Genomic DNA, 47527 nt, shown 5'->3' with positions numbered 1-47527 from the left:
CCCGCGCAACCGATGCAACGCTCCGGTTATTCGGTGGCAGTACCTGCTTGAGCACTGCATTTCGGAACGATAAACTGTATTTCATAAAAGCCTCCTTTCAGGTGACTTCTATGTTGACACAGGGGGAACCCCGGGGTCTTCTATACCAGCTTCACACCGGATGTAGCAAGAGATTATATCATCCGGCTCAATGTCAGCGATCCCTACGATCCTGCGGCCGATGACATTCGGGTAAATGTGATTGCCGGAAGCAGCAACGAAGTGCCCACGGTGAGCTTCGATGCAAGCAGTGAAGCTTACGGTGATACCGGGGCCAACCTAAGTTTTACCGTCGACGCAAACGATTCGGACGGCAGCATCGACAACTACGCATGGGATTTCGGTGACGGCACGTCTTATGACAGCTTAAACCCAACAGAAAGTTATACCTTTTCAAACGCCGGGGAGTACACCGTCACGGTCACCGTCACCGACGATCAGGGTGCCGAAGCAACCGCCAGTCACGATGTGAGCATAACGGATGCAGGCTCAGACCCCGCTCCGGTGGCGAAGTTTGCCGTAGACTCAACTCTGCTTGATATCGATGGAGGCTTGAACGTACTCAAGATAAACCAGAATGATTCATACGTGGTGGATGAAAGCAATAATTCTGATCTGGCAAGCTATGAATGGGACTTTGGTGACGGATCAGCACCTGTTACAGGTACACTGATCACAGATCTGGCCTGGACCATATCATCAGATCTGACTCATACATACACTCAGCCGGGAAGTTATACCGTTACACTCACCGTAACAGATGACGACAACTTGACTGATTCATATAGTGTGAATATCAAAGTTGATGACAGCAGTGCGGATGAGCAAGAAAGCCAACTTCCACCATATAAAGATGCAACCCTCAGGGGTAACGGCGATACCCTCAATAAAGATTATGTGTTTGCGGGGCTCTATGAAGATGAAAAGGATCCTTTTGCAGCGGTGTTCGCATTCAACATGAGAGATTTTATTCAGAACGCTGTTTCTGTTAGCGAAGCCATTATGATTCTGGAATACAGGAGTGTTGAAGGGGACGAAATAGACAAGGCCGTGTTCCAGCCCCGGGTTATCAATCCCGGTTATGAATGGAAAGAGGATGCAGCTGGGGAGTACGAAGAGATGCTGAGCAAAAGCGAACCCTTCGGTGAAAAGATCAGTTTCACCGAGCTTGGCGCAACGTATAAGGTGGATCTTAGCGAAGCGGCAGCCAAGTGGGTTAACGAGGGGCATGAATCCTTAGACATTATGCTTGAACCGATTGGACAGACTCCTACAGGATCGCTGATCCAGTTTAAGGCTCAGGAAACTGAAGAGCCCAATGTAGGGTTGAATGTCCGCTATTATGAGTAGATTGAAAACAATTTATTCAACTTCAACGGAGTGAATAAGAAAGCCCGCCTGGGATTACTCAGGCGGGCTTTTTTGGTGCGCCTGGTAGGGCGCACTCGCTTGGGAGTGAAAGTCTCTTCTGATCTATCTCTGGCTGAGGCGGTTTAATCCTTTTGAAGGAGGTGGTTTTATTCCCCCCACAAAAGCTCCTCGATTACAATGGTCAGTTGGGGGTTGGCGTTGATTTCCGCCGCCTCCCGGAAATCTGTTCTCATGCCCTCGGTATCTCCCTGCCGGGAGCGGGCGAGACCCCGAAGGTAATGGGCCTGCTGAAGGTCTGCGGGAGCAGGCGCGAACCCGGCGCTGCCTCCCTGGGATTCAATGAGCCCGTTGAGCATATCCAGAGCTTCAGCCCACCGCCCCTGTTTCAGCTGAAGTTCCGCTGAGCTGAGAACATAGAGGGCGTACAGTTCATCGTCTTCAGGACTGAGCGTTACATCATTGTAGAGTTCGGCGGCTTCATCCAGGTTTCCCAAGAGCTGCTCACAATAGGCTAAATAAAGAGCCGCCTGGTTGAACTCCTCCCCAGCAGCCGCGTAGTAGGCCTCTTCGAACAGAAAGAAGGCATCCTGAATCCGTTTTTCCCCTAAGGCCTCGAGCCCCCGGGCGAACAGTTCCTCAGTCGGGGTGGAGTAGATGCTCCCTGGGTCCCCATCACCACTCGAGTCGTCTCCCCGAACTCCAGCCGGTGCATTGCCGCTTGTGATTCTGTCCTGGATACTTTTCTGAATCCGTCCTTCCAGAGATTTAAGCAGACTTTCCTGCCGCCGGCTGCCGGTCATGCGGTAGATTCTTCTCAGAGAGTAGTTTCCTGGAGCGCCAAAGAATACCCTGTTTCCGTCCAGGTTCAGTTCTACGGTGGATTCACTCTCCAGGATTAAGATTCCGCTCACTGCAATGTCATCGCCGATCTGGAGCAGGTTTGGGCCTCTGCCGTTTTCCCAGAAAACTTCTCCCGAGAGGAAACTCACCTCCACTTCCTGAGTGACGGCGGCGGCAGATATCATGAAAAGAGCCAGGCATGCGGTGAATATGCGCTGATGTAAGCTGTTCATTCCGGTACTCCTTGAATCCGACGGTGTAAGGGTCACAGTATACACCAGAATTAAAGATTGGAAAGCCGGGGGGCTGGCTGGTGAAATGAATGGCCGGGGAACTGGGGGCAATTGCAGGGGAGGGGCAGGTATTTGAATATGGATAAAAAAAAGGAGCCTCGCTGCAGCGAAGCTCCAAATTATCTGCCGGACCGGGAGACCGGAGTTTATTCTTGAGTTCCCAGGCGAATCAGCGGCAGATCGTCCATGATCAGCGGATCGGACTCGAAATCTCCCCCGCCGAAAATATAGGCGTCGGGCTCGGCCTGAAGCAGACGGTTTGCGCTTTCAAGGCCGTCGTAGTCCCAGGTGGTAATGTATATTCCCATACCATCCAGGCTTTCGGGGTTGCCCAGACCCGCACCTTCTATGGTGAAGCTCAATCGTCCCGCTTCTTCGTCCACATCTATTTCTATGGAGCTGGAGATGGCCGTGCCGTAGGATTCAGCCCCGGCCCCTTCCGAGTTGTAGAGACTTGCGTTCCAGCCGCCCACCATCATCATCACGTCCCAGTCGCTGCCTTGGGGCATTGAAGCATTCTGGAAGGGGAGTTCGGTAGCTCCCTCCCGAGATGGGGCGTCGAAGTATACGTAGTAGTACACGTGGTCGAAGCCATTGGCGGGCTGCCATACAGTTGATATGGGTCCTGCGGGATAAATATCCAGACGGAGATTGGTGCCCGCCCGGTGAATTTCCACAGCCTGAATATCCATTTGGTTGTTGAAGCTTTCATCCAGAGGATAAATGTACGCTCCCTCAGGGCCCGCGTCATCGCCCACCTCATCTTCCACCCGGGTGGCAAAGGAGAAGGCCAGGTCAATTTCCACGTTCAGTGCCGGAGAGCTCAGCAGGCGGTCCCCGGCGTCTCTGCCCACAATGGTAATACTGTGGGGACCGTTGGCATAGCGTTCCGCAGGGATCACTCCGCTCCAGGAGTTACCCTGGCTGTTGAGATCGATGGCCCGGTCCAGATTTCCGTCGATTACCAGCTGAAGATTGCTTACTCCCTCTGCGCTGCCTGATACGGGGCTGTCTTCGGTGAGTACGGTTCCCGCGTCCATGCTTGCAATGCTGATGTTTCCGCTTCGGGCTGCGGCTTCCTGTACTGAACCGGTGTTTTCAAGAACCACCAGGCTTTTGGGCGGAAGTACCAGGCTGATGTTGCCCGATCCGTCGCTCACAAAGCCGTCCAGCATGGCATGGGAACCTTCCATCCCCGCACTGAATACCGATTTGAAGCCATAGGCTCCGTCAAGTCCGGTATCAAGATCCGAAACCAGGTAGTTGTAATTCGCGCTGTTCATGAGGACAACCAGATCCCGGGGCTCCCCATCCTCCGCTGTGCCGTCCATGGCATAGGCCAGAAGGCCCGGTCCGGAGCTGCTGGCTCCCAGGTTTCGGTAGACCCCTCTGCGCAGGGCGGAATATTCGTTCCGCAATTCTGCCAGCCGGGAAATGTAGGAATATGCCCGGCTTTGGGCATTGAAATGGTCTTCCCCGCCGGATGCGAAGCCATTGGCAAACATGGCCTGCCTGGTTTCATTGAAGTGCTGCTCGGTGCCGTAATACACCACGGGAATTCCCGGGGCTGTGAAAATGTAAGCCAGAGCCAGCTGCATATCCGCGTAGCCGGCAATGGAGAGAAAACGGTCCATGTCGTGATTATCTATGAACGTGAACAGCCGATTGGGATCGGGATAGTTTCGGTAGGCGGCTTCCATGCGGTAGGCAAGCCGGTCGGTGGGCGCTCCCGATCCGAACACCTCTCTGATTTCCTGGTTCAATGTGAAATTGAGAAGAGAAGGCATTGCCGGCTCATCTTCGCTGCCCAGGTATTCGGCGATTTTTTTATCAGCTTCATCGCTATACGGACTGCTGCCGATCCATGCCTCGCCGAAGGTGATAAAATCACTCTTTCCCAGTTCATTGGCCACATTCAAAATTCCCGGCGCATCCTCATCGTCTGAATAATGAAAATCGTGAAAGTACTCAACCGGAATGTATTTCACCGTGTCGATGCGGAATCCGTCTACACCGGCTTCCCGAATCCAGTGACCGTAGCTTTCCCTCAGGACGTCCCGCACCAGCTCGTTTTCCGTGTTGATATCGTCCAGATCCGAGAGCTGATTGTTGAATACCTGTTTCTGAACATTGTAATTTGCAATGGGACCCGTCCAATGGTAGGCGGCGGTCTCCAGTGCTTCCGGATCGTTAGGGTCGTTCAGGTTGAACGGGTACTGGCTTGGAATGTTGCGGGGAACGAAGTTATCATTGGCCACATATCCTCTTGCCGGGTTCGATCGGCTTGATGGGCCGTCGTATGTGAAAAAGTTCCCCGTATGGTTGGTGACAATATCCTGGATCAGATACATATCGTTTTTGTGCAGAAGAGCTGAAAGCTCCCGATACTCGTCCAGGGTTCCCATGTGTACGTCCAGTTTCTGAAAATTTTCCGCCCAGTAGCCGTGATATCCCCCGTAATTCACCGCGTAATCATACCATTGATTGGCAACCGGAGGAGTGATCCAGATGGATGTGGCACCCAGGCCTTTGATGTAGTCGATGTTGTCGGCTATGCCCCTCAGGTCGCCGCCGCTGTAATGGCTGTTCTTCCCGGGATCATATTCGCCCTTTCCCTGGTCGGAGTTGGCTGGAACTCCGTCATCGAAGCGGTCGGTCATGATGAAATACACCACCTGATCCCGCCAGTCTGGGCTCTCTACCTGAAGATACCGGTCAATATCCCCGTCCTGAAGCTGTTCCACCGGCACCACCGCTTCCCGCGCCTCCCGGCTTATCCACCCCGGACGCTGGTCCGGCGCTGTGGGCTGACTGCTGCAGGATGAGAGCAGAAAGATCAGCCCCCCCAATAGCAGCCACGACGCTGCCCCAATTACCTGTTTTCGCGTTTTTCGCATACATATCCCCCTGATGTTGTTACCTCATCACCTTATTGCGGGAAATTTGTTTTTGTCAATAAGAGGTTTTTTCCTTTGAAAATTATGGAATACCCAGGGCTTCCCAAAAACCCCTATCTCTCTTCCTATAAATGAAATACTTTTAGAATTTTCTTCCAAAGTGCAAGGGTCTTGTAAAATGCAGCCGAAAATCTTTTTCCTGTTTCTGTGGCGGAGGGGGATATGGATCGAACTGAAGATAAACAGCAGCTTGCATTCGAGAATTTTTCCCGCCATTTGGCGGTAAACTGAACCCTAATAATCACTGGGGACAGCTTTCCTGTTGATACCCTGGGTAGATTTAGAAGAGGAAGAGGCTTCTGGGTTCGCCATCGAATGTGGTCGAGGAGCTAGGGCAATTCGATTCCATACTGCATTAGCTGGTCTGATCAGAAAAATTATGATCCTACACTATCGAAAATCACCCGTGAAATTTCCATGCAGCGGCACATAATATCATTAAAGATGTACATCCCTGACCGGCATACAAACATGTTGTTCTGTGAGAAATTGCCAGGGGCAGTATAAGCTCCCGATTGCTCGTACTAACAAAATTTTATGTAATAGCTTATAATATTTTGATATGGGGATTGACCTTACAACTGCCTACATCGTCTTGATCCTTTTTATTGCGACCACAGTTTTTGCAGATTATATTGTGTTTCGCCAGCTTCCCCAAAACCGCCATCTGCCGTGGCTGATGATGTATATGGGAGCCTGGCTGCTCACCGCTGGCTCAATACTTTTACAAGCTGCTGCCCCCATCGCAGGTCAGCTGCTAGTTCAGGTGATCGCAATACTAATCGTTTATTCTATAGTAGCGCTTGTACATAGCATTGCCGGCGATGCCCTGCCAAAAATTCGGCCTTTTGTTATATATGCCTCTTTCTACATTCCGATTATGTTTGCGGAAATACTGATTTTCGAATCCAATATTGCCCGAGCACTATTCGGATCTTCTACGTACCTTGTCTCTCATATGTGGGCATTCTATCTACTTAAGAAAAAATATATGGACTCTGCGGACCGGGATAGCATACTTCGGACAAATACAGTCGGTTTGCTAACATACTCCCTGCTTATTATGGCGTTGATGTTCTTCATACGTTTTCTTGTAGGACTCAGTCCTTTTTCCAATACTGCTGTAGGTGAGTTAATGGCAAATAATTGGTTCAATGTCATTTCCACTCTTATCATACCTGAGGTTATTTTCATAATAAATGTGGCGGGATTGTTAATTATACTCAAACAGGAAAATGAACGGAGAGCAAAAATAGCAAGAAAATTTCTGATCTATGAAAGCGAGTCTTTGTATGCCGAACTCATTAATGGCTTAAACCATGAAATCAACACTCCTTTTGGAAATGCAAACATCCTAATCAGCCTTCTTGAAAAATCCCAGTATAGAAGTGATGAATTCAACCGAATACGTGATCTGGCAGCTGAGAATCTCACAGCACTGCTGACGATTCTTAACGACCGTAAAGTACTGCTGACAGATAGTTCGAATAATTTGAACAAAATGGATATAAAAGAATCAGTTAATACTCTGAATAGATTAATGAAAAGAAGCTTTTCCTCGAACAAGATCACATATATAAATGAAAACGATATTTCACCTGTGAACACTTCCTATCAACATTTGTTCACGATACTCCACAGCTTCGCCGAGATCATCCAGTCCTTTCTGAAAGTTGAAACTGAGAAAGAAGTTCATATTCGTTGGAAACGTAATTCAGGGGTAATAGAGATTTTCTTGACTTTTGATAGTCATAAGGATATTTCAGGTATTTTTGAAACGACGGAAATATTTACCGCAGCATTAGATGATGGTTCCAGCCTGCTGTCAAGAGTAGGCTGGTTAAAAGAATTTATACGGTCAATTCACATGGGGGAGCTGAAGATTAGAAGCTATTTTCCTCAACACATTATATCATTTTCTCTTCAGGAAGACTCAAACGGGAGCAGAGACGTACAATGATCCAGTTAGATTTGTTTACCGCCTACCTATTATTCCTGATTTCATCTGCGATAATGCTTATTGCGAATTTCTACCTTATCCGAAAAGGCAGCCCTCGTTTTCTGTTCCTGGGGACCCTTTCATATATACTTTTTCTCTTATCAGTGCTTGCAATTATCATGCAACCGTTATTACCGGAATATCTCCACTTTCTGCCGTCGATGCTGCTGTACGCTTCGGTGCATGCATATGCAGAAATGGTGGAAAGGCTAAAAAATAAACGGGGAGTCAGTTGGAGACAGTTAATGATCTTCCTCCCGTTTTATTTCTTCGTGTTAATCAGCTACAGTTCGGGATTGAACTGTAGTCTTTGTAGTGCATTGAATGGTTTGTTTTACGCGGGTCTGTACATTCTCATCGCAGCGCGACTCTCCTCCCATAAGAATATTGTGGAAAAAGAAAGCAAATTTTTGTGGAAGATCACCGGTCTTTGTTCCGCAATTACTACTGCTCTTGCTCTTGTGTGGTCAACAAGGAGCATTATCGTTTTGCTGGAAGAATTTTCTCGCGAAACGGATCTGCTTACGAATACAGTTACAAATGTACTCATCTTACTAATTATACCACCGTTGATGTTGATTCTGAATATAATATTTATCCTTCTCGCAGTAGAAACCGACAACAGACGTCTCCAAAATATCCAGGCAGCAAGCATCCTTTCACAATTCGATATATTCCAGAACAAGGTTATTTCAGAATTAAACGAGTTTGCCAATGATCAGTTAGTGGAAGCCAGAGCCGAACTACAGAATGTTTCAGCAGAGATGCCGGCGAAAGCACGGGAGCATATGTTCAGAAAAATCCTATCCGAGATGCAAGATGTAAATTCTATATTTAGCAGTCGGAACAATCTGTTGAATACGCATGTAAAAGCAATTGATACGGTGGATTTAGAGAAGTTTCTCGAACAGGTAACTAGAGTTCTTAGAGTAATCAAAATCGATCGAATACTGTACACATGTATAGACTGTCAGAAGGTTATCGAAGTTTCGGAAAAATATTTATTCTGGATCCTCTACACGATGGCAGAAATTATTCAGGCGAACTTGCCGTCGGATTACAGTAAACCCAAAGAAATTTATCTTACAATTTTACCTGAAAATACGGTCAAATATGACCATAGGCTGGTGCTGCAAGCCTGGCACAAGACTGAAAAGAATGGTTCAGAACCTCGTATATTTAATGAATTTACTGATAATGATGATTGCAGATTTATATGGGTGAAAGGGTTTGTCCAATCATATTTTGATGGAAAGCTTTTTTTGGGTGACCGTGAACGAGAAGGTAAAATCTTCCAACTACATTTTGATGGAAAGATACTGTCGAATCACAAATAAGTAATAAACTGAGCCTCCAGCATATATTACCTCGCTTTCGCTTTTTAGAAGCTGCAAGCAATTTAGCAAAATCTTTTCGGTCCACTTCAGTAAATAGTTCTGCATTGAGAAAAGCAGCCTAAAACCCTTGCACCTGTTTCTGTGGCGGAAGGGTTTTACCGACTAATGACGCAGTCCAAAACGAACCCTGTCTCTGGCTGCGCTGATTCTATAAATCCATGCCGGAAAAAAACATAATTTACTTTATGTCGATTCTCTCTTGAAAGCATTTCCCGGACAGGTTTAAAACCCAATTTTCTTCTGTCTGGGTTTAAAGCAGTAAAAGCCCTTGTATAAACAAACGAAATAAGTTATGTCTAATATATTATGGATAAAAAACAGGTAATGTCTATGATTACAGGATACGAGTTCGACCGTGAAGCACAAAATTACCGCTGCATCCATTGTGGCGAGAGTTTCCAGTCAGGGTTTATGTATTCCTGCGCCCCAGAGGGCGACAATCAGCGCTATTGCGATGCACGGAAGGCAGCTCAGCTGCATTGTGAGTCTGCCCACGGAGACCGACTGTCTGCCTTGCTCGACATGGGGAAAAACGCCCATGGTTTATCTGAAATACAGCAGCAGGTAATCCGGGGCATGGCCGGCGGCATCAGCGACCGGGAACTGGGCAGGGAATTGGGGAACCGTGCGGCGTCCACCGTCCGGAATCATCGTTTTAACCTCCAGAAAAAACGGCGGGAAGCCCGCCTGTTTCTGGCAGTTATGGAGCTGGCAGAAATGAAGCGCAACGCAGAAAACCAATCGAATGGGGCGAGAAATGCAGCCGAAGAGTTGGTAGTCTTTCACCACGATATGCCCATTACCGATGACCGGGTGCTTATCACCACCGCAGAAGCCCGGGAAATCGAAGAAAAGCATCTGGACCGCAGCTCGGGCATCAAAGTCCTCAAATTTCCCCGGAAAGAGAAAGCCAAACTGGTGATTTTGAAAGTTCTGGCCGGGTTGTTCGAAAAGGGTCGGGTCTACAGCGACAAGGAGGTCACCGAGCTTCTCAAACCGGTTTTCGCCGACGTGGCAACCATCCGCCGCTATCTTGTTGAGTATAAGTTCATATTTCGGGATGACGCCGGGCGGGAATACCGCCGCAACGACGCTGTAGAATAATGACTGATGTGGATGAGAAATCCGCTGCTCAAAGCTACGGTATTGTTACTGCTGTCCGAGAGGAATATGGAGTTTTCTCAGAGGTAACGTTTGAAAGAGAATACAGGAGCTCAGGCAGCAACGCCCGGCCGAGACCCTTTCCACGGTATTCCTCGTCCACTGCCAGGGGGCCGATAAATGCCGATGCGCCGTCCTGGTCTTCATCTTCTACGGCACGGATAATGTCTACAAGCTTACCGTCGATTTCTGCGGCCAGGGTCAGGTCCGGACGGTGGGAGCTTTGGTTTTCCATGGTATGAAACAGCTGCTCGGGCAGCGCTTTTGATCCTTTGAGGGCGGAAAAGGCTCTGTTCCGTATCTCGGCAAAACGGGAAATATCATCTGCTCTGTGCCCATGTAGTATCCTCCCCATGCCTTCGGATTACGGATGCGGAAAACTCGCTACCCCATTGGCTGTAATGTTTTCGTGGAATTTTGTACACTATAGTAAAGAAGCAAAGAGAGAAAGCATGATTCCAAAACTGTATGATCAATTTTTTATAAAAAAAGGTGATGAGCGCCGGCATCTTTTTCAAATTATTTCGGAAGAATTCAAGCCGGAATCAGGAATTTATCCTGGCAGTTTTGTTCACCTCACCCCTGCCTTGTATATCAGGGAAATGACATTTATTGATAACGACAGACGAATCAATTCTTTCTTTTCTGATCCAACCACCCTTGAATATATTAACGAACAGAAGATGTATGATACTGAGCCGAAGCTTACATGGTTGCAGAAAGATTTTACAAAAGCGATGGATCTCAAAGAAAAATCCTACGACATTATGTTTTCTTTTTATGCGGGCTTTATTTCCCAACAGTGCAAAACGCTATTAAAAGAGCGGGGTATTGTAATTGCGAACAACAGTCATGGCGATGCAACCCTGGCGTTATCGGATCCGGATTATACATGTTTGGGAGTGATTCTGAGAAAAGACCAACAATTCAGAATTAAAACCGAAGGAATAGAAGGCTATATTACGAAAAAAGACGGATCAGATTTTGATCTGGAAAAAGTACAGAAGAAGATGATCGGGGAGAAATTTTCCCAATACGCATATGCATATATCTTTCAAAAAATTGCGAATAGTTACTAACACAACCATAAGAATCCGGTGAGTGAACTACCCCCTTCCGGATTTAAGGGTGGGGCTGAAATGTCCTGCCGCATTCAAGAATTCTCATGATTTCTGAATGCGGCTGCAACACAAATTCTCTGCGCGTATCCTCCGACTAACTCATGAACTCCGTTTCAATAATGTTACGGAAGTCTTCGCACATTTTTTCATTGGATTCCCCGTTATCGGCCAATACCCGTTCACCGTCCACCACGGTGATCCGGGCGTCCAGATTGCCTTCTTTCGGGGCGGGACGGGTGCTCAGGCTTCGAATTTTTTCTTCTTCCGCAGCCCATGCCTGGCTTCCATCCATGTTGCAGACATCAGCCAGATACTTGGCGTTAAACCCTTCTCCGGTGAGTGAGCGGATGGTTTCGTCGTGGGTGAGACTGTTGCCGGGCATCCAGTACCGTTCGGCCAGGAGCGGACCAATATGGGGGTTATCCGCCAGATATCCGTATTCCTTCATGAAGTGGGCACGGGTCTGGAATACCGCCATGTGGGCCAGCAGATACCCCTGGTAGGAACAGGCCGATTCATTAGACAGAAGATGGGGGATTGCTAAAAGGGGGCGGGGGCTTACCTCCAATCCCAGAATATGCTTTTCCGTAGAACGGGCTAGGGCGGTTACCCGCTCGGGGGTGAGCTCCTCGTCTTTTAGTTCATAGAGTGCCCGTTCGAAGTAGGGAACCACCAGAATGCTGCGTTCGCCGAAAGCCCGAAACGGCTGCTGAGATTCCACATAGCTGCGGATTAAATCATCGGGAATAACCCGGCCCTCATTGTTCCGGGCATAGAGTTTCAGCCAGTCTCCGTCGTTCAGAATGCTGTCGCAGAACATGGATTGGGTTTCCGCGTAGGCCATGGATGTGGGCGCGAACTCCTGGGAAAAACAGGGGGCGTTCATTTTTACGTTTGCAAAGTTGGCCGCATGTCCTCCTTCATGAAAGAAGGTGTTGATACCCCGGTAGCCGCTTCCCACCTGAGATGGAGTGGCGTTGCTGGTAAAATTGATTTTTCCCGGGACCCATGTTCCATTGTTGAAATATGCGGGAATGGGACCGTGGCAGAATCCATTCTGATATTTCCCCTTCCTGTCCAGAAGATCCAGGGTGAGCTCCGCTCCGGAATAACCGATGTTCAACCTGCTGAAGGAGGTGATCCAGCGTTCCAGCGATCGGGAGAATGGAAAGTAGGGGTCCATCTCTCGCATCACATCCCCTGCAATGCTGAAGCTGAAATTATGCCCTTCCAGAGCCTGTTTCCCCTTGTGGTTTTTCAGCTCTTCTATTGAGGTCAGATTTCTTTCCCGGGTACGGCTTTCGAAATCTTCAAGAATGGCGAACAGCTCATCCACGCTCATATGCTCTATTTTCCGAACCGAGGCCTCGAAGTAGTTGGCGTAGCCCATACTCCGTGCAAGTCGGTTACGCAGCTTCACCAGCTCCAGGAAGCCGTTTTCCAGCACCCACTGCTCAAGATCCAACAAAGCTTGGTGGGAACTTTTCCGCTCCTGTTCGCTGTCGCTGGTCCTGATGTTGGTCATCAGGCTGGGAAGGCTGCCTTCCTGTTCCCGGCCCTGGGCATCTGTGTAAGCAAGCTTGTAGGATCCCCGGCGCTCGAACAGTTCAGCTGCATCGTCTATCACCTGTTTCATTAACGCAGCGGCTTCTTCGCCCTCGATGACATTTGCCTGAAACAGCTCCAGCCAGCCGTTCAGACCGGTTTCCAGTTCCTTTTTTTCCCGGCGTTCTTCCTCAGAGCCGGGTGAAATATCTGTAAGTTGATTCAGCTTCTCCCGTACGGCTTCAAGCTTCCGGGGATCTGAAATAAAGTCGTTCCAGGCGCGTTCTGCACGGGAAAATTCCTGACGATCCCCGCCGGTTCCCATGTAGGTGGTCCAGAAAAGATCTTCCTTGGTTTTATGCACCTTCATGTAGTCGTCGTTCAGTGTGTCAAAAAATTCTCTAATTAATGTAAGCATCTGCTTCCTTCCTTCAAACGATAATTTGATACTTTTTGGTGATATTAATGCAGGATCATTTTGCCGGAATCTTGATATCAGCTGAAAAAGAACAGCCGGACGGCCATGGCCAGCACGGTCACCGTGAGAATCACCTTGATCCATTTGTCTCCCTTCTGAACTGAGAAGTGGGCGCCCAGCCATCCGCCTGTGGCATTTCCAACAGCCAGGGCGATACCGGCAATCCAGGCCACCTCTCCGTTGATAATGAAGACTATGAGGGAGGGGATGGTGTAGAGGAATACAACCATCACCTTCATGGCATTGGTCATCACCAGATTGGTTCCGCTGATCAGAGAAAATGCAGCGATAATAATGAATCCCACACCCGCCTGGATGAAGCCGCCGTATATCCCTACCAGGAAAAACACAGGAACGAGCAGCCACCATCGCCGGATAATCTCATCTCCCGCCTGTTTTCTCTTGTTTCCAAGGAGGGTCAGAATGAGCACCATGATCATCACACCCGAAAGAATTTTTCTGAACAGTTCTCCGGAAATCTCTACGGCGATCATGCTGCCGGCAAGGGCTCCCGCTGCTGCGGTGATACCCAGGGTTAGCCCGGCCTTCCAGGGGAAATATCCCTTCTGGCGGAAGCGTCCCACCGCCAGGGCGTTCTGACTCAGGATTGCGATGCGGTTGGTTCCGTTTGCCATTACCGGAGGAATGCCCAGAAAGATCAGGGTTGGCACGGTGATCAGACTTCCGCCCCCGGCCACCACATTAATAAACCCCGCAGCGGTTCCTGCGGCAATAATCACGATGATCGATACAAGACTCACTTCCATCTGTATTTCTCCACCTGTATGTATTCTCAATATACCTGGTCAGGATGGGGGGCGATCCGGAATGCTATCCATAATCCCCGCCCTTCTGTATATTGGGTTCTATTATGAATTATGATCCCCACTATAACCCATTTTCATCAAAACGGAACCCCGTATATGCCCGCCGGGGTATGGTTGCAACCTCCCACCCCGCTGCGGCGGATATTGGGCTGGATATTCTCAAGAAGGGCGGGAACGCCGTGGATGCGGCAGTGGCAGCGGCAGCCGCCCTTGCGGTGCTGGAACCTACTTCCAACGGTCTGGGCGCAGACTGCTTTGCACTTATTCACGACGGAAGCAAACTTCATGGCCTGAATGCCAGCGGCTGGAGCCCCGCCGCCCTCAGTGCAGACGCTCTGCTGAATAAGGGGCGGAAAGAAATCTCCCCGTTCGGCTGGGATGCGGTAACCGTACCCGGGGCAATGGCCGGCTGGCACGAGCTCACTCAAAAATTCGGGACCCTCAGCCCCGCTGAACTGCTGGAGCCCCTTCTGTCCCGCTTCTCCAGAAGGCCGGAGGGAGAGGGCGGAGTAGCCGTTCCTCCCACCGTGGCGGCAAACTGGGAGCGGGCGGTGAAAGCCTACCGGAAACATCTTCCCGATGATCCTGCCTTCCGGCACTGGTTTGATCATTTCGCTCCCGAGGGAAGAGCCCCCTCAGCCGGTGAGGCCTGGAGCAGCCAGGATCAGCTGAAGACTCTGGAAATACTCGCCCGCGAAGGGTTCCGTTCCCTCTACGACGGCAGCCTGGCGGATGCCCTCCTGACCTTCAGCCGGCAAAGCGGCGGATATATGAGCGGGGAAGATCTCGGGGAATACACACCCTCCTGGGTGGACCCCATCTCCATGAGCTACAAAGGCTATGATATCTGGGAAATCCCCCCCAACGGCCAGGGGATTACCGCCCTCATGGCCCTGGGGATGCTTAACGGCGACACCCTCTCCGCCCACGGAGTACCCGCCGACATGCACCGGGGTATTGAGGCCATTAAACTTGCCTTTTCAGACACCACCCGCTACGTGACCGATCCCGGGTATATGGCTCACACGGCCGCAAACCTGCTGGACCCGGAATATCTTGGGGCGAGACGGGCCATCATTGGAGAGTCGGCGGGGGATCCTGCGCCGGGCACGCCGCCACAGGGGGGAACGGTGTATCTTTCCGCTGCGGACAGTTCGGGAATGATGGTGAGTTTTATTCAAAGTAACTACATGGGTTTTGGAAGCGGCCTGGTGGTACCCGGCTATGGTATAGCCCTTCAGAACAGGGGGCATAATTTTACGCTGGAGGAGGGACATCCCAACCGTCTGGAAGGCCGCAAGCGGCCCTTTCACACCATCATTCCCGGTTTCCTGACCCGGAACGGGCGTGCCCTGGGTCCCTTCGGTGTAATGGGGGGCTTCATGCAGCCCCAGGGGCATCTTCAGGTGGTGCAGAATCTCATTGATTACGGCTTGAACCCTCAGGCGGCGCTGGACGCCCCCCGCTGGCAGTGGATGCAGGAGCGAAGAGTCATGCTGGAAGCCGGCTTCGGGCAGGAGAGCTGCAACGCTCTGAGGCGTCTGGGGCATGATGCTGTACTGGAATCCGACTCAGGCCATTTCGGACGGGGCCAAATGATTCTCCGGGAGAAAGACGGAGGTTTTATCGGGGCCACGGAAAAGAGGTGCGACGGTTTTATCGCCTCCTGGTGACCCGCTAACTGACCCGCTCGCCGAACCATAGACGGTGCCCGGAAGCAGGAATCCTGTTTTACAAGCTTCGGTGCACTAACAAAATAGCTTTTCAATATGTGCCGTTTGCACTAAAATCTATATAAGATAATTTATATGGAAGCTGGGGCTTTGCCAGGGCAGAGGAAAAACATATGGATGAATTGAAACAGGGCATACGTCATGATGCTTCAAGGGTGATGATGTGGCTGACCGCTGCATTTATGGTTCCTCCCGTGGTGTGGCTGGGTGCGGGGACATATTTGAATATTTGGAGTCCCCAAGAGCTTTTAAGAATTATGCTGTCGCCGTTCATCTGGCTCTATATTCTCATTTTTGTAGGAGGAACAATATTACTTATCAGGCATCAGATTAAAAAAATCGTTGTAGTTCTATCTTATGAGAAGCCGAAAAAAGATCAGGTTTTCACGGGGATCCGGGCAGTGAATAAAGTACCGCTGCTGTTCTTTCTTCTCATGAGTATCTATTGTGTGGCAGGTCCTAATGCGGCATTATTGGGGCAAACTGTCAGTGTCAGCCCCTTTCTTGACAGATTTGAGTACCTGTTGGCCCAGCTTCTGGGAATACCCTTAATTCTGCTGTTTACGATTCCGTTTTTCATTCTCATGGTGAAAGCTTTGGAACGCTTCAGTTTCAGGCTTGATGTAAGCGGCAAGCATCGCTTTCTCAGCCTGAGACATAAGTTAATAATCAGTTTTCTGCTGAATATCATCGGTTCCCTTTTAACGCTTCTGATTGCCGGTCTGGCAATACTGTACAAAGAGGATGGCGGAAACCTTTTTCAAATTTTCTCCCGAAAGTTTGTGATAACAGGATCTGTTGTACTGCTCCTATCGGCGATTAATCTGATACTGATCGACGGGCAGATTACCAAACCTGTACAGGAGCTTACCATTGGTCTCAGCAAAGTCTTTACCGTGTTTTCCAAGGGTGAAGGACGATTGGAAACAGGGGTGAATATCTCCAGCAGGGATGAGCTCGGTTATATTTCCCGCCGTTTTAATACATTTATTCAGGCATTGAACAGGATATTCACCAAATTCAGGATCTGGCGGTCTCCAGTAATGAACGCTCGGTTACCCTTGAAAAACTCAGCCGGGAAGCCAGAAACTCCGTGGTTCATGCCGAGGAAAGCAGCCGTCAGATCATAGAGTTGATGAAAAGTATCAGAGAGAGCGGCCGGGATTATCTGGATCACTCCCGGGAAGTACGGGATTTCATCCATGCCACGGGAAAAAATATCCTGGAACAGGAAAACTCAACCGAGAGCATTACGGCGGAAAATCAGGAAATTGCATCTGAACTGAACGAAGAGATGAGCAAGAGCCGACAGCGTCTTGTGGCTGTACAGAACACTGAAAAAGCCTCGGATGAAGCCCGGAAATCAATTCAAAACTCGGTAAACCAGATGATCGGGATTCAAAAAAGCTCCAAACAGATTCTTGATATTCTGCATGTGATTAATGATATCGCCGAACGCACCAATCTTCTTGCTATGAATGCAGCAATAGAGGCGGCCCATGCGGGTGATACAGGACGGGGTTTTGCCGTGGTAGCCGGCGAAATACGAGGGCTTGCTGAAATGACCGGAGAGAACTCACGGAATATTGACGCATCTATAAAGAGCATCGTTCAGGAGATCAATTCAAGCGAAATTCAGGCCAGAAAGACTGCAGAAAAGATGGAAGAGAGTTTTCAGGAACTCCATGCACTCACTGGCGGTCTGAATGAAACCATAGAAGTTATTTCGTCCCTGGGAAATAAGTCTAATTTCATGTATGAACATCTTCAGGAACTCAGCAGGAATTCTAAGAGTATCAGCAAATCCGCCGAAACCTCGGACTCCAGAATTGAGAGCATTAGCGGTGGACTTTTAAAACTGGTGGAACAGTTACAGAACGCCGAGCACAAGGTTGAAAAGGTATATAATTCAATAGAAGAACAGTCCGCCGTGTTCGCAGAGACTGCTGATTCCATAGAATCCAATACCAGGGATATCCAATCCCTGTATGATATGGTGAAAGGTTTCAGCTGATCCGTTTTACAAGCTTCGGTGCACCAGCTTCATGGTAAATACCGGCTGGCTGTCCCTCAAACACTGAACAAGGTGTCCGCGGGCATTCGTGAAACGCTTGACGGTAATTTCATCTCCCAAGAAGCATTCCTTGAGAAAGCTCACTTCTACGCTCATGGGGCGGGTAGATTCCCAGGTTTCCATGGGCAGGGAATCCAGGGCAAGGGCCACATAGCGGGAGTTGTTCATATGCTGATGCACGTCCACGTCGGAGTAGGCTACGGTCCTGTTGAATTGAGCATCGGCGGATAGATTCTCCGGGTCTGCCATTTCAGGACCCAATTTATCAGGATTTGGCACTCCTTCAATAGCGCTCAATTCACCTGCATCGAACATGGGTTCGCCCTGTGGTTCAAACTGGCTGTGGATGGGCACCGGACGTTTCCGTTCCCCGTCGATAAGCAGCCAGAGGCTGTGGGCCCGGATCAGGTCTCTCTTCATGCCCGAGCCGCTCCCGGTCTCAGGGTTTTTGGCGGCCTGAGTACCTTTTGTTTGAGTAGTGTGGGTGCTCAGGCTGAATTGCCGCTGTGCCCTCAATCCCCGCTGGAACCAGGCCCGGGTTGTGGAGGTCAGGGGCTCATCAAGGAGCGGGAGACGGTGGATCTCCAGTTTCATGCTATGAAGTACCCAGTAGAGACCGTTGTCGGCCATGCTGTAGAATCCGAAATTCTGCTCATCCGCATGCCGTCTGGCGAAGTCCGCCAGGTAGTTCATCAGTTCATTGATTCTGAGACGTGAATTTAAATCCACATCCTGGGAACGGGGAATCAATATTTCAGTTTTTTCCATGGGGTCTCTCCGGATATCGGGCGGCAATTCTGTGAGTTCCCCGCCTTTCGGCGGGGAATCCCAGTATATCCGGGAGATTTGTTGTGTGCCAACTCCTGATGAGAGTTGAGAATCAGCTGGGTCCCAAGAAGACGTTGAATTCTTGTGAATCGGGAATGACAATTTGCTGGTCGCTGATTTGCTCATCGGTGATTTCCACGTTTGCCGAGGATGGAGCGATTTTGGTGGAACCGGAAACCTCTGCATCAAGCTCTGCTTCGGTGAGGCCCCCATAAAATCCCATATGCTCGTAGGTAATATCAAAATACACAATCCCCGGATCGCCGTTCATATCTTCGAGCCGGTCATCGAAGGAATTGTCATTTTCATCGGTGAATGGCAGTCCCAGATCAGGCTCACCGTTGATCCCGTCAGAGCTTTCTATAAAACCGTAAATGAAATATGTACCCTCAGGGATTGAGGAAAAACTGTAGGAGTATTCACTTGCGCTCTTGAGAATGGTTCCGCTGTCCATCTCTACAATGCCGTCGGCGAAGTTATCGTTGTCATCGATCACGACGATCCATGTCTCTCCGAAACTCAGGCCTACAGTGTTGTACAGATTGAATTTCCCGCTGACCAACGCCCCGGATGGTTCATTTCCGCCATTGGATCCCAGGAAAAGATTGCAGGAGACGAGAAGGGCAGCCGCAGCGAGAAGACTCATGATCTTTACGATGTATTTCATAATTTTCCTCCATAATGTTTAAAGAAGACTTTGAGGATAATTATAGCGCAATTATATTATAAAAAAACTCAGGAATAAATACTATTCCACATCTTTCTGGTGATTGAAAAAAGGGAGGTAAATCTGCGAGAATACTTCGTTACTTACCTGATGCCGACACCAGGCGGGAGATCGGAAATCGATATAGGATATCCGGATATAAGCTCATAACGTCAGAACCAAAAAGGAAGCGAAAGTATGCAGTCGAAAACTGATCAGGATGGGATGCAGGAAACACAGCCGGAGCGTCAAGGGCCCGGAGCCGATGAACCCGCTGTCCGCGTAGAGGGCGTAAATAAGTACTACGGCAGCTTTCATGCGGTGAAAAATCTAAATTTTCAGGTGGGAACAGGCCGATGCTTTGGTCTGCTGGGACCCAACGGTGCGGGAAAAACCTCCATGATGAAGATTCTCTATGGAAAGAATGAACGAAGTCACTCAGGCGACAGCAGCGTGGAGGTTCTGGGATTTGATCCTGATGATCACGAACTTGAGATTAAATATCTCACCGGAATTGTCCCCCAGGAAGATAATCTGGATGTTGAGCTTACCGTGCTGGATAATCTGTTGATTTACAGCAGGTTTTACGGAATGAATCGTGCCCAGGCCAGCGGGAGGATCGATGAGCTGCTGCAGTTCATGGAGCTGGGAGAGAAGAAAACTGCGAAAATTCGGGAACTCTCCGGAGGAATGAAGCGTCGCCTAATTATTGCCCGGGCGCTTATCAATAATCCACGGCTTCTGATTCTGGATGAACCCACCACCGGGCTGGACCCCCAGGTGCGTCATCATATTTGGGACAAGTTAAGGCAGCTGCTCAACCGCGGGGTAACCATTCTTATCACCACCCATTACATGGAAGAGGCCTTTCAGCTCTGCGATGAGCTGGCCATCATGCATAAGGGGGAGAAAATTCTTCAGGGAAATCCCAGAACTCTGATTGATGACAATATGGAGCGCTACGTGCTGGAGATCCATAACATGGAAAATACAGGTGAAATACGGGAGAATGAGGCAGTGCGGAGAGAACAGGACAACATCCGGCTCTTGTTTTATTCCAACTCCCACAGAGAACTTGAGGAAATCAGCGAAACATTGAATCCCGGGGATTATTATCTTCGGCAGTCGAATCTGGAAGATCTGTTTTTAAAGAGTACCGGGAGGGCGTTACATGAGTGATGCATTAATGCGTAATACATCGACGAGTGCTTCAGCAAACACTCCGGCGGCTTCAGCGGTTCCGGGGTTTTTCCGGCGCATCTACTCCGTTTGGTTTCGTCATTATAAGGTATATACCAATAATCTTATCAGCAATGGGATCCCCCCGTTTCTTGAACCGTTAATTTTTCTGGCAGGCATCGGATTGGGCCTCGGAGGCTATGTGGGTCTTATTGGAGATGTACCCTATGTGGTATTTCTCGCTTCGGGAATCATCGTTCCCCCTGCCATGTTCACCGCAGCCTTCGAATGCAGTTTCGGTACCTTCATCCGGATGGAGTTTGATAAGGTCTATGACGGGATGATCTCCTCCTCGATTAATGTGCGCGATCTGTTTCTGGGTGAGATGCTTTTTGCCGGCACCAAGAGTCTGTTTTTCAGTGCGGCGGTGCTCATTGTGATAACCATTCTGGGGTTCGTATCATCATGGACGGCGGTGTTTGCCCCCATCGGAGGCTTTCTCACGGGGCTGATGTTTGCCGCCCTTTCGCTGTTTATTACGTCATTTGTAAAGACCATCAACCATTTCAATTTTTATTTTACCGGTCTTCTCACCCCCATGTTTTTTTTCTCAGGCATTGTGTTTCCCCTGGATCAGCTTCCCGGATGGCTGCAGGGTGTGGCCCAGGTTTTCCCTCTGACACATTCGGCCCGGATCGTACGCTCCTTTGTGTTCAACGACTACGATCTGTGGCTGCTTTTTGACTACGGTTATGTTCTGGTTTTCACCCTGCTGATGGGGGGGCTTGCGATAAAGCGGCTGCGGAAGATTATCGTTCAGTAATGAACGCTGCAACTGGGAAGATGCCCGACGCTGTTGCCCGCTGCCGCTGCTATGCGGGCATCGATCTTGCATGGACCGCCGGGGGAAGCAGCGGGCTTGCGGTTCTTTCCCAGACCGGGGAGGTGGTGTTCTGCAGCTCGGGGAAGTGGAGCGACGAGGATTTGGTCCGGCTTTTAGAAACATATCAACCTGTGCATACCTGTGTGGACAGCCCGCTGGTGGTTGGCAACCAGGAGGGGGGCAGGGCGGTGGACTCAATGCTGATGCGCCATAGTTTCCACGGCACCCATGTGAAAATGTTCGCCACTTCCCGGAATTTTATGCTTAGGCGTTACGGAGGGATCCGGGGCGAACGTCTTGCCGAAGAATTCAGGCGCTCAGCTGTGGGGGAGTTTCCCCGGTCCCTGAGCGAAACCTATCCGGCGGCGGCAATAGCAAGCCTGTTTCCCGGAATACCGCCCTCGGCCCATAAAATCCGAACAGTTGCCGGATTAGACTCTGCCCTTGCCGGGGCCCGGAAAATTCTCTCTTTGCTCAGGCAGTCGGGCATTCGGGGGGAGCTGCCTAAGCCTCCGGACCTGGATTCCGGCGGCGGCTCACCAAGGGCCGGGTATAAAAAATTTGAAGATTCACTGGATGCCCTTTTGTGTGCAGTGGCCGCATTGTATCACGCTGAGTATGATTCATCCCTGGTGTTCAGTGATGGAGTGAATGGGTTTACCGTAATTCCTGAACCGCGGTTTACCTAAAAGCAGCTTCCGGCGTATTATGTTCCTGCATTTGATTACTCCGGATGCAGATGCCGATATTTCCAATCCGGTTTTTGACCCCATCCGGTGTGTAACCACATCAGGTTTATTAACACAGAGAGGCTTCATGATTATTCTGCTTTCCATTGTTTTGCCCATCCTGGTTCTTGCTTCAGTTCTTGTGGTGAATACCCTTCGTTTGTCACGGCAGGATGTATATGAGGGGGGGGCGCGTCCCCAATCCCCCGATCCCCGGGATGAACCTGAGGTGGATTTTTCCCGGGCCAAGGAATCATTCTCCCGTGCATTGAGAATTCCCAGCGTAAGCTACAGCGATTATTCCCGGAATGATGTTACGGTGTTTCAGGAATTTCAGAAATTTCTTGGAGAGCGCTATGCCCACTGGTTAAAGGATTGTGAGATACAGTATTTCGATGTGTACGGTATGGCCATCCGCTGGCCGGGAAGTGAAGGGAATTCCCGGGGGCTGCCCCTGTTATATACCGCCCATTACGATGTGGTTCCGGTTGAAGGTCAGCAATGGGCTGTAGATCCCTTTTCCGCCTTGGAGAAGGACGGGCATATTTGGGGAAGGGGCAGCCTGGATACCAAGAATTCTCTCATAGCCCTCATGGAAGCAGCCTATTCCCTTCACCGGGAAGGGTTTCAACCCCGTCGGGATATCTGGTTTGCCTTCGGCGGGGACGAAGAGACAGAGAGCAGCCGGGGTGCCATGACCATGGCCCGCTGGTTTGAGGAGCAGGGAATCCGCTTTGCCTGGACCTTCGATGAAGGGGGCATTATTGCCCGGAATATGATCCCGGGAGTCCACGGTTCGGCGGCACTGGTGGGTATAGAGGAGAAAGGTTTCGTGAATTTCCGCTTCACAGCCCGCTCATCCGGGGGGCATGCCTCCACTCCTCCGGAGCGAACCGCATTGGGCCGGGTCAGCAGGGCGGTCGCCCGGCTGGAGGCTTCCCGCCAACCCCGGAAACTTATACCCAGCCTCCGGAGTTTTTTCCGGCGCACCGTGCCGTACCAGAGTGTTGCCCTGAAAATTGTGATGGCGAATCTCTGGCTATTTGCTCCCTTGGTAAAACGGGTGCTGGCCGGAGGAGATGACAGCCGGGCGATGATTCAAAGCACTCTGGCTCCCACCATGGCGGCGGGCAGCAGCAAGGAGAACGTCCTGCCGGCGGATGCCTGGGCGAACATTAATGTACGCATTCTCCCCGGAGAAAACATTGAGAAGCTCAGGCGCAGATGCATCCGGATTATCAGGGATCCCCTGGTTGAAGTGAGCATCGCCAATGCCGCAGAGGCCAATGATCCGGTAAGCTCCCCGGAAACAGTGAATGCATCAGCGCTCGCCGGAGGCCCCGGCAGGGGAAGTACTGACAGGTTTCTCCGATTCTGCGCAGATGCTTTGCGTTTTCGTGAGGGGTTCACCGCCGCATTGCCCTATCTTATGACCGGAGCCACAGACAGCAAGCATTACGCCCATCTCAGCGATCATGTGTTCCGCTTTGTCCCCATGGAACTGGATTCAAAGGAACTCTCCCTGATCCATAATCCGGATGAACGAATATCATTGGAAAATTTCCGGGGCATGCTGGAATTTTACCGCTATAATCTGAAATATCATGAAACCGTATTTCAATAAAAAATGCCGGGCCGGGAGCCCTGTATATTCACCGGGAGCCCTGCATATCCATATGTACCGGATGAGCGCGTTTCACCCCGGGAAGGAACTTGAATGCCAGAAACAATGAACAGCTCTGTAAAAATCGGAGCCCGAGCCTTTGCAACTGCAGTGCTGATCCTGCTGGGACTGATGATTGTCAGCGGGCTTCTTACCGTATATCTGCCCTCGGGGGAATATGAACGGGTGCAGCTTGAAGACCGCAGCCTGATTACTCCCGGTTCCTACCAGGAGGTGGAGAAGCCCGATTATCCTGTATGGCGCTGGTTCACCGCTCCCCTTGAAATTCTGTTTACCGAGGGCAATGTTACCCTCATAACCCTGATCCTTTTTCTCTTCGCTGTGGGGGGGTCCATTACCATTCTGGAGCAGATTCATGTGATGGATCTGCTGGTCCAGATGCTCATAGATAAATTTCAGAAAAATAAATATGTACTCATGGCGGTGACAATTTTTATTTTCATGGCCCTGCCGTCACTGCTGGGCATATATGAAGGTCTGGTTCCGGTAATCATCTTCGTAGTTCCCATGGCCCGGCGCCTGGGCTGGGACAGTCTGACGGGGCTGGGGATGAGCCTTCTGCCCATGGCCTTCGGTCTGGCCGCCGCCATTTCCAATCCTTTTACCATCGCAGTAGCCCAAACCATTGCCGATCTCCCCTTATTCAGCGGTTCATGGCTGCGGATTATCTTTTTTGTTCTGGTATATACCGCTCTATTCCTTTTCGTATACCGGCATGCAAAAAAGGTGGAAAAGCATCCCGAATCCAGTCCCTGCCACAGCGATGACGAAAAGCTGGGAGATGTGGAAATTCATGATTTTTCCGACACCCATATTCACCTGGTTCGCCGGGGGCTGATATGGTTCAGCGTCTGGATCGGGATAGCCCTTGTTGTGGTTTTGGGGGTGGCGTTTTTTCCCGACCTGGGGTTTCTCGCCTTTCCCCTTATGGGACTGATGTTTCTCATCGGCGGGTTCGGAGCAGGGGTGTTCAGCGGACACCGACTGGGCAAGGTGCTCAACATATTTCTCAAAGGCGGGGTGAATATCATTCCCGGAGCCTTCCTGATTATGCTTGCCTACAGCGTAAAGTATATTATCGATTCGGGAATGGTTACCGACACCCTGCTTTTTATGGCCGCAGATGCCATTGAACAGGCCAATCCCTTCCAGTCTGTACTCTTAATATACGGAATTACCCTGGTCATGAACTTTTTTATTGGTTCAGCTTCCGCCAAGGCGTTTTTAATGATGCCCATCCTGGTGCCTCTGGCGGATCTGGTGGGGATTACCCGGCAGACCACGGTCCTGGCTTTCGGATACGGCGACGGGTTCAGCAATATGGTCTTTCCCACAAACCCCCTCTTGCTCATAGCCCTCAGTTTTACGGTGGTCTCCTACACCAAATGGCTGAAATGGACCATTCCCCTTCAGGTTATTATGGCGGGATTTTCCCTGCTGTTCATGTTCATTGCGGTGCAGATCGGGTTCGGCCCATTTTGACGGTACACGGCAGACCATCGATAAACTGGAGACTGATGTTGCCCGCTGCAGCCCAGAAGCAGCGGGAAGCATCCGCCCGGGTACTGCCGGGAAGCAGCGGGGGTCCAGCGGGGGTACGGCCGGGAAGCAGCCGGGGTCCAGCGGGGGTACGGCCGGGAAGCAGCCGGACGGCTTGGGCGGCCAGATTCAGCTGAGAATGAGATACCCGAAGATTGCCAAAAGACTTGCTGCACTGTTAGATATGATATTCACCATATCATTGGTAATCCAGCTGTATCCTTTGACCAGGCGGGTGGCCATTCTGATATCACCTCGATTTTCTGAATAGAGGGTCTCATAGCGTTTCTCGGTGTAATTCCCCTTCGAATCCTCATAGAGAGCCTGGACTGTGGCTCCCAGAAGGGAATCTATCAGGCTGCCCAGAAAGCCGCTCAACGCAGCAGGCAGGGCGACAACCTTCCAGAGAAAAGCTCCGGGGAGCAGGCTGAGAAAAGGTGCTGCACCCAGGACCATCGCCGTTGCACCTACGGCGGAGGCCAGGGTTCCCTGGAGGGAAACCGCACCGCTTTGTCCCTTCTGGAGGGGCTCCCAGTTGATAATGGATCTGGGCTTTGCTGAGGAGAGAACTCCCAGCTCACTGGCCCAAGTGTCGGATGCGGCGCAAGCCATTGAACCGAGAAATCCGGCGGCAAACACCATGGAGCCGCTTGCGGCGAAGCCGAGCATACAGAGCGCCGCCGGGGCGGCGTTTGCGCCTGCCTGCCATGCATCCCTGATGTGGCCCTTGTCGTGGATCTGCTCAAGTATGGTTTTCTGATGATTTCCCAGCTTGCTGAGCAACGAGGAACTAACGAAGAAGAGCCCCAGCACAAACCACGCGCTGAATCCGCCGCCGAGATAAATGGCGAACCCAAGAATAAATCCTGCCGCCGCGCCGGATTCATCTACGCTTCCCTTTCGGTAGGCGATGTATGCCAGCAGGAGATTGGCTGCTCCCGCTGCGGCAATCCGTATGAGCAGAAATGCCGTGGTAAGATTTTCAATAGGTCCGAGCATCAAAAAATCGTTCATCCCAACTCCTAAGCAGCCAGTCCCGACAGGATCCGGAATACCAGCGCCGTGCCCAGGGGAACCGTCAGATTATCCAGACCCAGGGGAGTGTACAGTTCCACCAATGTTGCAGTTCCGGCGATAACTATAGCGAAGAGTATAATTTCCGGTACGGCTCTGTTTCCCGAAAACAGGAATTGCATTATCAGTGCAACCCCAAGGGATGCAGCAAACATGGTGAGGGTTCCGGCCAGGCTCTTCTCGCCGCCTGGAACCGGGATTTTTTTCCCCCTGGAGCCTTTTGTCTCACCGATAAGCGCTGCCAGGCCGTCTCCCCATGCCAGGATCATTATCGACATTCCCCCCGCCCACTTGGGAACCTCCGTACTCCATGTGAGAACCACCAAAATCAGCAGAGTCACCGGGTAGTAAACGGTACCCGGATTGGATTTTTCTTCTCCCATTGCCGGCAGAATCTTCGTGCGGTATATCAAATAATTGGCGAAGATGAAAAACAACGGACCGATTACGGCTATACCCAGATCTTCCATGGTAAACATGGCGATAAACCACCAATGGCCCACCCCAATGTGAATGAACTTCCGTGCACCGGAGGGGCTGAGACGTTTTCCTGCCAGAAGAATACTGGATACGGCCATGATGATAAACACGAATCCGAAGGAAGTAATGAGACCCGGCAATTGATTCATGGCTGTATCATACCTGAATCTTGCCAACTGGCATAGGCAGGGGGTAATATATCCTCTTATGAAACGATTTCTATTGATGCTTGCAGCTGCGGCGGTTCTGTTCGCAGCCCTGGGTGCTCTGCTGTACCCGGGATCCGTTGATCAGGTTCTCAGGGAGGCTTCTTCTCTGGAACTGGTGTTGCTCATATCACTGTCTCTGGCAGGTATGAGTTTTCTCTTTGGTTTGGTCACTTCCGATTATTCCTGGGTGGACCGTCTGTGGAGTACTGCTCCGGTTCTTTTTTCCTGGATATATGCGCTGAAGGCCGATTTTTCTCCCCTGCTGCTTCTGCCGGTACTGGTGGTCAGTCTCTGGGGAGCGCGACTCACCTTCAATTTCGCCCGGAGAGGGGGATACAGTGGAATGGAAGACTACCGTTGGCCGATTCTCCGAGAACGGATCGGAAACGAGTGGCTGTGGCAGCTGTTCAATCTGCTGTTTATCTGCGGTTTTCAGATCGGATTGTTTATACTTTTCACCGCTCCCCTGGTTAGCCTGGTTCCAATAGGCTCAGCGGTATCCGGGAATCCGGCCGCCTATTTTGCGGCTATTCCTCCGGCCGGGTTTGCAGCTCTTGCAGCCATGCTCTTTTTCATCGGACTGGAGACCGTGGCGGACCAGCAGCAGTGGGATTTTCACCGGGCCAAAGCTTTGAGCAAAAAGAACCCGCCTGATCTCAACACCAATGATGCTCGGTGGCTGGATGCTTATCCATGGAAGGAAGACATTTCCCGGGGGTTTCTCTCCTCCGGGCTGTTCTCGGTTATCCGGCATCCCAATTATCTGGGTGAGCTGGGAGTGTGGTGGAGTCTGTATATCTTTGCCGCATCCGTACAGGGTACAATGTTTCACTGGAGTATCAGCGGTGTGGTATTGCTCAGCGCCCTTTTTGTGGGTTCCACGGCATTCACCGAGAGCATTACCGCGTCAAAATATCCTGATTACCCCCGCTTCCAAGCCTCTACTCCCGCCCTGATTCCGGTGAATTTAAAGAACGGCAGATTTGCAGCCCGGGAAGATAGCTGAAATCGCGCCTTCCTGCAGACCCCTGTCCCCCGAGCTGGACAGGGGTTTTTTTGGATGATATAATTGGCATATGCCAAGAAAGAAGGGCTGCAGGAAAATATCAGGTAATCCCGGATCCCGGTTCTTTAAACCCAGGGGAATTCCGATGCGGGAGTTGACGGTGCAGACTCTTGAACTGGATGAGTTCGAAGCCCTCCGTCTGGCTGACGCTCAGGGGCTGTATCATGCAGATGCTGCTGAGAGAATGGGTGTTTCCCGCCAGTCATTCGGATTGATCATCAAATCCGCCCGGAAAAAGGTCGCCGTTGCCCTTACTGCCGGGGACGCCTTGGCGATTAATGCATTGGATCATTGCGGGGAGAATGGGGTGTTGCAGGCCGCAGCATCAGAATCCGGACCCCGGTGAACACCCGGTTGGTATATCTAAACCTTTACCGGAATATATTAGGAGTACACATATGAAAACTGCCGTACCGGTTTTACAAAACAGAGCGGACAGTCCCCTCTCGGGCCATTTCGGTTCCGCGCCTTTTTTTGCAATTTTCGATACATCATCAAGCGAGCCTGAGTTCTTCGATTGTTCAACCCGACAAAGTCAGGGCTGTGCACCGGTGGAAGAGCTTCTTTCCATGAATGTAAGCAGTGTTGTCTGCCTGGGCATGGGGCGGGGAGCAATCCGCAAACTTGAGGCGGCTGGTATTGCCTGCCGGTTTCCGGTGCAGGCGCCTGGACGTCTCGATGCCCTCATGTCCGCCTACTCTTCCGGCAGCCTCAATCTCAGTACAGACAGCGGGGTGTGTGTGGAGCACGGAGATCATAACGGGGATCACCAGGGACACTCCGGTCACTGTCAGCACTGATCTCACTGCCATCACTTTTCACAGACAAGGGTAACCCCGGGCGTCCCGTCGGGTTTCTGGAGAACGACGGATAGTTCGCCTCAGGTGAGAAGATCTTTAATCAATTCAATACCCTTCAGCGGATATTGGTTATGCATGTCATGCCTGCCGCCGGGTTCTATCTGCAGCCGGCCCTGCTCTAATTGAGCAAGGGCTCTCCTGCTGTGCTCGGGAGTGAAATAGGCATCCTTATCTCCCTGCCAGAGAATAACCGGCACCTGAATATTTTTCAGAAGTTTGAGAATGCTATAGTCAGGATTCATAATATAGCTGTCTTTGTGGGTGCTGATAATCTGCCATAAACGTTCAGCCCGTGAATGTCCGTGCTGTTCCCCGAACGCCTGTTGAATTTCCGGAGGAAGCTCATTGAATGGAGGCACCAGCAGTTCAGCCTTGTGGGCCAGGGTTTCATTGGAAAAGAAACCGGTGGCTTCACAGAGAAGCCCCTTCAGTCCCCGGGGGGAATCTGATGCATGGGAGGATGCGATTGCACCTCCCAGACAATGTCCCCAAATGAAATATTCCTCATCCTCCGGGATGTGGGCGGCAATCCATTGCTCCAGCTCCTGCCGCCCCGATTCTATGCTGTCCATTCTATCGCCCGCTCCGCTGTCGGGAAATACAAATTCATCCCGTGGATCATACCCGTGGCGATTAGGCGCATGGGTTTGAAAACGGGTGCTCAGTTCGGACAACAGCCCATTCCAGGTACCGGCATTCTGGAAACCATTGTGCAGAAGCAGTAGATGGGGCTTTTTCATTTTGCTGCTCATGTGTAGTATGTCCTCTGTACGTATGAATGGATGAATCTAACAGTACGGGCTGTGGAACACCCAGCGCTTACGTAAGAATATGATAGAACGTCCGGCGGGTAAATACACAACCTGGCCGGCTATGTTTATAAGGAGAAATTTATGAAAAAATATATGGCAACATTGTTTTTAATGGCAGTGATCCCGGCCTTGCTCTTTGCATCACCGTCAACCGAGATGGATCGGAAAATTACCATGGCCTATCCCAGGACTATCAGTTCAATCCCGTTTCTGGAATTGGTAGAACTTTATCCGGAGGAGTACAGCGGACAGGCTTTTACCGATCATCCCCAGGCACTCGGGCAGCTACTGAACGGGGAGGTTGACCTGCTCGCGTCAGGATTTACCGTGGGCTACAACAGGTATCAGGCTGCGGGCGATATTCGGTATCTGTTCGGCCATGTATGGGGTATCTCTTCAATTATGACATCCCGGGAGATAACCAACCTGAGAGAGCTGAGCGGGGAAACCATTTATGTACCCTTCGAGGGCAGTCCCATTGAAGTACAGATTTCGGCTCTGCTGGAAGAGCTGGGGCTCAAGGATGAAATCGAGCTGGCATACGCCCCGTTTCCCCAGGCTGCGGGACTCCTGGTTCAGGGCAAGGCGGAGGCAGCGGTACTGGTTGAACCCATTGCCAGCAAGCTTGAAGCGTCAGGAAATGCATATCGTTTCCAGACTATCCAGGAAAGCTATGCAATTTTGTCCGGGGGAGAACTGCGCAGCCCTCAGGTAAGTGTTTTTGCCCTGGAGAAAACCGGCGCAGAACTGGCCGGAGAACTGGACGAATTGAGAAACCGGCTGGAGGATATAAGCTCCAGGCTTCTGGAAGACCCTGCTTCATATGCCGAGAAATATGCGGCGTTTTTTGAACTTCCTCCAGGGGTAATTGAACGGGGATTACAGCAGGCACTTTTTGATTTTCCTGAAGAAGCGGAGGAGATAGACCTCATTCAACTCTATGCCCGCATAATGAAAATCGAGGATCCGGGTGCGGAATTCCACCAATATTGATGGGGAAGAGGGGCGAAAGCATTCGCTCCCGCTGAGAATCGCAGAATATTCTGCGGGGCTTGTACTCTTTTTTCTCCTCTGGTGGGGAGGAAGCCTGCTTGCCGGGCCGGGAGTGCTTCCCGGCCCCGCTGCCGTCCTGGATATAATTGCCTCGCCGGGGCTCATGGCGGATTTTCTGGTTGAAGTCTCAAGGACCCTATCCCGGGCATTTCTGGGCTTTGCTGCCGCCTGGATTCTCAGCATCCCCCTTGGACTGCTCATCGGAGGCAGCGGCTTCAGTAGAAGAATTTCGTTCTTTCCTGTTTTTCTGCTCCAGGGTGCACCCCCTCTGCTCTGGATCACACCCCTGGTGCTGTGGCTGGGAACCCGTGGCGCAGCTGCGCCTGCGGTGGCGTTTCTGGTAACCACTCCATTGCTCCTCAGTCACATTGTGGAAGCACGGCGTCAGATCAAAGATTATGAATACCAACTCTTCAGGATATATAACAACAGACCCCGGACAGTATGGACCGAGCTGTATATTCCCCGCCTTCTGCCAGCATTAAAAACAAACGCCCATCTTGGACTAATGACTGCTGTGAAGAGCGCAATGGTGGCCGAATGGTTCGCCGCCCAAAACGGGTTCGGCAGGCGTATTAATTCGTTTTATCAGTTTTTTGATGTAACCCGCTTTTTCGCCTGGGCGCTGCTGTTCCTTCTGAGCATGGCCGTCCTTTCTCTATGCATCCGGATGGTTCTGCGCCACAGCTTCCCTGAGAGGAAGTACAGCCCCGATCCTGAACCCCATACAGATCTCGCACCCCATATTCATACCGCGGCCCATATCCATACCGATCCCGAGCCGGGAGCCGGGACCGGCACCAATGCATTCTCCAAATCTATGCTCCTCCGTCGGCCAGCTCCCACAGGAGAGGCTGAAAACTCGCTGGATAGGGGCATTCAGGTGCGGGGGTTGGGGGCATCCTTCGGAAGAGATGAAATATTCAGGGGAGTCAGTTTCTCTGTATCCCCCAAAGAACCCCTGGTAATTCATGGCCAGTCAGGATGCGGAAAAACCACGCTTTTAAAAACTATAGGCGGACTGTATACTCCCAGCGAAGGCAGCGTTCAACGACCGGCTGAACTGGCAATGCTGTTTCAGGACGATCTCCTTCTGGAACATCGGGACGCCCTGGGGAACACTCTGCTGCCGGTACTTCCTTCACCTGCTCCGGCAGATATCAACCGGGCGGCACAGATGCTGGATCTCTGGGGGCTGGAAGGGTATTATCATCACTTCCCGAGCCAGCTTTCCGGCGGGATGCGCAAACGCTTGTCCATGGCCAGGGCATGGTATATCCGGCCCAGAGCGCTGCTTATGGATGAACCCTTTAATAATCTGGACAAAAGTGCACGGGATGAAATCTGGGACCGTTTCTTTCTGCTCCATTCCCGTAAACCGGTGCCAACGATTATTATTACCCATTATCCCGAGGAGCTGGCAGGGCGCGCCGTGCGGTCCTGTTCCTGGGATGAACTTACGGTGCCGGAAACATGAACCCGATCCGATGGAAAGGCCGGGGTAGACCTCGGCCTTCGGGAACGGGGATCGCTTATGAAGAACCGCTTACAAAGAATCGCAAACTAAGAAAGCGGAAGGGCTGTAAATCCCCGAAAGGCTCCCCCAACCCCGTCTATAATGAACTGGATTGCCAGGGAAGCAAGCAGAATGCCCAGAAGCCGCTTAAACACATTATTCGCCGTATGCCCGGCGGCCTGTGCTATTCTTCCTGAGGCCAGAAACATTACAAGAGCAATTGCATAGACGCTGATGATTGCAAGGAAAAGGGGCAATAAGGTCTCTATAGTGCCCGAATTCCGGGAGAATTCCAGAACCGTATACGTCAGCGCTCCGGGACCGGCAATCATGGGAATGCTCAGGGGATACACCGAAATATCCCTGGGGCTTCGGTCAGGAATCTCTCGGGATTCCTCTTCTCCTGGGTGCACGATCATTCCAAATGCGGTGTAGAACAGGAGAAGTCCCCCTGCAATACGGAAGGCATCCATGCCGATCCCCAGGCTTTCAAGAAAGACTTTACCGAATAATCCGAATACGCTTACCAGTACAAGGGAAATGCCCACGGCTTTCACAGCCATCTTACGGGTATATGATCGTTCCCGGCCGTCTGTAAGTGCGTGAAATACCAGAGAAACCCCTATAGGGTCGACAATCACAAAGTATCCCGCAAAAGCGGAGAGAAATATCTGAAGCATGCCCGGTTATAGCATATCTGCAAAAAAAATCACAGCATATTCATGAGTCCGGCTACCGGGTAGGCCTCCGTCAATCGGTGAGAAGATCCGCCAACCGGGTAGAAAACCAACCAACTGATTGCCCCCTCCCCATACAGGGTGAGAAAAAATGTCTCCGAATGAAAAAAACAGTTGACAGAATGCGCTCTCTTTATTAGTGTAACAGTGTACTACACAAGTGGTACACCAATACAGAGGATTTTAATAATTGGAGGTCGTGATGATTCACATGAAAGAAGTTGCATTCGGGTACAAAAAGAATGCTCCCCTGTTTTCCAATCTTGATTTCAACATTGGCGAACCGGGAATCTACGGACTGCTGGGAAAAAACGGTGCCGGGAAAACAACCATGCTCAAACTGGCTTCAGGTCTGCTCTTTCCCCAGGGAGGGGAGATCAGCCTGTTCGGCAGACAGGCTGCAGTACGCCATCCGGAATCACTGAACAAACTGTCGTTCATTCCGGAAGAAATTGCCGTCCCAGATTTAAGTCTGGACGCGTACAGTGCCATTTTAGGAGGTTTCTACCCCGATTTCAGTATGCAGGATCTGGAGCGCTTTGCATCCGAATTGGATATTGAACGGGGAAAATCCATGAAAGCCATGTCTCTGGGGCAGAAGAAAAAGTGTCTGTTGGCGGTTGCTCTTGCCAGTAATACTGCGGCGGTGATTATGGATGAACCCACCAATGGTCTGGACATTCCATCCAAGCAGAAGTTCCGTCAGCTTCTGGCAGAACAGGCCGATGCCCAAAGGAGCTTCATAATATCCACCCATCAGGTACGGGATGTTCAGAATATTATCGATCCGGTCATCATCCTGGACAATGGCGAAGTGGTTTTCCAGGGCGATATGGGTGCCATTGCCGAGGGTTTGGCCATGTCTTGGTATGAAGAGAAACAGCTTCCCACCGCTGCTCTGGCATGGCAGCCCGCAGTTGGCGGCGTTACCGCCCTGGTTCCCAGAAGTACTGCCCCTGACGGTTCGGATGATATAGATCTTGAACTGTTTTTTCAGGCAGTTACCGACAACGCGCCCCTGGTGCGCAGCAAAATCGAAGGGAGGTCCTAATGAATCCTGTACAACACAGCGTTGAGCGCATTGCGCGTCTCATCGGTCTTGAAATCGGTGAAAACGGAAAAAAAGCTCTGGTATCGGCCCTGGGCATATTCGGTATCTTTATGGCCATCTCCATGCTGAGCTGGCTGGCGAACAACGGACGGCAGGTCTCCGGCGAAGAGTACAGCCTGTTTACCATCATATTCGGGCTTGCCCTCACCGGCAGCAGTTTTACCCGTCAGCGGGGATCCGCCACACACATTGAGTATCTGCTCAGGCCTGCATATACCTTCGAGAAGATGCTCTCAAAAATTGCGGTAACCGCGCTGGGATACTGGCTTCTGATGAGCCTGCTCTATATTCTCTCCCTCATAGTACTCTATGTTGCGGCACTCATTATTGGAGTGGAAGGTACCCATTTCCCCCCACAACTGGGAAAACTTTTGCTGGATACCCTCTATATTTATCTCCCGGTGAATGCACTGTTTCTCTTCGGAAGCGTCTATTTCGAAAAAAACAGCATTGGAAAGGTTTTGCTCTCCATGGCGGTATTCGCACTCGCTCTGGTGGTACTCTCCGGTTTCGCGGGAAGAGTGATTTTCGCTCCCTATTTTCAGAACCCCGATGCGTTTAATCAGGTGCAGACGGTTATTGAACAACAGGCCGGGGATGATCCTGAACAATTCTTTGTTGCAGTATTCGGATTCAGTCCCGTTCTCATCTATACCCTGAGGCATGTACTCACCACTCTGTGGATTCTTGGACTCTGGACACTCAGTTGGCTGCGTCTTAGAGAAACAGAAGCCTGAGAGGAGGGCCAAGATGAAATTTAGCAAAGGCGCATCCATATATGAACAAATTGTGGAGCATATTCTTGAACAGGTGGTATCCGGTTCCTGGTCCCCGGAAGAGCGAATATCATCGGTACGGGAAATGGCCGTTAAACTGGGGGTGAACCCCAACACCGTGCAGCGGGCATATGCCATGCTTCAGGAAATGGAAATCCTGGAAAACCGACGGGGAGTGGGGTACTTCATCCATACCGGCGCCGAAACTGCGGCCCGGACACGGCTTCGGGAAGAATTCACCCGGGATGCTCTGCCATGGATATCCTCCCGGCTCAGGCTGCTGAACATTGAACCAGATGAGTTTGCCGGCATGCTTCGCAGGCATTTGAACGGTGAAACAACCTGAAAATGGGTTCAAACTGAATATGACCGATACAACAGGTCAAAGGAGAAAGGAAATGAAAAAACGCACAAATACAATTTTGGCGATCATCGGCGGCAGTTTTCTGCTGTTGTCTCTGGTTTTGATGATTGTCGCCCGATTCAGGCTGGATACTCTTCTGGCTTCAGTCTGATATGCGCACAACATCAGGAAAAAGCAGCCGCCCCTATGGATCCCATGGGGGCGGCTGTTATGTAATGATCTTTGCGTATCGGGCTCTGCTCCCCGGGATTATTCCGGGCTGCCGAGTCCTTCAATAATCCGCCCGGAATTCAATCGGATATATTCCAGATACGTATCTCCCGGCTGACCGGCTTCAGCCAAAGAACCGGTCAAAACCCTCACGACTTTAACATCCGGCCCTGCTTCATCTGCAACGCTCATGGTCAACTCCACCAAACCGCGACTGGCGGTTTCTCCCAAGACTATCAGGCGAACGCCCTCCCGGCGAATTTCCTCGATTAGGCTGCTGATCTCCCGGGCAGAAGGCTCAGACTGATCCGATGGAGAAGGAATTACGGTACCGGCAATTTCCAGTCCGTACTCCTCTGCAAAATAGTTAAGAACCACATGGTCGCTGATAAACCTGCGCTCATCCGCGGGAATCTGCCGTGCAGCTTCCCGTATTTCGCTGCTTATCTGTCGGAGATTCTCCCGGTAAGCCTCGGCCCGGGCTGAATACTCACTACTGTTCACAGGATCAGCTGCAGAGAGTACGCTCTCAATATTTTCAGTCCAATGAATAACAAACTCAGGATTCATCCAAAAATGGGGATCCCCTCCCGCATGGCTGTGCCCGTCGTGATCATCGTGATCTTCATGGTCGTCATCGTCGTGGTCATCATGATCATCGTGATCGTCATGGTCATCGTCGTGGTCGTCGTGATCATCGTGATCGTCATGGTCATCGTCGTGATCGTCGTCGTGATCGTCATGGTCATCGTGATCGTCGTGATCGTCGTGGTCAATATCAATACCTGCGGAAACAGCGACTACATATTCGGGGCTCACCGCCTCCAGGCTGTCCATGACTGCTTCTTCAAGGAAAAGACCGTTCACAAATACAATATGCGAGTTGTCCAGACGCACCACATTTTCGGGGGTGGGTTCATAGCTATGGGGGTTTGCCCCCCGTTCCATGAGGATTTCCAGATCCACTGAGTCGCCGGCGATATTTTGTACAATATCTCCGATGATACTGGTGGTGGCAGTGACTTTCAGTTTCTCCCCCTCAGGCAGTTCAATGGCCTGAATTTCCGGAAGTCCTTCAATATCCTTATAGCCCATCATACCCTTTGTTTCTTCTGCCTGTTCAGTATTCCCAGCGGCATGAACACTGAAGAGCTGAAACAGTAAAAATGCGATTATCAATAAGACTTGCAGTTTGGCTCTCATGTGAAACCTTCCTTTTCATGTATGCATCCCCGAAACTCACAGCGAGTGAGGGGGGGATGTAAAGTGAATTGGTATTACTAAATAATACAATTCTGATAATATTACTTTGTAATACCTGTTGTCAAGGGAAAAACTTTTGGAATACCCTTCATTATGGCAGCTCCGCTGCACTATATTGGGTGGTGAGATACTGTCAATATTGAATTTTGAAAGATGCTGGATAACGGGTCGGAATCATCCTCCTATTACAAGAACGGAATTATTTATCTAAAGGTCTTGGCCATTTCCTAAATCTCTGATTTTTGAAATAGCCTCTGGTATCCGAAATATGCACAGAAGGGATAAATGTTGAAAAGAACAGTCTTTGCACTTCTTATTATTATAATGCTTCAGGCCGGCGTTCCGGGAACCGGGATATCTGCTCAGGATCCTTTCCGTTCCCCCGGCAGTTCTGATTCCACGGAAGTCCAGATTTATCCGGACACACTCCCCGATTTTTTTCTGAATTGGTCCCGGTCCCTCAATAAAGCAATTGCTCAGTACAGTATGGCCATAAAAGAGGAAGGGGTGGGAATGGAAACTCTGCTCAGCCTGCTGCTGGCAGTAGTTTTCGGCATGCTTCATGTTCTCGGACCGGGACACGGAAAGCTTTTCACCTTCAGTTATATTGGCAGCCGGAGAGCATCCATAAGGCAGGGGCTGGTTCTGGCAGGGGGCATTAATCTGGTGGATAGCTTGTCGGCGGCTCTTTTGGTTTTCGGCGGCTATGGGCTGCTGTCCGTAAGTTTCTCCCAGCTGCAGGGAAGGGTCAGTGAAGTCATCCAGATTATCAGCTACACGATTATTATTGTTTTCAGCCTCTGGCATCTCTTTTCCCATATGCTACATTCCGGCCACGCACATCACCATCATCACTCCCACGAAGAAGGGCACAGCCATGGGCCGTCATCATCTAAACATGGACCCGGTTCTGAAAATCGGTCTCCATGGATGTTGGCCCTCAGCATCGGCTTGATCCCCTGTCCGGTGAGCACGGTAATATTTCTATTTGGTCTGGTAAATAATATGGTTGCCCATTCTGTCCTTCTGGTTGCAGCTGTTTCCCTGGGCGGGTTTATCAGCATGGCCCTGTTGACCATTGCACTTATTAAGGGCCGGGACGCTGCGGTGGAAAAGTTTGCATCTGGCTGGGGAGAGCGGCTTACGATGGTGTTGGAAGTGGTTTCCATGATAGCTATTTCTCTGGTGGCGATTCTGCTTCTATTACCCTTAGTATTTCGCTGATATTGATGGTATTCTGATACGACTACTCAGAATTTGAGGTGATATATGCTGTTATTCGATTGGCTTCTTGAGGGCGATCTGTCGGTTAGATATTTAGTTCATAGAGATCTTCTGGTGAATGCTCCACAGGTGCAGATTCGGCTTCTTCAGAGGCGCCTTGGGTTTGAGGGCTGGGCGGCAGATTTGCTGGAACACTATGATGAGAAATCGGGCATGTGGGGCGGGGGATGGTATTCACCTAAATGGATCAGCACCCACTATACCCTGCGCAGCCTGAAAGATTTATGTATTCCTCCCGAACATCCGGTTTACAGAAAAGCCGTAGATGATCTTCTGAGAACTCAGTGGGATGTTCAGCCGACGTCCCTCAAAGAGGGGGGGAAGGGCAAGGGCAGGTGAATAACACGGCCGGTTGACCTCTGTGTGGCGGCCATGTTGCTGGAGTTACAGGGATACAGCGGTCGGGACACCCAATCCGCTAGGGAGATTATCGACTATATCCTTCAAACCCGTTATCCCGACGGCGGCTTCAACTGTAACTGGGATCGAAAAGATGCTCACAGTTCTTTGCATACCACGCTTTCTGTTTTGGAGGCATTTCATACATACAGATCGATGGGAGGGGCTTACCGGAATGCCGAGCTGGCTTCCGCCGTGGATTCGGCAGAAGAATTTATTCTCAGGAAAAACCTGTTCCGCTCCCAGTCCCGGGGGGAGGTGATCGATCCGGCAATGCTGCTGCTTTCCTATCCCGTTCGCTGGAAATACGATATTCTGCGGGCTCTGGAGTATTTTGCCCGACGGGGACGGGAATATGATGAGCGTATGCGGGAGGCTTTGGACATTATCACGGCCAAGCAGCGCAAGGATGGCCGCTGGAACAATCAAGGCAGGTATTCGGGAAAAGTGTTCTTTCATATGGAGGAAGCCGGGAAGCCCAGCCGGATGAACACCTATCGGGTTTTATATGTACTGAAATCTTTCAAGCCCGAGTATTATGATACCATATTTAAAGAGGATTATGATTTTTAGGCTGCAGTGAAATCTGTGGTTCACTCTCTCATACATGCCAATTATAATGGGGGATATGCAAAAGCCAGAGTATGTAATAGGAATCGGTGCCTCCGCCGGAGGTCTGGAAGCACTTCAGGAATTATTATCCAATATTCCCGAGAATGTGAAACATTCGGCATTTATTATTGCCCAGCACCTTTCACCCAGCTACAAGAGCCGCTTGCGGGATCTTCTCTCCCGGGTCACCAGCAGAGATGTACGGGAGATCTCCGACGGCGAGGAAATTGAGGCAAATAGCATATATATTACGCCGCCGGATAACGACGCAGTTGTCCGGCAGGGGGTTTTGCATCTCCATAAGCCGGTAAATACCATCGGTCCCAAACCTTCGGTTAACATCCTGTTCCATTCTTTGGCGGTGGATTTTCAAGAGCATGCTGTGGGAATTGTTCTCTCAGGAACCGGCCAGGATGGGGGTATCGGCCTGAGGGAAATTCGGGATGCCGGAGGATACAGTATTGCCCAGGAACCCAAAACGGCCCGTTACGATGGCATGCCCCAGGCGGCAATTCAGCTGGGCAAGGCGGATTTGGTGCTGAGCCCGGATCAAATGGGGACGGAATTGGCTTCCCTGCTTTCGGTGGATAGTGAAGAATTGAGTCCCCGGGCTTTAAATGACGAACAGTTCAAACAGGTGATTAATCGACTCTCACGGCATACCGGCGTGGATTTTCGGGGCTATAAGGAAACCACCATCCGGCGGAGAATTATTAAAAGAATTCTCGCCCTGAGAAAGACCGATGTGGGTGAATATCTTACCCACATTAAAGATAATCCCGGGGAACTTCAGAATCTGTTCAGGATGTTGTTAATCGGCGTCACTCAGTTTTTTCGGGATCCGGAAACATTTCAGGTGATGCGGGAGCATCTCAAAACTGCCTTGCTCCAGCTGCCCCAAGAGGACAGTTTTCGGCTGTGGGTCCCCGGATGCTCCAGCGGCGAAGAGCCGTATTCTTTGGCAATACTCATTGATGATATTATGAATGAGCTGGAAATTTCCAGGAAGGTGCAGATTTTTGCAACTGATATCGATGAACACGCCATAGAAACGGCGAGAAAAGGGATTTTTCCCGGGGAAAGTCTGGTAAATGTTCCTGAAGAACTCCGGGACGCCTACTTTTCAAAGACCTCAGAGGGCGTACAGATCAGCAAACATATCCGGCAGAATATTTTATTCAGCCGACATGATCTGGTGGAAAGCCCGCCGTTTTTACGGCTTAACATGATCAGCTGCAGGAATCTACTCATATATTTTTCCCAAAAGACCCAGCGTCAGCTCATGCCCATTCTACACTATGCCCTGCTCCCCAATGGAATTCTTTTCCTGGGCAAGAGCGAAACCATCGGGCAGTTTAACGATTTGTTCACGGTGTTGAATTCGAAACACCGGCTGTTTCAACGGGTTTACGAGACGGTTATTCCTTCCAGTCTGTACCGTTCCCATTCAGGTTCCATGAGACTGCAGACCCAGGGCAGCAGCCAGGAAGAGCCGGTGGATTTAAAGAGCAATATACAACAGACGCTGTATGCCGATCTGGGACACCCCTTTGCGGTTGTGAACGGGAAAATAGAGCTTATTCAGCTTTCAGGAAATCTTGAAGCGTATCTGGGGCTGCAGGAAGGAATGTTCTCCAATCAATTTATGAATATGCTCAGACCGGAGTTGAAAGCCGAACTGCAGCAGCTGATGACTCAGGCAATCCGGAATCATACGAAGGTGGAAACCCCGTTCAAGCGCTATTTCCCGGAAGATGAAGATCATTTTTTACGGATCAGGATTCGCCCACTGGTCTACAGCGAACAGATTCAAAGTTTTTACCTGATCGAGTTTGAGCGTTTAGATATTCAAGGAGAAATACAGGGACTTTCCGGTTGCGGCGGCGGGAGTCCGGAGAACGAACGGATCAAGGAACTGGAGCTGGAGCTATCCACAAATCGCCAGAATTTGCAGAACTATATAGAGGAACTGGAAACGTCAAATGAAGAGCTGCAAAGCCTGAATGAGGAGCTTCAAAGCACCAACGAGGAACTCCAGTCCACCAATGAAGAATTGGAGACATCCAATGAAGAGCTTCAGGCAAGCAACGAAGAGCTCCAGGTTGCATATGCGGAGATAAAAAGCATCAACGAACAGCTTGCTCAAAAAGATCTTGAACTGGAGTTGGCAAACGCCCGAATGGAAACCGCCCTGTACGGGGGAAAGCTGGCATGGTGGGAGTGGAGAAAAGATACCGGTGAGGTGAATTTCTCAGATGCAAAGGTAAGCATGCTCGGCTACGATCCGGCAGGTTTTCCCCATACCCTGGATTCGTTTTTGGAGCTGGTACATCCCGACGATTCTCAGGAGAATCTACAGGCAATGCAGCTTCATCTGGAGGGGAAGACCCCCGCCTATGATTCGGAGTACAGAATCCGCACCAAAGACGGGAATTATATCTGGTACTGGGACCGGGGCAGAATCGTTGAGTATGATGATCAGGGTGCAGCTTCCCGGCTGGTGGGGCTGGTGATCAATATAAACGACCGGAAACAGGCGGAGCTGTCCCTGGAGCGTCAAATTCGCGAACGGGAAATGCTCGTGAAGGAAATTCATCACCGGGTGAAGAATAACTTCAACATGGTAACCGGCCTGATTGAGCTTCAGTTGAACCGTGTGGCTGACAGCAGTCAGCGAACTATGCTCAGAGACATCCAGTCCAGAATCCGCTCCATGGCCCTGATTCACCGGGAATTGTACGAACATGAAGAGCTTACCAGCATCGAGCTGCAGTTTTACCTTCCCAGATTGGCGGATGCGGTGCTCCGTTTTGCGGACACCGGGAATAGCAATATCCTGTTCTATGAAGATGTGGAAAAGATCAACATTCCCATCAATACCGCCATATCATTGGGGTTGATGACCGTGGAGCTGATTACCAACAGTCTGAAGTACGCCTTTAAGGACGGCATGCCCTCCCCCACCATCCGTATTTCCGTTGAACAATTGGAAGATGGCCGGTTACGCTATGTCTATCGTGATAACGGGTCAGGATATCCTGAAGATATTCTTCGGTTGAATTACAGCGGTATCGGAATGGAGCTGGTTCAGAGTCTGGCTTCACAGCTGGGTGGTGAGTTCGAGCTGTGCAATGATGAGGGTTCGGTTGCAGAGGTGAAGTTCTCATTACCCGGGGACTGATGTCCCTTGCTCTGCTCACATTTATTCAAGAGTATGACGGATTACATCCCCGCTGCGGAAACTGTCGCTTTTACTCAGGTAGCGGAGCGCACCGTTTTCTTGTTCCGCGATCACGCTGGAATAACCTTCCCAGAAAAGCTCAAGAAAGTTGCCGGTGAGACATACCGTCATTCCCTGTTCTGCGGGTCCGTCTAGAATTCTCTTCGGCAGGGCGTCGGCAAATATCCGTGCCTGTTCCGCGTCATACTCGGTCCCGTTTGCTTTAATGTCGATCCAAAAATCAACGTTACCCAACTGTTCCTCCCAGGCGGGGAAAAAGCTGTCCCGGCAAATGGTCACCCCCAGGCTATGCCCCCGGAATTCGATGGGCCGGGCCTCCCACATTCGCCCCGGCGAAAGCCCCACAATGCTCCGCTCAAAATCGGTAAGGTACACTTTGTCCTGACTGTACACGCCTTTCCCCCGGGCATTATAGAGAATGCTCCGGTTCCGAAGTTCCGGGCCCAGGGTTCCGGTGTGGACGGCGAAGTAGCTCCCTGCAAGGATTGCCACCGAGTGTTTCCGGGTCAAGCCCCCCCATATCCGGTCGAGCAACTCTCTGCTGGAAGAGGCTATTAGAAATTCCTGCATGGATTCAACGGGGAAGGATCGGCGGATGTGGGATGCGATATCTTCAAGGGTGGCATGTTCTCCCGAGAGTCGGTGGCCGGGTAGTTGGAAGGCGGGGAAAAAGGCCGACGTGTATTCGGGAAATACCAGTAAGTCCGCAGGTTCCCGTTCCAGGATCTCGGTGATCTTTTTATCTATTTCCCGGATAAAATGGGCTTCGGAGGAATAGAGTTCTGCGGATATTTCCAGCTGAATTCCCGCAATTCTCAAAGCGGGGGCTTCCCGGGGCTGTTCTCTGTGCTCAAGCGGTACCGGGGAGGTATCAGCGGGAATCCCCGGGTGGAAAAGGATACACAATAGGAAAAAAAGTGCCCGTGGGGGGGCACCATGGAAGGAAAAGACTCCGGGGTTCTTGCAGGGTTTCTTTCTATTCATAAAGGAAACAACCTAGTGCATTTTCCCCGCCGCTTCAAGCCCTCTCTTCAGTGCATCCAGCCGTGAATGGTAAAAATCCAGGTTGGCGTGTTTCAGGCCCGTCCTGCGGAGTTTTTCCCTTACCTCAGTCGATGCCCCGCTGATAATTACTGTCTTACCGGCAGCAAGGGTTTCATTCATAAGATTTTCCAGTCCCAGGGCCACGGTGGTGCTGAGAAACGAAACCTCGGTCAAATCTACCAAAAGGACATCCGCATTCTCATCCATGGCTGCTGCCTCCCGGGCGATTGCCTGGGCAACTCCGAAAATCATGGGACCGCTGAGATGAAAAAGGATAATTCCCCCCTCCGCCTGCTCCAGGATCTGCTGCTCTACAGAATTCACCACCACCGGATCACCACTGGGGTCAATGGTGCGGACCCGGGTTGCAGGATGGCCTGAAAGACGTTCTATGGTGATAATATTGGCTATGAACACCCCCACTGCCACGGCAACCAAAAGATCCACAAAAACGGTGAGAATCATTACCGCATACATAATCAGGGTTGCAGTTCGGGAGATTTTATGAGCCCGCCCCAGAAAGCTCCAGTCAAGAATGTTGAATCCCACTTTAATTGCAATGGCCGCAAGCACTACCCGGGGAACATGTCCAATGACCGGGGCAAGGACAAACACAAAGAGAACCACCACCAGGGACCTGATTACCGCTGCAAGGGGACTTCGGGCACCGCTTTGAATATTTACCACCGTACCCATTGTAGCCCCGGCTCCCGGTAGCCCGCCCAGGAGCCCGGACATGATATTCCCGATCCCCTGTCCCACAAGCTCCCGATTGCTGTCATGATGTTCCCGGGTCAGACTGTCGGCGATCATTGCGGTAAGGCTGGAGTCTATGGCTCCAAGCACACCGAGAATCGTTCCGTCTATGAGAATCTGAACAAGTTCAGATGGGCGGATGTGGGGTACTATGAGTTTGGGCAACCCGACCCCGATCTCTCCAATATTTCGTACATCGCCTCCGGGGAAAAGAATGATGGCCCCTAAGCTGCCCAATACCAACGCCACCAACTGGGGGGGGATTTTCCGTGCCACGCGCCTGGGGGTGAGAAAGAGCACAGCGAGGGCAAGAAAACCGACGAGCCATTCGGCAGGAGAGGGGTCTGCCAAAAGAGATGGAATGCTTGACAGGGCATTGTACACCGAGGAGGCTGCATTTTCCGCTCCCAGGAGCACCGGCAGTTGGTTGAATACCAGCAAAAGGCCGATACCGGACATGAAGCCGGATATCACCGAGTAGGGCATCATGGTGAAATACTTCCCCAGTTTGAATACCCCGAACAGGATTTGTACAATTCCCGCCACCATCACCACGGTGAACACCATGGGCAGTCCGTATTCCGGATACCGGGCTGTCATGCGGACAACCACCGCAGCGATGAGAACCGTCATGGGACCGGTAGGTTCTGAGATCAGGGTGTTGGTGCCCCCGAAGATGGCGGCAAAAAACCCCACCACTACCGCTCCGTACAGGCCTGCTTCGGCTCCTGCACCGGAGGCAACTCCGAAGGCTACTGCCATGGGGAGGGAAACCACAGCTGTGGTGACGCCGGCGAAAATTTCTTTTGAGGGATTGGGAGATGTAAGTCTTCGCGCTAGATTGCCTATCATAATATTACTATCTTTCTAATAATTATCCGATTAATCAAGCTCAATACGTATAATCATTCGTGCATTTGCGTATTCCACATGAATATACTGTACTTTATCTCTGAAAATGTTCCAGATTCCCCTCCCTCCGCCTCTTGCCATATTCCCTTCAGACTGGGTAGGCTGGGTGTCATCAGAAAGGGGTAGTATGAAACATATTAAATTTATATTAATCGCGGTTCTTATACCGCTCTTGTTGACGGCCTGTGCAACCACCAGTCTGGATGTTCCCGGAAGCTATATGGGGGAGAGTGCATCTCCTTCTGAGGTTTCCGAGTTCAGCTGGGAAAATGCCACAGTATATTTTGTAATTATCGACCGCTTTGCCAATGGCAACCCCGGGAACGATACCAGTTACGGGCGTTTTCGGGACGGTGGGGATGAAGTGGGAACATTCCACGGCGGAGACCTGGCAGGTCTCACAGAAAAAATAGAAGAAGGATATTTCACCGATCTAGGAGTGAATGCCCTCTGGATCTCCAGTCCCCTGGAGCAGATCCATGGATGGGTCGGCGGTGGAGACGGTTCTTTTGCCCACTTTGCCTATCACGGATATTATCCGCTGGACTTCACCAGAATCGATGCCAATATGGGAACCGAGGAAGATTTTGCACGCTTCATGGATGCAGCCCATGAAAATGGGATCCGCGTGGTGATGGATGTGGTAATGAACCATGCGGGCTACAACAGTGTAAAAGATATGAGGGAATTTGATTTCGGCGGATGGAAGGGCGAACCCCTCCCCGAGGATTGGGTTCCTGAAGATAATAACTGGCACAGCCACCACGATTACATCGATTACTCGGGGCAACAGGACGCCTGGGCCCGCTGGTGGGGACCGGATTGGGTCCGCGGAGGAATCCCCGGATATCCTGCACCTGGGGACGATGAACTGACTTCAAGTGTGGGTTTCCTGCCGGATTTCCGGACCGAAAGCAGCCAGAGCGTAGATCCCCCGGCGTTCCTCATGGAAAAAGCAGCAGCAGGCAACTCGGACGTTGAGCCCCTTGCGAATGCGACAGTACGGGATTACCTCATTACCTGGCTCACCGAATGGGTACGGGAATACGGTATTGACGGGTTTCGAATCGATACCGCCAAGCATGTTGAATTGGAAGCCTGGCAGGAACTTGCGGATGCCGCGGATGAGGCTCTTGCCGCATGGAAGGCCGAGAACCCTGAGAAGGCTCTAGACGATCTTCCATTCTGGATGACCGGCGAGGTGTTCGGCCAGGGTGTGGGGAGAAATGCGTATTTTGATAACGGTTTCGACTCTCTTATTAACTTCGAGTTCCAGATGAATGCCGACAGGGCAATCAACGCTGACGGTTCGGTGGACCCGGAGGCACTGGACGGAATCTATTCCCGCTACGCCCGAACCATCAATTCGGACCCCGGATTTAACATGCTTTCCTACATTAGCAGTCACGATACTGTGCTGTTCTACAACACCCGACTGTCCAATAACGGATACCGGGTAAACGGAGGAAACGCCGGACCCCAGAGGCAGAAAGCAGCTGGAACTGCGCTTATGCTGGTTCCCGGCGCCGTACAGGTCTTTTACGGTGATGAACTTGCCCGGGAGTACCAAACCTACCGGGTGGGAGACCCGGGACAGGGCACCCGGACGCCCCAGCCCTGGGAGAACGCCGATTCGGAAGTTCACCGTCACTGGCAGAAGCTCGGCCAATTCAGGGAGCGTAACATCTCCGTGGGTGCAGGTGTGCACAGCCGGGTGGAAGTAAAGAACGCCGATTACGCCTTTGCCCGGAACTATCACGATCTTAACCGGGTGCTGGTGGTTCTGGGAGGAGAAGGAACTCTTGAAATCCCCGTTGAAGGATTTTGGGAGGACGGCCTGGAACTCCGGGACGCATACAGCGGCGCAACTGCTACCGTTCAGGATGGACGGGTGGAGTTCAACGTTGAGCCTTCTGCACCCCTGCTCATTGAGGAAATCCGCTAAGGGTGAATGGATTAGTTGTATCAGAGTAAGATTACCGCGGGGGCTGTCTCATCAGGAGATGGCCCCTGTTTTTTTGATAATGCCCCAAAGAATGTGGAAACAGCCTCAGCCGCCCCCGGCCTGCACCAAACCCCCACAACAGCCATACTGCACACACAATCCAATTCTGACCTACATGTCACGCCGCAATAAACTTCGGTCTATACCTGCCAAGCGCCCCTCCGGGAATCTTCCACTTCATCCGCCAGGTTTTCTCCATCTCACTGTCGATGTTCAGTTTGCTCAAGAACGGCCTGCTGGACATCCTCTCCAGCAGGATCTCATTCAGCCTGCTATGTTCCATTCCGGCGGCTTCGGCATGAGTGGTTGTGTCCATTTTCCGGTGCGCCGATACCCGTCGAGGTTTCAGACAGTTGTGAAA

The 47527-nt window shown here is 51.0% G+C and carries 41 protein-coding genes; 26 read left to right on the top strand and 15 right to left on the bottom strand.

The window, feature by feature from the left end:
• Positions 1-237 precede the first annotated feature (237 nt).
• Positions 238-1389: a PKD domain-containing protein gene (locus AC52PS_RS13580; protein WP_495563616.1), complete on the top strand. Its 1152-nt coding sequence runs from the start codon at positions 238-240 to the stop codon at positions 1387-1389.
• 167 nt (positions 1390-1556) lie between these two features.
• Here AC52PS_RS13580 and AC52PS_RS13575 read toward each other — a convergent pair whose 3' ends face one another.
• A complete protein-coding gene (locus AC52PS_RS13575; protein ID WP_495563615.1) occupies positions 1557-2483 on the bottom strand; it encodes a tetratricopeptide repeat protein in 927 nt (308 codons plus the stop codon).
• Positions 2484-2689: 206 nt separating this feature from the next.
• Complete coding sequence (locus AC52PS_RS13570) at positions 2690-5440, bottom strand: alpha-amylase family glycosyl hydrolase (protein WP_495563614.1); 2751 nt, start codon at positions 5438-5440, stop codon at positions 2690-2692.
• 622 nt (positions 5441-6062) lie between these two features.
• Here AC52PS_RS13570 and AC52PS_RS13565 point away from each other — a divergent pair.
• The 3 genes from AC52PS_RS13565 to AC52PS_RS13555 all read left to right on the top strand — a co-directional run bounded on the left by AC52PS_RS13565 (position 6063) and on the right by AC52PS_RS13555 (position 10000).
• Positions 6063-7460, top strand: a complete 1398-nt coding sequence (locus AC52PS_RS13565) for a hypothetical protein (protein WP_495563613.1) — start codon at positions 6063-6065, stop codon at positions 7458-7460.
• A complete protein-coding gene (locus tag AC52PS_RS13560) occupies positions 7457-8836 on the top strand; it encodes a hypothetical protein (RefSeq protein ID WP_495563612.1) in 1380 nt (459 codons plus the stop codon). The genes AC52PS_RS13565 and AC52PS_RS13560 overlap by 4 nt, the downstream gene beginning before the upstream one ends.
• A 384-nt stretch (positions 8837-9220) precedes the next feature.
• Complete coding sequence (locus AC52PS_RS13555) at positions 9221-10000, top strand: DUF2087 domain-containing protein (protein ID WP_495563611.1); 780 nt, start codon at positions 9221-9223, stop codon at positions 9998-10000.
• A gap of 34 nt (positions 10001-10034) precedes the next feature.
• Here the strand turns inward: AC52PS_RS13555 and AC52PS_RS13550 are convergent, their stop codons facing one another.
• Complete coding sequence (locus AC52PS_RS13550) at positions 10035-10412, bottom strand: GNAT family N-acetyltransferase (RefSeq protein WP_495563610.1); 378 nt, start codon at positions 10410-10412, stop codon at positions 10035-10037.
• Here AC52PS_RS13550 and AC52PS_RS13545 point away from each other — a divergent pair.
• Positions 10411-11136 carry a hypothetical protein gene (locus AC52PS_RS13545; RefSeq protein WP_495563609.1) on the top strand — a complete coding sequence of 242 codons (726 nt, stop codon included), beginning with the start codon at positions 10411-10413 and terminating at the stop codon, positions 11134-11136. The two genes, AC52PS_RS13550 and AC52PS_RS13545, sit on opposite strands and share 2 nt — an antisense overlap.
• 136 nt (positions 11137-11272) lie before the next feature.
• Here the strand turns inward: AC52PS_RS13545 and AC52PS_RS13540 are convergent, their stop codons facing one another.
• Together AC52PS_RS13540 and AC52PS_RS13535 are read right to left on the bottom strand one after the other, a co-directional pair.
• Positions 11273-13141, bottom strand: a complete 1869-nt coding sequence (locus tag AC52PS_RS13540; protein WP_495563608.1) for a M3 family metallopeptidase — start codon at positions 13139-13141, stop codon at positions 11273-11275.
• 77 nt (positions 13142-13218) lie between these two features.
• Positions 13219-13968: a sulfite exporter TauE/SafE family protein gene (locus tag AC52PS_RS13535; RefSeq protein WP_495563607.1), complete on the bottom strand. Its 750-nt coding sequence runs from the start codon at positions 13966-13968 to the stop codon at positions 13219-13221.
• Positions 13969-14072: 104 nt separating this feature from the next.
• Here AC52PS_RS13535 and AC52PS_RS13530 point away from each other — a divergent pair, with 104 nt between their 5' ends.
• From AC52PS_RS13530 to AC52PS_RS13520, 3 genes are all read left to right on the top strand, one after another.
• Positions 14073-15701: a gamma-glutamyltransferase family protein gene (locus AC52PS_RS13530; RefSeq protein ID WP_495563606.1), complete on the top strand. Its 1629-nt coding sequence runs from the start codon at positions 14073-14075 to the stop codon at positions 15699-15701.
• A 173-nt stretch (positions 15702-15874) separates the two neighbouring features.
• Positions 15875-16891: a methyl-accepting chemotaxis protein gene (locus AC52PS_RS13525; protein WP_495563605.1), complete on the top strand. Its 1017-nt coding sequence runs from the start codon at positions 15875-15877 to the stop codon at positions 16889-16891.
• 5 nt (positions 16892-16896) lie between these two features.
• Positions 16897-17775 carry a methyl-accepting chemotaxis protein gene (locus AC52PS_RS13520; RefSeq protein ID WP_495563604.1) on the top strand — a complete coding sequence of 293 codons (879 nt, stop codon included), beginning with the start codon at positions 16897-16899 and terminating at the stop codon, positions 17773-17775.
• 6 nt (positions 17776-17781) lie between these two features.
• On the opposite strand, the gene AC52PS_RS13515 is transcribed toward AC52PS_RS13520, so the two are convergent.
• Positions 17782-18603 (bottom strand): acyl-[acyl-carrier-protein] thioesterase, encoded by an 822-nt coding sequence (locus tag AC52PS_RS13515; RefSeq protein WP_495563603.1) that lies wholly within the window; start codon positions 18601-18603, stop codon positions 17782-17784.
• A 112-nt stretch (positions 18604-18715) separates the two neighbouring features.
• The gene (locus AC52PS_RS13510) at positions 18716-19330 is read right to left on the bottom strand and encodes a hypothetical protein (RefSeq protein ID WP_495563602.1); all 615 of its coding nucleotides are present in this window, start codon (positions 19328-19330) and stop codon (positions 18716-18718) included.
• Positions 19331-19567: 237 nt separating this feature from the next.
• Here AC52PS_RS13510 and AC52PS_RS13505 point away from each other — a divergent pair, with 237 nt between their 5' ends.
• The 5 genes from AC52PS_RS13505 (at position 19568) to AC52PS_RS13485 (ending at position 25325) form a co-directional block, all read left to right on the top strand.
• The gene (locus tag AC52PS_RS13505) at positions 19568-20548 is read left to right on the top strand and encodes an ABC transporter ATP-binding protein (RefSeq protein WP_495563601.1); all 981 of its coding nucleotides are present in this window, start codon (positions 19568-19570) and stop codon (positions 20546-20548) included.
• Entirely contained in the window at positions 20541-21371 is an 831-nt protein-coding gene (locus AC52PS_RS13500; protein ID WP_495563600.1) for an ABC transporter permease, read from the top strand. Before AC52PS_RS13505 ends, AC52PS_RS13500 begins: the two co-directional genes overlap by 8 nt.
• Positions 21371-22120 (top strand): DUF429 domain-containing protein, encoded by a 750-nt coding sequence (locus AC52PS_RS13495; protein WP_495563599.1) that lies wholly within the window; start codon positions 21371-21373, stop codon positions 22118-22120. Before AC52PS_RS13500 ends, AC52PS_RS13495 begins: the two co-directional genes overlap by 1 nt.
• A 127-nt stretch (positions 22121-22247) precedes the next feature.
• Positions 22248-23783, top strand: coding sequence for a M20/M25/M40 family metallo-hydrolase (locus AC52PS_RS13490; RefSeq protein WP_495563598.1), 1536 nt, complete (start codon positions 22248-22250; stop codon positions 23781-23783).
• Between the two features lie 93 nt (positions 23784-23876).
• Positions 23877-25325, top strand: coding sequence for a YfcC family protein (locus tag AC52PS_RS13485; RefSeq protein ID WP_495563597.1), 1449 nt, complete (start codon positions 23877-23879; stop codon positions 25323-25325).
• Positions 25326-25511: 186 nt separating this feature from the next.
• On the opposite strand, the gene AC52PS_RS13480 is transcribed toward AC52PS_RS13485, so the two are convergent.
• Positions 25512-26396 (bottom strand): DUF92 domain-containing protein, encoded by an 885-nt coding sequence (locus tag AC52PS_RS13480; protein WP_495563596.1) that lies wholly within the window; start codon positions 26394-26396, stop codon positions 25512-25514.
• 8 nt (positions 26397-26404) lie between these two features.
• Positions 26405-27085: a diacylglycerol/polyprenol kinase family protein gene (locus tag AC52PS_RS13475; RefSeq protein WP_495563595.1), complete on the bottom strand. Its 681-nt coding sequence runs from the start codon at positions 27083-27085 to the stop codon at positions 26405-26407.
• Positions 27086-27143: 58 nt separating this feature from the next.
• Between AC52PS_RS13475 and AC52PS_RS13470 the strand changes: the two genes are divergently transcribed.
• From AC52PS_RS13470 to AC52PS_RS13460, 3 genes are all read left to right on the top strand, one after another.
• The gene (locus tag AC52PS_RS13470) at positions 27144-28151 is read left to right on the top strand and encodes a DUF1295 domain-containing protein (protein WP_495563594.1); all 1008 of its coding nucleotides are present in this window, start codon (positions 27144-27146) and stop codon (positions 28149-28151) included.
• Between the two features lie 70 nt (positions 28152-28221).
• Complete coding sequence (locus tag AC52PS_RS13465; RefSeq protein WP_495563593.1) at positions 28222-28557, top strand: DUF134 domain-containing protein; 336 nt, start codon at positions 28222-28224, stop codon at positions 28555-28557.
• A gap of 52 nt (positions 28558-28609) precedes the next feature.
• Positions 28610-29011, top strand: coding sequence for a NifB/NifX family molybdenum-iron cluster-binding protein (locus AC52PS_RS13460; protein WP_495563592.1), 402 nt, complete (start codon positions 28610-28612; stop codon positions 29009-29011).
• Between the two features lie 80 nt (positions 29012-29091).
• Here AC52PS_RS13460 and AC52PS_RS13455 read toward each other — a convergent pair whose 3' ends face one another.
• The gene (locus AC52PS_RS13455) at positions 29092-29823 is read right to left on the bottom strand and encodes an alpha/beta fold hydrolase (protein ID WP_495563591.1); all 732 of its coding nucleotides are present in this window, start codon (positions 29821-29823) and stop codon (positions 29092-29094) included.
• A 141-nt stretch (positions 29824-29964) separates the two neighbouring features.
• Here AC52PS_RS13455 and AC52PS_RS13450 point away from each other — a divergent pair, with 141 nt between their 5' ends.
• Together AC52PS_RS13450 and AC52PS_RS13445 are read left to right on the top strand one after the other, a co-directional pair.
• Positions 29965-30876: an ABC transporter substrate-binding protein gene (locus AC52PS_RS13450; RefSeq protein ID WP_495563590.1), complete on the top strand. Its 912-nt coding sequence runs from the start codon at positions 29965-29967 to the stop codon at positions 30874-30876.
• Positions 30854-32413, top strand: coding sequence for an ATP-binding cassette domain-containing protein (locus AC52PS_RS13445; protein ID WP_495563589.1), 1560 nt, complete (start codon positions 30854-30856; stop codon positions 32411-32413). Before AC52PS_RS13450 ends, AC52PS_RS13445 begins: the two co-directional genes overlap by 23 nt.
• An 86-nt stretch (positions 32414-32499) precedes the next feature.
• Here the strand turns inward: AC52PS_RS13445 and AC52PS_RS13440 are convergent, their stop codons facing one another.
• Complete coding sequence (locus AC52PS_RS13440; protein ID WP_495563588.1) at positions 32500-33132, bottom strand: MarC family protein; 633 nt, start codon at positions 33130-33132, stop codon at positions 32500-32502.
• A gap of 259 nt (positions 33133-33391) precedes the next feature.
• Between AC52PS_RS13440 and AC52PS_RS13435 the strand changes: the two genes are divergently transcribed.
• From AC52PS_RS13435 to AC52PS_RS13425, 3 genes are read left to right on the top strand one after another with little or no spacing between them, the layout of a single operon-like run.
• The gene (locus AC52PS_RS13435; protein ID WP_495563587.1) at positions 33392-34240 is read left to right on the top strand and encodes an ATP-binding cassette domain-containing protein; all 849 of its coding nucleotides are present in this window, start codon (positions 33392-33394) and stop codon (positions 34238-34240) included.
• Positions 34240-35037 (top strand): hypothetical protein, encoded by a 798-nt coding sequence (locus AC52PS_RS13430; protein ID WP_495563586.1) that lies wholly within the window; start codon positions 34240-34242, stop codon positions 35035-35037. Before AC52PS_RS13435 ends, AC52PS_RS13430 begins: the two co-directional genes overlap by 1 nt.
• Positions 35038-35050: 13 nt before the next feature.
• Entirely contained in the window at positions 35051-35422 is a 372-nt protein-coding gene (locus AC52PS_RS13425) for a GntR family transcriptional regulator (protein ID WP_495563585.1), read from the top strand.
• A 267-nt stretch (positions 35423-35689) separates the two neighbouring features.
• Here AC52PS_RS13425 and AC52PS_RS13420 read toward each other — a convergent pair whose 3' ends face one another.
• Entirely contained in the window at positions 35690-36853 is a 1164-nt protein-coding gene (locus AC52PS_RS13420) for a metal ABC transporter substrate-binding protein (RefSeq protein WP_495563584.1), read from the bottom strand.
• 345 nt (positions 36854-37198) lie between these two features.
• Here AC52PS_RS13420 and AC52PS_RS13415 point away from each other — a divergent pair, with 345 nt between their 5' ends.
• From AC52PS_RS13415 to AC52PS_RS13400, 4 genes are read left to right on the top strand one after another with little or no spacing between them, the layout of a single operon-like run.
• Positions 37199-38137 (top strand): nickel/cobalt transporter, encoded by a 939-nt coding sequence (locus tag AC52PS_RS13415; RefSeq protein ID WP_495563583.1) that lies wholly within the window; start codon positions 37199-37201, stop codon positions 38135-38137.
• 45 nt (positions 38138-38182) lie between these two features.
• Complete coding sequence (locus AC52PS_RS13410; RefSeq protein WP_495563582.1) at positions 38183-38536, top strand: hypothetical protein; 354 nt, start codon at positions 38183-38185, stop codon at positions 38534-38536.
• A 33-nt stretch (positions 38537-38569) separates the two neighbouring features.
• Positions 38570-39169 carry a prenyltransferase/squalene oxidase repeat-containing protein gene (locus AC52PS_RS13405; RefSeq protein ID WP_495563581.1) on the top strand — a complete coding sequence of 200 codons (600 nt, stop codon included), beginning with the start codon at positions 38570-38572 and terminating at the stop codon, positions 39167-39169.
• A 55-nt stretch (positions 39170-39224) separates the two neighbouring features.
• Entirely contained in the window at positions 39225-42389 is a 3165-nt protein-coding gene (locus tag AC52PS_RS13400; RefSeq protein ID WP_495563580.1) for a CheR family methyltransferase, read from the top strand.
• A gap of 21 nt (positions 42390-42410) precedes the next feature.
• Here AC52PS_RS13400 and AC52PS_RS13395 read toward each other — a convergent pair whose 3' ends face one another.
• Both AC52PS_RS13395 and AC52PS_RS13390 read right to left on the bottom strand, forming a co-directional pair.
• On the bottom strand, positions 42411-43433 hold the full coding sequence (locus AC52PS_RS13395) for a nitrilase-related carbon-nitrogen hydrolase (protein ID WP_495563579.1): 1023 nt from the start codon (positions 43431-43433) through the stop codon (positions 42411-42413).
• Positions 43434-43445: 12 nt separating this feature from the next.
• Positions 43446-45101, bottom strand: coding sequence for a SulP family inorganic anion transporter (locus AC52PS_RS13390; RefSeq protein ID WP_495563578.1), 1656 nt, complete (start codon positions 45099-45101; stop codon positions 43446-43448).
• A 187-nt stretch (positions 45102-45288) separates the two neighbouring features.
• Between AC52PS_RS13390 and AC52PS_RS13385 the strand changes: the two genes are divergently transcribed.
• Positions 45289-47106 (top strand): alpha-amylase family glycosyl hydrolase, encoded by a 1818-nt coding sequence (locus tag AC52PS_RS13385; protein ID WP_495563577.1) that lies wholly within the window; start codon positions 45289-45291, stop codon positions 47104-47106.
• Positions 47107-47284: 178 nt separating this feature from the next.
• Here AC52PS_RS13385 and AC52PS_RS13380 read toward each other — a convergent pair.
• Positions 47285-47527, bottom strand: a 243-nt coding sequence (locus tag AC52PS_RS13380) for a hypothetical protein (protein ID WP_495563576.1), incomplete at its 5' end; no start/stop codon positions are given.

The sequence above is a fragment of the Salinispira sp. genome (assembly GCF_059431795.1).
Note: the sequence above shows the minus strand (reverse complement) of the source record. Positions and strands in the feature narration are given on the sequence as shown.

Bases quoted from the DNA above. Each gene is read 5' to 3' on its own strand.
- AC52PS_RS13575 (WP_495563615.1), bottom strand. From the start codon at position 2,483: ATGAACAGCTTACATCAGCGCATATTCACCGCATGCCTGGCTCTTTTC.
- AC52PS_RS13570 (WP_495563614.1), bottom strand. From the start codon at position 5,440: ATGCGAAAAACGCGAAAACAGGTAATTGGGGCAGCGTCGTGGCTGCTA.
- AC52PS_RS13565 (WP_495563613.1), top strand. From the start codon at position 6,063: ATGGGGATTGACCTTACAACTGCCTACATCGTCTTGATCCTTTTTATT.
- AC52PS_RS13560 (WP_495563612.1), top strand. From the start codon at position 7,457: ATGATCCAGTTAGATTTGTTTACCGCCTACCTATTATTCCTGATTTCA.
- AC52PS_RS13555 (WP_495563611.1), top strand. From the start codon at position 9,221: ATGTCTATGATTACAGGATACGAGTTCGACCGTGAAGCACAAAATTAC.
- AC52PS_RS13545 (WP_495563609.1), top strand. From the start codon at position 10,411: ATGCCTTCGGATTACGGATGCGGAAAACTCGCTACCCCATTGGCTGTA.
- AC52PS_RS13550 (WP_495563610.1), bottom strand. From the start codon at position 10,412: ATGGGGAGGATACTACATGGGCACAGAGCAGATGATATTTCCCGTTTT.
- AC52PS_RS13540 (WP_495563608.1), bottom strand. From the start codon at position 13,141: ATGCTTACATTAATTAGAGAATTTTTTGACACACTGAACGACGACTAC.
- AC52PS_RS13535 (WP_495563607.1), bottom strand. From the start codon at position 13,968: ATGGAAGTGAGTCTTGTATCGATCATCGTGATTATTGCCGCAGGAACC.
- AC52PS_RS13530 (WP_495563606.1), top strand. From the start codon at position 14,073: ATGAATTATGATCCCCACTATAACCCATTTTCATCAAAACGGAACCCC.
- AC52PS_RS13525 (WP_495563605.1), top strand. From the start codon at position 15,875: ATGGATGAATTGAAACAGGGCATACGTCATGATGCTTCAAGGGTGATG.
- AC52PS_RS13520 (WP_495563604.1), top strand. From the start codon at position 16,897: ATGAAAAGTATCAGAGAGAGCGGCCGGGATTATCTGGATCACTCCCGG.
- AC52PS_RS13515 (WP_495563603.1), bottom strand. From the start codon at position 18,603: ATGGAAAAAACTGAAATATTGATTCCCCGTTCCCAGGATGTGGATTTA.
- AC52PS_RS13510 (WP_495563602.1), bottom strand. From the start codon at position 19,330: ATGAAATACATCGTAAAGATCATGAGTCTTCTCGCTGCGGCTGCCCTT.
- AC52PS_RS13505 (WP_495563601.1), top strand. From the start codon at position 19,568: ATGCAGTCGAAAACTGATCAGGATGGGATGCAGGAAACACAGCCGGAG.
- AC52PS_RS13500 (WP_495563600.1), top strand. From the start codon at position 20,541: ATGAGTGATGCATTAATGCGTAATACATCGACGAGTGCTTCAGCAAAC.
- AC52PS_RS13495 (WP_495563599.1), top strand. From the start codon at position 21,371: ATGAACGCTGCAACTGGGAAGATGCCCGACGCTGTTGCCCGCTGCCGC.
- AC52PS_RS13490 (WP_495563598.1), top strand. From the start codon at position 22,248: ATGATTATTCTGCTTTCCATTGTTTTGCCCATCCTGGTTCTTGCTTCA.
- AC52PS_RS13485 (WP_495563597.1), top strand. From the start codon at position 23,877: ATGCCAGAAACAATGAACAGCTCTGTAAAAATCGGAGCCCGAGCCTTT.
- AC52PS_RS13480 (WP_495563596.1), bottom strand. From the start codon at position 26,396: ATGAACGATTTTTTGATGCTCGGACCTATTGAAAATCTTACCACGGCA.
- AC52PS_RS13475 (WP_495563595.1), bottom strand. From the start codon at position 27,085: ATGAATCAATTGCCGGGTCTCATTACTTCCTTCGGATTCGTGTTTATC.
- AC52PS_RS13470 (WP_495563594.1), top strand. From the start codon at position 27,144: ATGAAACGATTTCTATTGATGCTTGCAGCTGCGGCGGTTCTGTTCGCA.
- AC52PS_RS13465 (WP_495563593.1), top strand. From the start codon at position 28,222: ATGCCAAGAAAGAAGGGCTGCAGGAAAATATCAGGTAATCCCGGATCC.
- AC52PS_RS13460 (WP_495563592.1), top strand. From the start codon at position 28,610: ATGAAAACTGCCGTACCGGTTTTACAAAACAGAGCGGACAGTCCCCTC.
- AC52PS_RS13455 (WP_495563591.1), bottom strand. From the start codon at position 29,823: ATGAGCAGCAAAATGAAAAAGCCCCATCTACTGCTTCTGCACAATGGT.
- AC52PS_RS13450 (WP_495563590.1), top strand. From the start codon at position 29,965: ATGAAAAAATATATGGCAACATTGTTTTTAATGGCAGTGATCCCGGCC.
- AC52PS_RS13440 (WP_495563588.1), bottom strand. From the start codon at position 33,132: ATGCTTCAGATATTTCTCTCCGCTTTTGCGGGATACTTTGTGATTGTC.
- AC52PS_RS13435 (WP_495563587.1), top strand. From the start codon at position 33,392: ATGATTCACATGAAAGAAGTTGCATTCGGGTACAAAAAGAATGCTCCC.
- AC52PS_RS13430 (WP_495563586.1), top strand. From the start codon at position 34,240: ATGAATCCTGTACAACACAGCGTTGAGCGCATTGCGCGTCTCATCGGT.
- AC52PS_RS13425 (WP_495563585.1), top strand. From the start codon at position 35,051: ATGAAATTTAGCAAAGGCGCATCCATATATGAACAAATTGTGGAGCAT.
- AC52PS_RS13420 (WP_495563584.1), bottom strand. From the start codon at position 36,853: ATGAGAGCCAAACTGCAAGTCTTATTGATAATCGCATTTTTACTGTTT.
- AC52PS_RS13415 (WP_495563583.1), top strand. From the start codon at position 37,199: ATGTTGAAAAGAACAGTCTTTGCACTTCTTATTATTATAATGCTTCAG.
- AC52PS_RS13410 (WP_495563582.1), top strand. From the start codon at position 38,183: ATGCTGTTATTCGATTGGCTTCTTGAGGGCGATCTGTCGGTTAGATAT.
- AC52PS_RS13405 (WP_495563581.1), top strand. From the start codon at position 38,570: ATGTTGCTGGAGTTACAGGGATACAGCGGTCGGGACACCCAATCCGCT.
- AC52PS_RS13400 (WP_495563580.1), top strand. From the start codon at position 39,225: ATGCAAAAGCCAGAGTATGTAATAGGAATCGGTGCCTCCGCCGGAGGT.
- AC52PS_RS13395 (WP_495563579.1), bottom strand. From the start codon at position 43,433: ATGAATAGAAAGAAACCCTGCAAGAACCCCGGAGTCTTTTCCTTCCAT.
- AC52PS_RS13390 (WP_495563578.1), bottom strand. From the start codon at position 45,101: ATGATAGGCAATCTAGCGCGAAGACTTACATCTCCCAATCCCTCAAAA.
- AC52PS_RS13385 (WP_495563577.1), top strand. From the start codon at position 45,289: ATGAAACATATTAAATTTATATTAATCGCGGTTCTTATACCGCTCTTG.